The sequence below is a fragment of the Nocardioides sp. R-C-SC26 genome, from assembly GCF_021246465.1.
In the GTDB taxonomy this organism is placed as follows: Bacteria; Actinomycetota; Actinomycetes; order Propionibacteriales; family Nocardioidaceae; genus Nocardioides.
Map to the genome: position 1 here is coordinate 1 of NZ_JAHRHK010000016.1, position 55028 is coordinate 55028.

The 55028-nt window shown below is 71.0% G+C and carries 58 protein-coding genes, 2 tRNA genes and 1 other RNA gene (1 of these 61 running past the window's edge); 30 read left to right on the forward strand and 31 right to left on the reverse strand.

The genetic code is table 11. The features are described 5' to 3' along the window. On the reverse strand, positions 1-1286 hold a 1286-nt coding region (locus tag KSO97_RS14105; protein WP_232679963.1), incomplete at its 3' end, for a DNA polymerase III subunit gamma and tau. Between the two features lie 89 nt (positions 1287-1375). Then, positions 1376-1466, reverse strand: an RNA gene (gene ffs / locus KSO97_RS14110) — signal recognition particle sRNA small type. A 114-nt stretch (positions 1467-1580) separates the two neighbouring features. Here ffs and KSO97_RS14115 point away from each other — a divergent pair. Beyond that, positions 1581-1668: transfer RNA gene (locus KSO97_RS14115), tRNA-Ser, on the forward strand. Positions 1669-1736: 68 nt separating this feature from the next. Here the strand turns inward: KSO97_RS14115 and KSO97_RS14120 are convergent. Then, positions 1737-2573, reverse strand: coding sequence for a helix-turn-helix transcriptional regulator (locus tag KSO97_RS14120; protein ID WP_232679965.1), 837 nt, complete (start codon positions 2571-2573; stop codon positions 1737-1739). Between the two features lie 124 nt (positions 2574-2697). On the opposite strand from KSO97_RS14120, the gene KSO97_RS14125 reads away from it, so the two are divergent. Beyond that, positions 2698-3645 carry an SDR family oxidoreductase gene (locus KSO97_RS14125; protein ID WP_232679967.1) on the forward strand — a complete coding sequence of 316 codons (948 nt, stop codon included), beginning with the start codon at positions 2698-2700 and terminating at the stop codon, positions 3643-3645. Between the two features lie 21 nt (positions 3646-3666). Here the strand turns inward: KSO97_RS14125 and KSO97_RS14130 are convergent, their stop codons facing one another. From KSO97_RS14130 to KSO97_RS14160, 7 genes are all read right to left on the reverse strand, one after another. Next, on the reverse strand, positions 3667-4608 hold the full coding sequence (locus KSO97_RS14130) for a hypothetical protein (protein ID WP_232679973.1): 942 nt from the start codon (positions 4606-4608) through the stop codon (positions 3667-3669). 104 nt (positions 4609-4712) lie between these two features. Then, complete coding sequence (locus tag KSO97_RS14135) at positions 4713-5969, reverse strand: S8 family serine peptidase (protein WP_232679974.1); 1257 nt, start codon at positions 5967-5969, stop codon at positions 4713-4715. Between the two features lie 11 nt (positions 5970-5980). Then, entirely contained in the window at positions 5981-7438 is a 1458-nt protein-coding gene (locus KSO97_RS14140) for a type VII secretion protein EccB (protein WP_232679985.1), read from the reverse strand. 6 nt (positions 7439-7444) lie between these two features. After that, a complete protein-coding gene (gene eccD / locus KSO97_RS14145) occupies positions 7445-8764 on the reverse strand; it encodes a type VII secretion integral membrane protein EccD (protein ID WP_232679986.1) in 1320 nt (439 codons plus the stop codon). 184 nt (positions 8765-8948) lie between these two features. Continuing rightward, positions 8949-9248 (reverse strand): WXG100 family type VII secretion target, encoded by a 300-nt coding sequence (locus KSO97_RS14150; RefSeq protein ID WP_232679987.1) that lies wholly within the window; start codon positions 9246-9248, stop codon positions 8949-8951. 104 nt (positions 9249-9352) lie between these two features. After that, complete coding sequence (locus tag KSO97_RS14155; RefSeq protein ID WP_232679988.1) at positions 9353-9670, reverse strand: WXG100 family type VII secretion target; 318 nt, start codon at positions 9668-9670, stop codon at positions 9353-9355. A 207-nt stretch (positions 9671-9877) separates the two neighbouring features. Continuing rightward, entirely contained in the window at positions 9878-11278 is a 1401-nt protein-coding gene (locus tag KSO97_RS14160) for an EsaB/YukD family protein (protein ID WP_232679989.1), read from the reverse strand. A 121-nt stretch (positions 11279-11399) separates the two neighbouring features. On the opposite strand from KSO97_RS14160, the gene eccCa reads away from it, so the two are divergent. Beyond that, a complete protein-coding gene (eccCa, locus tag KSO97_RS14165; protein ID WP_232679990.1) occupies positions 11400-15455 on the forward strand; it encodes a type VII secretion protein EccCa in 4056 nt (1351 codons plus the stop codon). A gap of 116 nt (positions 15456-15571) precedes the next feature. Here eccCa and KSO97_RS14170 read toward each other — a convergent pair whose 3' ends face one another. After that, positions 15572-16051: a nuclear transport factor 2 family protein gene (locus KSO97_RS14170; RefSeq protein ID WP_232679991.1), complete on the reverse strand. Its 480-nt coding sequence runs from the start codon at positions 16049-16051 to the stop codon at positions 15572-15574. A gap of 95 nt (positions 16052-16146) precedes the next feature. Here KSO97_RS14170 and KSO97_RS14175 point away from each other — a divergent pair, with 95 nt between their 5' ends. The 3 genes from KSO97_RS14175 (at position 16147) to KSO97_RS14185 (ending at position 17244) form a co-directional block, all read left to right on the forward strand. Continuing rightward, a complete protein-coding gene (locus KSO97_RS14175) occupies positions 16147-16332 on the forward strand; it encodes a hypothetical protein (RefSeq protein ID WP_232679992.1) in 186 nt (61 codons plus the stop codon). 77 nt (positions 16333-16409) lie between these two features. Continuing rightward, a complete protein-coding gene (locus tag KSO97_RS14180; RefSeq protein ID WP_232679993.1) occupies positions 16410-16706 on the forward strand; it encodes a type II toxin-antitoxin system VapB family antitoxin in 297 nt (98 codons plus the stop codon). Between the two features lies 1 nt (position 16707). Beyond that, positions 16708-17244 carry a LytR C-terminal domain-containing protein gene (locus tag KSO97_RS14185; RefSeq protein ID WP_232679994.1) on the forward strand — a complete coding sequence of 179 codons (537 nt, stop codon included), beginning with the start codon at positions 16708-16710 and terminating at the stop codon, positions 17242-17244. A gap of 25 nt (positions 17245-17269) precedes the next feature. Here the strand turns inward: KSO97_RS14185 and KSO97_RS14190 are convergent, their stop codons facing one another. Further along, on the reverse strand, positions 17270-18763 hold the full coding sequence (locus KSO97_RS14190) for a potassium/proton antiporter (RefSeq protein WP_232679995.1): 1494 nt from the start codon (positions 18761-18763) through the stop codon (positions 17270-17272). A gap of 139 nt (positions 18764-18902) precedes the next feature. Between KSO97_RS14190 and KSO97_RS14195 the strand changes: the two genes are divergently transcribed. Continuing rightward, the gene (locus KSO97_RS14195; protein WP_232679996.1) at positions 18903-20381 is read left to right on the forward strand and encodes an FAD-binding protein; all 1479 of its coding nucleotides are present in this window, start codon (positions 18903-18905) and stop codon (positions 20379-20381) included. A gap of 66 nt (positions 20382-20447) precedes the next feature. On the opposite strand, the gene KSO97_RS14200 is transcribed toward KSO97_RS14195, so the two are convergent. Together KSO97_RS14200 and KSO97_RS14205 are read right to left on the reverse strand one after the other, a co-directional pair. Then, positions 20448-21017: a dienelactone hydrolase family protein gene (locus KSO97_RS14200; protein WP_232680099.1), complete on the reverse strand. Its 570-nt coding sequence runs from the start codon at positions 21015-21017 to the stop codon at positions 20448-20450. An 81-nt stretch (positions 21018-21098) separates the two neighbouring features. Beyond that, positions 21099-22280 carry a pyridoxal phosphate-dependent aminotransferase gene (locus tag KSO97_RS14205; protein ID WP_232679997.1) on the reverse strand — a complete coding sequence of 394 codons (1182 nt, stop codon included), beginning with the start codon at positions 22278-22280 and terminating at the stop codon, positions 21099-21101. A gap of 129 nt (positions 22281-22409) precedes the next feature. Between KSO97_RS14205 and KSO97_RS14210 the strand changes: the two genes are divergently transcribed. The 3 genes from KSO97_RS14210 to KSO97_RS14220 all read left to right on the forward strand — a co-directional run bounded on the left by KSO97_RS14210 (position 22410) and on the right by KSO97_RS14220 (position 25249). Beyond that, positions 22410-22790: a hypothetical protein gene (locus KSO97_RS14210; RefSeq protein WP_232679998.1), complete on the forward strand. Its 381-nt coding sequence runs from the start codon at positions 22410-22412 to the stop codon at positions 22788-22790. Positions 22791-22859: 69 nt separating this feature from the next. Then, the gene (locus KSO97_RS14215) at positions 22860-23909 is read left to right on the forward strand and encodes a hypothetical protein (RefSeq protein ID WP_232679999.1); all 1050 of its coding nucleotides are present in this window, start codon (positions 22860-22862) and stop codon (positions 23907-23909) included. Next, positions 23906-25249, forward strand: coding sequence for a hypothetical protein (locus KSO97_RS14220; RefSeq protein WP_232680000.1), 1344 nt, complete (start codon positions 23906-23908; stop codon positions 25247-25249). Before KSO97_RS14215 ends, KSO97_RS14220 begins: the two co-directional genes overlap by 4 nt. Positions 25250-25341: 92 nt before the next feature. Here KSO97_RS14220 and KSO97_RS14225 read toward each other — a convergent pair whose 3' ends face one another. Together KSO97_RS14225 and KSO97_RS14230 are read right to left on the reverse strand one after the other, a co-directional pair. Further along, positions 25342-26772 carry a VWA domain-containing protein gene (locus KSO97_RS14225; RefSeq protein ID WP_232680001.1) on the reverse strand — a complete coding sequence of 477 codons (1431 nt, stop codon included), beginning with the start codon at positions 26770-26772 and terminating at the stop codon, positions 25342-25344. Between the two features lie 7 nt (positions 26773-26779). Further along, positions 26780-27694, reverse strand: coding sequence for a MoxR family ATPase (locus KSO97_RS14230; protein ID WP_232680003.1), 915 nt, complete (start codon positions 27692-27694; stop codon positions 26780-26782). A 197-nt stretch (positions 27695-27891) separates the two neighbouring features. Between KSO97_RS14230 and KSO97_RS14235 the strand changes: the two genes are divergently transcribed. Next, on the forward strand, positions 27892-28236 hold the full coding sequence (locus KSO97_RS14235; RefSeq protein WP_232680005.1) for a hypothetical protein: 345 nt from the start codon (positions 27892-27894) through the stop codon (positions 28234-28236). Positions 28237-28327: 91 nt separating this feature from the next. Here KSO97_RS14235 and rpsN read toward each other — a convergent pair whose 3' ends face one another. Genes rpsN through rpmB form a run of 3 tightly spaced genes read right to left on the reverse strand, consistent with a single transcriptional unit; the run spans position 28328 to position 29085 of the window. After that, positions 28328-28633 carry a 30S ribosomal protein S14 gene (rpsN, locus tag KSO97_RS14240; RefSeq protein ID WP_232680007.1) on the reverse strand — a complete coding sequence of 102 codons (306 nt, stop codon included), beginning with the start codon at positions 28631-28633 and terminating at the stop codon, positions 28328-28330. 1 nt (position 28634) lies between these two features. Continuing rightward, positions 28635-28805, reverse strand: coding sequence for a 50S ribosomal protein L33 (rpmG, locus tag KSO97_RS14245; protein WP_232680009.1), 171 nt, complete (start codon positions 28803-28805; stop codon positions 28635-28637). Positions 28806-28848: 43 nt separating this feature from the next. Further along, the gene (gene rpmB, locus KSO97_RS14250; protein ID WP_232680011.1) at positions 28849-29085 is read right to left on the reverse strand and encodes a 50S ribosomal protein L28; all 237 of its coding nucleotides are present in this window, start codon (positions 29083-29085) and stop codon (positions 28849-28851) included. A gap of 66 nt (positions 29086-29151) precedes the next feature. Between rpmB and KSO97_RS14255 the strand changes: the two genes are divergently transcribed. From KSO97_RS14255 to ykgO, 3 genes are read left to right on the forward strand one after another with little or no spacing between them, the layout of a single operon-like run. Beyond that, positions 29152-30219 (forward strand): GTP-binding protein, encoded by a 1068-nt coding sequence (locus tag KSO97_RS14255; RefSeq protein ID WP_232680013.1) that lies wholly within the window; start codon positions 29152-29154, stop codon positions 30217-30219. Beyond that, positions 30219-30431, forward strand: a complete 213-nt coding sequence (gene rpmF / locus KSO97_RS14260) for a 50S ribosomal protein L32 (protein WP_232680015.1) — start codon at positions 30219-30221, stop codon at positions 30429-30431. The genes KSO97_RS14255 and rpmF overlap by 1 nt, the downstream gene beginning before the upstream one ends. Continuing rightward, complete coding sequence (gene ykgO, locus KSO97_RS14265) at positions 30431-30553, forward strand: type B 50S ribosomal protein L36 (RefSeq protein ID WP_179529725.1); 123 nt, start codon at positions 30431-30433, stop codon at positions 30551-30553. Before rpmF ends, ykgO begins: the two co-directional genes overlap by 1 nt. Before the next feature lie 174 nt (positions 30554-30727). On the opposite strand, the gene KSO97_RS14270 is transcribed toward ykgO, so the two are convergent. The 3 genes from KSO97_RS14270 to KSO97_RS14280 all read right to left on the reverse strand — a co-directional run bounded on the left by KSO97_RS14270 (position 30728) and on the right by KSO97_RS14280 (position 32844). After that, positions 30728-31132, reverse strand: a complete 405-nt coding sequence (locus tag KSO97_RS14270; RefSeq protein WP_232680017.1) for a Fur family transcriptional regulator — start codon at positions 31130-31132, stop codon at positions 30728-30730. Positions 31133-31229: 97 nt separating this feature from the next. After that, on the reverse strand, positions 31230-32456 hold the full coding sequence (locus tag KSO97_RS14275; RefSeq protein WP_232680019.1) for a S8 family peptidase: 1227 nt from the start codon (positions 32454-32456) through the stop codon (positions 31230-31232). A gap of 118 nt (positions 32457-32574) precedes the next feature. Continuing rightward, entirely contained in the window at positions 32575-32844 is a 270-nt protein-coding gene (locus KSO97_RS14280) for a hypothetical protein (RefSeq protein ID WP_232680021.1), read from the reverse strand. A gap of 95 nt (positions 32845-32939) precedes the next feature. Here KSO97_RS14280 and KSO97_RS14285 point away from each other — a divergent pair, with 95 nt between their 5' ends. The 4 genes from KSO97_RS14285 to KSO97_RS14300 all read left to right on the forward strand — a co-directional run bounded on the left by KSO97_RS14285 (position 32940) and on the right by KSO97_RS14300 (position 34854). Then, positions 32940-33731, forward strand: a complete 792-nt coding sequence (locus tag KSO97_RS14285) for a TetR/AcrR family transcriptional regulator (RefSeq protein ID WP_232680023.1) — start codon at positions 32940-32942, stop codon at positions 33729-33731. 136 nt (positions 33732-33867) lie between these two features. Then, a complete protein-coding gene (locus tag KSO97_RS14290; protein WP_308188313.1) occupies positions 33868-34041 on the forward strand; it encodes a CsbD family protein in 174 nt (57 codons plus the stop codon). 124 nt (positions 34042-34165) lie between these two features. Next, a complete protein-coding gene (locus tag KSO97_RS14295; RefSeq protein ID WP_232680024.1) occupies positions 34166-34435 on the forward strand; it encodes a GlsB/YeaQ/YmgE family stress response membrane protein in 270 nt (89 codons plus the stop codon). Then, entirely contained in the window at positions 34432-34854 is a 423-nt protein-coding gene (locus KSO97_RS14300; protein WP_232680026.1) for a lipopolysaccharide assembly protein LapA domain-containing protein, read from the forward strand. The genes KSO97_RS14295 and KSO97_RS14300 overlap by 4 nt, the downstream gene beginning before the upstream one ends. 106 nt (positions 34855-34960) lie before the next feature. Here the strand turns inward: KSO97_RS14300 and KSO97_RS14305 are convergent, their stop codons facing one another. Together KSO97_RS14305 and KSO97_RS14310 are read right to left on the reverse strand one after the other, a co-directional pair. Continuing rightward, the gene (locus KSO97_RS14305) at positions 34961-35383 is read right to left on the reverse strand and encodes a hypothetical protein (RefSeq protein ID WP_232680027.1); all 423 of its coding nucleotides are present in this window, start codon (positions 35381-35383) and stop codon (positions 34961-34963) included. Between the two features lie 109 nt (positions 35384-35492). Beyond that, a tRNA-Ser gene (locus KSO97_RS14310) sits at positions 35493-35582 on the reverse strand. A gap of 303 nt (positions 35583-35885) precedes the next feature. On the opposite strand from KSO97_RS14310, the gene KSO97_RS14315 reads away from it, so the two are divergent. The 4 genes from KSO97_RS14315 (at position 35886) to KSO97_RS14330 (ending at position 39716) form a co-directional block, all read left to right on the forward strand. Continuing rightward, positions 35886-37106, forward strand: coding sequence for a helix-turn-helix domain-containing protein (locus KSO97_RS14315; RefSeq protein WP_232680029.1), 1221 nt, complete (start codon positions 35886-35888; stop codon positions 37104-37106). A gap of 116 nt (positions 37107-37222) precedes the next feature. Further along, positions 37223-38746 carry an aldehyde dehydrogenase family protein gene (locus KSO97_RS14320; RefSeq protein WP_232680031.1) on the forward strand — a complete coding sequence of 508 codons (1524 nt, stop codon included), beginning with the start codon at positions 37223-37225 and terminating at the stop codon, positions 38744-38746. 168 nt (positions 38747-38914) lie between these two features. Further along, positions 38915-39277: a DUF779 domain-containing protein gene (locus tag KSO97_RS14325; RefSeq protein WP_232680103.1), complete on the forward strand. Its 363-nt coding sequence runs from the start codon at positions 38915-38917 to the stop codon at positions 39275-39277. Positions 39278-39344: 67 nt separating this feature from the next. Beyond that, complete coding sequence (locus KSO97_RS14330) at positions 39345-39716, forward strand: VOC family protein (protein WP_232680033.1); 372 nt, start codon at positions 39345-39347, stop codon at positions 39714-39716. Between the two features lie 4 nt (positions 39717-39720). On the opposite strand, the gene KSO97_RS14335 is transcribed toward KSO97_RS14330, so the two are convergent. The 3 genes from KSO97_RS14335 to KSO97_RS14345 are packed head-to-tail and all read right to left on the reverse strand — an operon-like array spanning position 39721 to position 41206. Beyond that, complete coding sequence (locus KSO97_RS14335) at positions 39721-40179, reverse strand: hypothetical protein (protein WP_232680035.1); 459 nt, start codon at positions 40177-40179, stop codon at positions 39721-39723. A 9-nt stretch (positions 40180-40188) separates the two neighbouring features. Further along, positions 40189-40677, reverse strand: coding sequence for a nucleoside deaminase (locus tag KSO97_RS14340; RefSeq protein WP_232680037.1), 489 nt, complete (start codon positions 40675-40677; stop codon positions 40189-40191). Positions 40678-40705: 28 nt separating this feature from the next. Beyond that, entirely contained in the window at positions 40706-41206 is a 501-nt protein-coding gene (locus tag KSO97_RS14345; RefSeq protein ID WP_232680039.1) for a tRNA adenosine deaminase-associated protein, read from the reverse strand. A gap of 133 nt (positions 41207-41339) precedes the next feature. On the opposite strand from KSO97_RS14345, the gene upp reads away from it, so the two are divergent. The 5 genes from upp (at position 41340) to KSO97_RS14370 (ending at position 46306) form a co-directional block, all read left to right on the forward strand. After that, on the forward strand, positions 41340-41981 hold the full coding sequence (gene upp / locus KSO97_RS14350) for a uracil phosphoribosyltransferase (protein WP_232680041.1): 642 nt from the start codon (positions 41340-41342) through the stop codon (positions 41979-41981). A 9-nt stretch (positions 41982-41990) separates the two neighbouring features. Continuing rightward, complete coding sequence (locus KSO97_RS14355; protein ID WP_232680043.1) at positions 41991-43304, forward strand: histidine kinase; 1314 nt, start codon at positions 41991-41993, stop codon at positions 43302-43304. Positions 43305-43486: 182 nt separating this feature from the next. Continuing rightward, positions 43487-44137 (forward strand): response regulator transcription factor, encoded by a 651-nt coding sequence (locus KSO97_RS14360; protein ID WP_232680105.1) that lies wholly within the window; start codon positions 43487-43489, stop codon positions 44135-44137. A gap of 88 nt (positions 44138-44225) precedes the next feature. Further along, positions 44226-45104 (forward strand): ABC transporter ATP-binding protein, encoded by an 879-nt coding sequence (locus KSO97_RS14365; protein WP_232680045.1) that lies wholly within the window; start codon positions 44226-44228, stop codon positions 45102-45104. Further along, the gene (locus KSO97_RS14370; RefSeq protein ID WP_232680047.1) at positions 45101-46306 is read left to right on the forward strand and encodes an ABC transporter permease; all 1206 of its coding nucleotides are present in this window, start codon (positions 45101-45103) and stop codon (positions 46304-46306) included. Before KSO97_RS14365 ends, KSO97_RS14370 begins: the two co-directional genes overlap by 4 nt. 175 nt (positions 46307-46481) lie before the next feature. On the opposite strand, the gene KSO97_RS14375 is transcribed toward KSO97_RS14370, so the two are convergent. After that, entirely contained in the window at positions 46482-47114 is a 633-nt protein-coding gene (locus tag KSO97_RS14375; RefSeq protein ID WP_232680049.1) for a LysE family translocator, read from the reverse strand. A gap of 203 nt (positions 47115-47317) precedes the next feature. Between KSO97_RS14375 and KSO97_RS14380 the strand changes: the two genes are divergently transcribed. After that, positions 47318-48808: a Re/Si-specific NAD(P)(+) transhydrogenase subunit alpha gene (locus tag KSO97_RS14380; RefSeq protein WP_232680050.1), complete on the forward strand. Its 1491-nt coding sequence runs from the start codon at positions 47318-47320 to the stop codon at positions 48806-48808. Between the two features lie 4 nt (positions 48809-48812). Continuing rightward, the gene (pntB, locus tag KSO97_RS14385; RefSeq protein ID WP_232680052.1) at positions 48813-50234 is read left to right on the forward strand and encodes a Re/Si-specific NAD(P)(+) transhydrogenase subunit beta; all 1422 of its coding nucleotides are present in this window, start codon (positions 48813-48815) and stop codon (positions 50232-50234) included. 201 nt (positions 50235-50435) lie between these two features. Here pntB and thpR read toward each other — a convergent pair whose 3' ends face one another. The 3 genes from thpR to KSO97_RS14400 form a co-directional block, all read right to left on the reverse strand. After that, positions 50436-51023 (reverse strand): RNA 2',3'-cyclic phosphodiesterase, encoded by a 588-nt coding sequence (thpR, locus tag KSO97_RS14390; protein WP_232680107.1) that lies wholly within the window; start codon positions 51021-51023, stop codon positions 50436-50438. A gap of 71 nt (positions 51024-51094) precedes the next feature. Next, positions 51095-51892, reverse strand: a complete 798-nt coding sequence (locus tag KSO97_RS14395) for a VIT family protein (RefSeq protein WP_232680054.1) — start codon at positions 51890-51892, stop codon at positions 51095-51097. 197 nt (positions 51893-52089) lie between these two features. Continuing rightward, positions 52090-53235: an acyl-CoA dehydrogenase family protein gene (locus KSO97_RS14400; RefSeq protein ID WP_232680056.1), complete on the reverse strand. Its 1146-nt coding sequence runs from the start codon at positions 53233-53235 to the stop codon at positions 52090-52092. 151 nt (positions 53236-53386) lie between these two features. Between KSO97_RS14400 and glgX the strand changes: the two genes are divergently transcribed. Then, positions 53387-55028: the 5' portion of a glycogen debranching protein GlgX gene (glgX, locus tag KSO97_RS14405; RefSeq protein WP_232680058.1), read on the forward strand. Its footprint extends 572 nt past the window's final position; 1642 of the gene's 2214 nt are visible here — the first part of the coding sequence; it begins with the start codon at positions 53387-53389; its stop codon lies beyond the right edge, outside the window.

The window sequence follows — 55028 nt, forward strand, 5'->3', positions numbered from 1 at the left end:
TGTCCCGGTGGTCGAGGAGTCCGCTCCGCGCCCGTCTCGAGACTCGGCGTGGCCTGCTCGGTCGCCACCGCAGGCGCCGCCACCGGTGGCGGCACGGGCGCTCCGCCGGGGGTGCCCAGCACAGCGGCGCGACGCTCGATGCGGTCGAGCCGCGCCATCACGCCGTCGGCGGTGTGGTCGGCTCCGGGCAGCAGCACGCGGGCGCAGATGAGTTCGAGGAGCAGCCGGGGCGCGGTGGCCCCGCGCATCTCGGTGAGCCCGGCGGCGACCAGGTCGGCGGCGCGACTCAGCTCGGTGCGGCCGAAACGCGCGGCCTGGGCGACCAGGCGCTCGGCCTGGTCGGCGGCGACGTCGAGCAGACCGGTGGCGGGCGCGTCCGGCACGGCGGCGACGATCACGAGGTCGCGGAGGCGACGCAGGAGGTCCTCGGTGAAGCGGCGCGGGTCCTGGCCGGTCTCGATCACCTTGTCGACCACCCCGAACACGGCGCCGCCGTCACCTGCGGCGAAGGCGTCGACGACCTCGTCCAGGAGGGTGTCGGGGGTGTAGCCGAGCAGGCCGCTGGCCAGGGCGGAGGTGACGCCCTCAGCACCGGCTCCGCCGAGCAGCTGGTCGAGGACGGAGAGGGTGTCGCGCGCCGAGCCGGCGCCGGCTCGGACGACGAGGGGCAGCGCGGCCGGCTCGATGGAGACGCCCTCGCGCTCGCAGAGCTCGGAGAGGTAGGTGGAGAGCAGCCGCGGCGGGATGAGGCGGAAGGGGTAGTGGTGCGTGCGGGAGCGGATGGTCGGGATGACCTTCTCCGGCTCGGTGGTGGCGAAGATGAAGCGCAGGTGAGGAGGGGGCTCCTCGACGAGCTTGAGCAGGGCGTTGAAGCCCTGCGTGGTGACCATGTGGGCCTCGTCGATGATGTAGACCTTGTAACGGCTCTTCACCGGGGCGAAGAACGCCTTCTCCCGCAGGTCGCGCGCGTCGTCGACGCCGCCGTGCGAAGCGGCGTCGATCTCGATGACGTCGATCGAGCCGGGTCCGCCGCGGGCGAGGTCGCGGCAGCTCTCGCACTCGCCGCAGGGGTCGGAGATCGGAGCGCGCTCGCAGTTCAGCGCACGGGCCAGGATGCGCGCCGACGTCGTCTTGCCGCAGCCGCGCGGGCCGGAGAACAAGTAGGCGTGGTTGACCCGGTTGTTGCCGAGGGCCGCGCGCAACGGCTCGGTGACGTGCTCCTGGCCGATGACCTCCGCGAACGTCTCCGGGCGGTACCGGCGGTAGAGAGCGAGCGGGGCGTCCACCCGCCCGACACTAACCAGCCGCGCCGACACCCGGTACCCGAGCCGCAGGTTGGACCGGGACAGAACCCCGTCGCTGCGGCCGGAGACGCAAAGGCCCCCCGTGCACCCGACAGAGCCCACTTACCCTTGCTGCCTTCCGGCCCTGGGGGAGTTGGGTGAGATGCCGCCACACGGGGGGTTGTCCCGAGCATAGGCGATCCGCAGTAGGCCGCCGACGCCGGGCGACGCACCCCGCGCCGCCCGGGGCCCGAGGCGATTCGGACCGCTCCGCCGGCGACCGGTAGGCTCCGCCGCGGAGGTATCGCCTAGTGGCCTATGGCGCTCGCTTGGAAAGCGGGTTGGGTGCAAGCCCTCGGGGGTTCGAATCCCCCTACCTCCGCCATCGAGAGCCCTCGGCGAGCATGTCTCGCGGAGGGCTCTCGGCATTCGGTCGACGTGGCCGCTCGAACCTCAGATCGCCGACGTGCCGACGACACCGAGCAGCTGCAGGCGCTCGTAGCTCTCCGTACCGGGGACGGCGGTGTACACCAGGAGCGCGTGGGACTGGCGCGGGTCCTGCAGGATCTGGCAGTTCACCTCCACCAGCCCGACGGCGGGGTGGCGGTAGCGCTTGACCTCCTCGGGCATCACGCCGACGTGGTGATCGCGCCAGAGGGCAGCGAACTCCTCGCTGCGGCCGAGCAGCGACGTCGCCAACGACGCCGCGCGAGACGACGGGCCTCGCATCGCCGCGATGCTCTGCAGGCCCGAGGCGTAGAAGCGGGAGAGCCGGTCGTGGTCGTCGATCGGATGGAGGTCGCGCGCGCCCGGCGTCGCGAACCAGCGATAGACGATGCTCCGCTCCGGGCCGGTGAACCGGCGAAGATCGCCGACCAGGGCGACGGCGAGCGGCGTCTGACGCAGGGTCTCCCCCAGCTCGGTGACGATCTCGGCCGGCGTGTCGACCAGGCGGTCGAAGATCCGCAGCATGCCCGGGCTGACGTGCTCGCTCTCCGAGCCCCGGCCGGGCGGCGGCAGACCGGCCAGGTGGAAGAGGTGGTCGCGCTCGTCCAACGTGAGGTGGAGGCCCTGGGCGATCGAGCCGACCATCTGCGCCGACGGCCGTGGTCCGCGCTGCTGCTCCAGCCGCGCGTAGTAGTCGGTGGACATGTGGCACAGAGCCGCGACCTCCTCCCGCCGCAGGCCGGCGGTACGACGGCGGCTGCCGCGCGGCAGTCCGACGTCGTCTGGCTGGAGCGCCTCGCGGCGTGCGCGCAGGAACTCCGCCAATCCGGCCCTGTCGGTCATGTGGTTCATCGTCCACGGGATCGACGTCGCCATCCACGGATCAGCAGTCCCTGGATAGCGCTGCGTCGCTCGGCGAGAGTCGAGCCACACGGCAGACGAGCTGCCTGCACCGGAGGGAATCCCCATGGCACACACGGGTCCGACGATCGAACTCCCCGACCTGACCGGTCGGCGCGCCGTCGTCACGGGGGCCACCGACGGCATCGGCCTGATCATCGCGCGTCACCTCGCCGGCGCGGGTGCCGAGGTGCTGCTGCCCGCGCGCAACGCCGCCAAGGGAGCCGCCGCGATCGCCACCATCCGGGAACACCACCCGGAGGCACGACTGGCCCTGCACGAGCTGGATCTCTCCTCACTCGACTCGGTCGAGGCGTTCGCCGCGACGCTCGAGGCCGAGGCCGCACCGATCCACCTGCTGATCAACAACGCCGGCGTGATGACCCCGCCCGATCGCCGCACCACCGCCGACGGATTCGAGCTGCAGTTCGGCACCAACCACCTCGGGCACGTCGCTCTGACCGCCCGCCTCCTGCCTCTGCTGCGCGAGGGTCGGGCACGCGTGACGTCGCAGACCAGCGTCGCCGCGCGTCGCGGCGAGATCGCGTGGAACGACCCCAATAGCGAGCGGGACTACGACGGCATGTCCGCCTACAGCCAGTCCAAGATCGCCTTCGGACTCTTCGCACTCGAGCTCGACCGGCGCAGCCGCGCCGCCGGGTGGGGCATCACCAGCACGCTCAGCCACCCCGGCGTCGCCCCCACCAGTCTGCTCGCCTCCCGGCCGGAGATGGGGCGGACGTCGGACACGGTCGGCGTGCGCGTGATCCGCGTGCTCTCCCGGCTCGGCGTCCTCGCCGGAACGGCGGAGAGCGCCGCGCTGCCCGCCCTCCTGGCGGCGACGATCCCGAACCCACCGACCTCGCCGCCGGTGCTCTTCGGGCCGCGGGGCATCGGCCACACCGCCGGAGGCCCCGGCACGCACCGCCTCTGGAGCCCGCTGACCGACGCGGAGGACGCCGAGCGCGTCTGGGCGCTCGCGACCGAGCTCACCGGCGTCGCCTGGCCCGACTGAGCCCGGCGACGCCGGTGCCTGTCAGCGGCAGGTGATCGCGCGGCCGGTCTGGATCACGGTCGTCACCAGCGTCGGCGTCGGCGCGTGGCCGGCGTCCCCGGCGACGAAGACGCGGGCCGGCGTCCGCGAACCCTTGGCGCGCGGGATGCACGTGGTGCGCAGGTCGACCTGCTTCCTCCAGCGCCGCGCCTCGGCCCGGTTGAAGAGCGGCGCACGCGGGTCGAGCACGTACCGGCCATCGCTCAGGGACGTCGCGCGCGCGGCCGTGCGCCAGGTGCCACGCACCTGGAACTGCAGAACGACCCGCAGCCGCTTGCCCTGCGTGCCCAGGATGCGCTGCACCTCCGAGGTGGCCGCGACGAACGCCCCGTTGTCGTAGCGGTTCGTCACGCGCTGCACGTCCCAGAACGGCTTGTAGGCGGCCGTGCCGACGACCGCGAGCGTGCCGAGGTCGCGGTCGACGAGCTCGTCGTCGTCGGGTTCGTCCTCGGCGACGGTGAAGATCGTCGCGGACGCGAAGTCGCGCACGATCTCGAACTCTCCGTTCGTGCTGCGCTTGAGGTAGCCCGCGGCCTCGCCGGAGAAGACCCCGTCGATGCCGACGTGATAGGTCACGCCGATGCGGTGGTCGCCGGCCGGCAACGGCACCTCGAAGCGCCGCGACGTCGCGGACTCGCGCTCGGCCTCGATCATCGTGACCCCGGAGAAGCCGACCGTCCCGTCGTCGGCGATGTCGAGACAGTCCTCCCGGCAGAAGACGATCTCGTCGCGCTCGGCCCCGTCGTAGGGGTTGGGGAACGTGCCGACGATCTCGGCCGCCGCGGGGAGCTCGTCGAGCGGTCCGGCGTCGGCACGACCCGCACCGGTCACCAGCACGACGGCGACCAGCGCCGTGGCGAGGGAGGTCGGCCACACGAAGCGACGACGAGCGGGGTGGGCGGGAGCCGATCCTGAGCGCAGCATGCCTCCATCTCTGCCCACCTGCGATGCGGTGTCAACCCTGTCCGAGCGCAGCGTCCGCGACGAAGGAGCGGACGCGCAGCGCGAGGAGGTTGACTGCGACCGCCTCAATCGCCGGAGGAGCGGCGGCGCGCGAAGACCGGGCGGACGACGACCGCCGTCACGAGGACGCCGCCGCCGACCAGCCCCCACCAGACGGCGTTCTCGCGAATGCTGCGCAGCCGGTCCGGTTCGACCTCGGGGAGCGCGACCGGGGTGGCGTCCCGCTGGGGCGGTGCCTCGGGTGCATCGACGGCGCGACGCGGGCGCAGGGTGCGGGTCAGCGCCTCGAGGGGCTGGACGACGCCGTGACCCACGAGCCGGTCGGCGGTCACGCCACCCGAGGAGCTGCTGCCCGTGGCCGTGCGGATCAGCCGCGTCGCGATCTGGTCGGGCGTCTCGGTCGGGAATACGGTCCAGAGGAGCGCGATGACGCCCGCCACAACACCGGAGGCGGCGACCGTGCTCGGCAGCGGGAGCAGGCAGGTGCGGCCCGCGAGTCCGTAGGAGACGGCGCCCGCCGACGGCGCCGCGACGTCGATCGCCGAGCTCATGACCACGACGTCGGCAGCGTTGACGTCATCGGAGACCGAGGTGCTGACCGCGATCACCCGCCGGTTCGCCGTGGAGTATGCGGCCGGGAAGACGTCGGTCCCGGCGTCCTCTCCCGGCAGGTACTCCGCGCCCAGGACCGCGCGATCGCCACTGGGGACGACGACGAGCGCACCGGCGGCGGTCACCGCACGCACGGCCCGGCCCAGCTCTCGGCTCCCGCTGATCTGCACGGGGACGACGACGACCCGCACCCCGCGCGGCCCCACCATGCCCACGATCGACCGCAGGCCGGCCGCGACCCCGGCGGCCGTCGGCGTCGCCAGGTCGTCGTTGCGGTCGACCTCGGTGTCGTAGACCCGGACGTCGAGGATCGCGGCGTCGGGTGCCACCCCGACGACCTGACCCTGGCGGCGCGCGCCGGCGATCAGGCCCGCGACGGCCGTGGTCTCGAACGAGACCACCTCGCCGGTGCGGGAGAACGGCGCGATGCGTCGGGTCGCGGTCGAGGGGATGCCGGCCTGCCCGCGGATCCCCGCGCCGACGACGGCGACGGCGACGCCCTCTCCCGGCGCGCGCCCGCTGAGCTCCGCGACCCTGCGATGCGCGTCGGGTATCTGCAGCTCTGCCAACGGCGCACTGGGGTCTGTGCTGGGCTCACCCGGGTCGTCGGCACTCACCTCGGCGCACGGCGAGCCCGGTGCGGCGGAGGCCGGTGGCGCCGACGTCGGGGCCAACGGGAGGGCGAGGCCGAGCAACGCCCCGGCCGTCACCGCGCGACCTCCTACCCGCACGGCTTGGCCTTCGCCTCCGACGTCGGCGGGCAGCGCGCGGCGTCGACGCTCAGCGGGACGCCGTCGGAGAACAGCTCGATCCACGCGTCGGGCACCACGACCGGCGGCACGGTCGCGTACCCGAGACGGTCCTGCTCCACGGCCGAGCTCACGGGGTAGGCGAACCCGCGGTCGTCGATCAGAGTTCGGCTCGCCGGGCCGACGACGTCCCAGTCGCCGGCGAGCACGAAGGCACCGTGCCCGGACTCGACGACGGGGACCGGCGGGCCGGCGGGCACGTCGACCGCGGACGCCGCCGAACCGGGCGTCGGCGTGCCGAGGACGACGCGTGGCTCGGCACTCTCACCGGTCAGGAGTTGGGCGCAGAGCTCGTCGGGCTGGTCGACGTCGGTCGCGACATCGACCGGCCAGAACGCACCGGGCAACTGGCTGCCGTCGACGATCGTGCCCGGGGGCCGCGCCTGGGCGGCGCGCGGCTCCGGCTGCCGTCCGCGCGGGAAGTCGAGGTTGAGGTAGACCTCGGCGGCGAAGGAGTCGAGCGCGAGGATGTCGTCGGCACGGACGAGGTAGGTCGCGCTGTCGACGGTGATGGTGTCACCCACCCGCACCCGGTCGGGCATGCCCGGCTGACCGCTCACGTCGGAAGGACTGCCGAGATCGGCCGACCTCAGGCCGAAGCTGCTCAGCGTGAGCGGAGCCCCGGCGGGGAACAGCTCGAGCCACTCGTCGGGCACCGGCACCGCAGTGTCGACGCTCGTGCCGGCCACGGCTTGGAGGATGCCGTCGGCGGTGCGGCCCTCGGGCACCGCGTAGGAGTAGGCGCGCGGGCCGGACGCCGCACCCACCGGGGACACGGCGATCAGGAAGAGCTCGTCGGCCTCGCTGCGAACGACGAAGTTGACGCCGTCCAGCGTACGGACGTCGGGTGCGGACGTGACGCTGGCGCGGATGCCGAGCGACGTCGCGCCCGACCGGCCTGTGCACGCCGTCCAGCCGGACTGGAGCAGGTCGGCCGACGCCGGCGGCGTCTCGGGGGCCTGGAGGATGCCGATGCCCTCGCCGCGGTTCTTGCGGGCGATCTCGTCATGGGGCACGACGGTCGGTTGGACGTCGGAGCCGAGCAGCAGCATCGCCGAGGTGATGTTGGCGACCGGGCGCAGCTCGAGGTCGTCGCTGTCCAGCGGAGCGATGTAGACGTAGTCGGCCCCGCTCTCCTTCTCGCTGACGAGCATCTCGGTGTCCCAGTCGATCTCGATCGGCGACTTCAGAACCCGGAGCACCGCGGCACCGGCCACCAGGAGCACGGCGAGGGCGATCCCGCCGATGATCGCCCGACCGGGTCGGCTGGGTTCGACCTCCCGTCCACCGGGCGCGCCGGAGAGGAACGCCGTCACCAGACGCCGGCGGCTGAACGAGTAGGCCTCGACGAGGTCCTTCTTGGTGGCCATCGACGTTCACCCGGTGACGGCGTCGACCAGGCCGGTCGCGAACGCGAGCAGCGGAAGCAACGAGATCAGGGCGACGGTCTCGAGGACATCGCCGAGACGCCCGCGTCGCACGGACGGCGCCGAGGGCGAGAGGGTCGAGACGAGCACGACGGCGCCGACGGCCGCGAGCCCCCCCGCGGCGGTCGGTCGCCACTCCGGCCACTGCGTCAGCACGGAGACCGCGAGCGCGACGAGACCGGCGACGCCGGCACCGATGCCGATCAGCACCTCGGTGCCGGTGCGGTACTGCCGCGTGCGCAGGACGACGACGATGCACCACACGACGCCGAGAAGCGTGCCGGCCAATCCGCGCGCGACCGCGAGGGGGGCGACCGCGATCAGCAGGATGCCCACCGTCGTGGAGATGGCGAGCAGGATCTCGTGGGCGAGCCGGGCGTCGGCGGCGACCCGCGACGGGTCGATGTCGTCGGGGTCGGCGGTGATGTCGGCGGGTGTGTAGAGCTGGTCCACGGTGGTGGCCGTCACGCCGAGAGCAAGCCAGGGGAAGACACTGCCGGCCAGCACCACCAGGGTGGTGACGGCCACGAGGACGACGCCCGCGTCGGCCGAGGTCAGGTGGACGGCGAGTCCCACGGCCCCGGCGACGGCACCGGTCACGGCAGCCGGTAGGAGCAGCACCCGCCCGTCGCCGAGGCCGATGAGGGCGACCGCTCCGACGAGCGCGACCGCGCCACCGACCAGCGCGAGTGGGCGGCCGAGCATGTCCCCGCTCGGTGCGGCCAGGAGCGCCGCCACGGCTGCGTACCCCGCAGCCACCCACGCGACCGTGACCGCAGCGTCACGCTCACGCTGAGCACGGGAGAGCACGATCGCGCCGGCCACGAGTGCGACCGCGCCGACTCCGGCGGCGCTGGCGGCGACCGCCCCGTCGCCGTTGAGCAGCAGAGCCGCCGCGCCCAGTGCCAGCAGGAGCACGGCGGCAGCGAGCGCCGTCCAGCGACCCGAGGCGGGATCCCACGGTTCGAGGTCGTGCTCGACGACGTCGGTCATCGCCTCGACGACGTCGTCGTAGACCACCGGCGGCGCATCGTCGACGCCCGCGGCGACGGTGAGCACCGCGCCGTCGTCGACACCTTGAAGCGTGAGTCCGGAGTCGCCCGCGAGACGACGGCCTTCGGCAGTGACGAGGCGGTACCCGCCGTAGACGATCGCGGAGTCGAGCCGACCGACGCTCCGCGCGAGTTCCGGCAGCAGCTCGGCCACCGGTACGGCGCCGGGGAGCACGAGATCGACGCGACGGGTGCCGGAGGTGATCGTGACACGCACGAGCCCCGATGGGGCGGTACTACGCGTTGCCTGGTGTGCCACCGCGGCGTCCTCTCGGCTGGTGGGGGATCTCAGGGGCCTGGTCGAAGGTTGCTCGAGCGCGAAAGCCCTGCAGTAGACCGTGAAGGGGACCGGCACCCTCCCGAAGTGCCGGTCCCCTCACGTCTGGTGCGGGCTCTGGTGATCAGAGCCCTTCGAAGTGCCCGGCGCCGCGACGGTCGGCCGCCGCGTACTCCGAGTTCGAGTTCGAGACGCCCATCTGGGTCTCGTTGAGCAGGTTCCGCATGTCGGCGATGGCCTGGTCCCACTTGCCCTTGGAGATCCTGTAGGACTCCTGGGCCTGACCGTGCCAGTCGCTCTGCAACGGCTTGAGCTCGGCCTCGAGACGGTTCAACCGGTCGTCGATGTCCTTGATGCTCTGCTGCATGTCGGCGGTCGCCTGCTCCAGCGCCCCGTGGTTGACGAGGATTCCGTCGGTGCTCATGTCTAACTCCCTCAGTTCGTGACTGGGTTATGCGAAGTTCAGGTCGGGGACGCCGCGTCGGCAGCATCCCGAAGTCGCCCGTGATCGAGCGGGGCGACCGGGCCTCAGCCGAGGCGCGAGGTCAGGTTCGCGAAGTTCGAGCCCTGGTCGGAGTCCGTGGCGACGTTGTCGCGCTCGGTCGTGGTCAGCGACTCGGAGAAGCGGTCGAGGGCGTCGACGATCGTCTTCTGCTTCTCGCTCCAGGTCTGGTGCAGCACGAAGAACGCGCGGGCACCGTCGCCGGCCCAGCGTCCCTGCATGCCGGTGATCTGGTTGGTGAGCTTGTTGCTGATGGTGGTGAAGTCGCTACGGGCGTCCGAGACCAGGCCGGCAGCCCGAGTGAGAGTGCCAGATCCCTGGCCGAACTCGGGGGCGTTCGACATGTCGCCTACTCCTCTGGATCGAAGGTCGACGCGCAGTGGAGACCACGCGTTCTGTGGGTTGTCACGACCCGCGATCGGCGTCCGAGCGAAGGTCCGGTGGTGCTGTCGCCTCCTGCCCGGGTGCGGGCCGTACCGGCGACACTGAGGTGCTACCCGGGCCCCTGGGCGATAAACCAATCGGCCATGGCATCTGGGGATTCCGGTTGTTCAGCGACTCCAGATCGTCATGAACAGGCCGCTGGAGACCACCACGGAGCCCAGGGCGAACGCTCCGCACATGTTCTCCAGGACGTCGGCCCGGCGCGACCACCAGGCCGACCGCCATCCGCGCCCGAGCGCGACCGCGGTCACCACCAGGATCGACCCGATCACCACCGCCGCGACTCCGAGCACGGCGATCAGCCGGTCGCTGCCGAACGCCAGCGCGGTGACGACGACGCTGCCGACCGCCACGAGCCCGGCAGTCCGCAGCAGCGCCCGGGCCGCGCGGTGCCGGTAGCTGCGCGCGGTCAGCAACAGGCCGCCGCCGATGCACGTGACGCCGACACGAGCGCCGATGCCGTCGATGCCGTCGCCGGTCTCGCGGAGGAGCAGAGGCACGCACACCACCGTGACGGCGGCGGTCGCGGCCGCTGCCGCCGTCACCAGACGACTGCCGCGGGCGGCGACGAGCTCGACGGCGCTGTCGGGGACGACGATCCGGCCGCGACGTCGCGCCGGGCGTTCGCGGGCAGACCACGCTGTCACGGCGAGACGCTCGAAGTCGATCAGGTACTGGTCGGGTACCTCGATGACCAGCATCGGCACCAGCCGAGCGGCGAAGAGTGCGACGACCGCCAGGATCCCCCACACCGCGCGCGCGTCGAGGCCGATCAGGGCCGCGAGGAACGTCGCGCCGAACACGGCGACGCCGCCGATCACCCACACCCGCAACGCCTCTTCGGCGTCCACGGTCAGCGCTCGTGCGACGGCGGCGGCCAGCGCAGCAGCCAGGGCCGCGATGCCCACCACCGTGGGGAGCCGCTCCGGCGCCGGATCCCACGCGACGACGACGGCGGCGCAGGCAGCGAACGCCGGCACGGTCAGCACCCGATGGGCGCTCAACGGGCCTCCGGGCGCGGCCGCGCCGAGGGCGGAGACGCCGAGGAGGGCGACCACCAGAGCGCCGACGTCGGAGTCGACGCCGGACTCGCCCGCGACGAGCGCGAACCAGCACGCCAGCGCCGCCGCGAGGACCCCCATCGCGCACCACCAGGCCGTGAGGGGTCCGGCGTTCAACGACCGCCGGCGGACGACCCGCTCCAAGCGGCGGGCGCGACGAGCGGTCGCGGGCGTCCCGTCGCCGGCCGCGACCAGGACGGCGCCGGTCCGGAGGTCGAGCTCGGCGAGCGTGCGCCCATCGTCCAGGGGTCGGCCCACGCGGGTGTAGAGACGCGGGACGGCGGGGAGGCTGGCCTCTCGTGAGTACTCCCGCGCGACGTCGCCCACGGCGGCAGCCGACGGAACGACCAGATCGAGCACCCCGGCGGGGCCGTGCACGCTCAGCATCAGCGTGTCCGGCTCGCCGGTCGTGCCCGTGCGCGGCGTCGCTGCGGACGGCGACGTCATGCGCCGCCCCGTCTCGCCAGGTGCGCGCGGGTCATGGGTTCCAGAGTGATCCGCCGACGGCCGCGGCAAACCCCGTGATCGCACCCGGCACCGAGTTCGCGTGCATCGGAGGCGTCCGCCGATGACGACCACGCCGACCCCGACGCCCCCGGCGTCCACGCCGTTGCGTGGCGCGCGCGCCGACCAGCCCGAGATGCCCGGCGGTCGCGTCGTGCTCCAGCCCCCGCCGCAGATCCAGCAGAGCGAGGGAGCGGCGGGCATCGCCATGAACGCGATCCCGATGCTCGGCAGCCTCGGCTCGATCGTGCTGGTCGCCACGATCAGCCAGGGCGGCGGGGTCTCGAGCAGCCGCAGCTTCCTGGCCGCGGGCATGTTCCTCTTCGCCACCCTCGGCTTCATCTTCGTGCAGATCGATCGCCAACGGAAGCAGCGCAACCAGCAGGTCACCGGCTCCCGCACCGAGTACCTGCGCTACCTCGCCGGCGTCCGGTCGATGGCCCGCGACGTGGCCCATCGTCAGCGTCGCGCTCTGCTCTGGCACCACCCCGACCCGACCACCCTGCCGGCCCTGGCCGAGGAGCGCACCCGGCTCTGGGAGCACGGCCCGCAGGACGACGGGTTCCTGCAGGTCCGCTACGGCCGATGCGCCCAGCCGCTCGCGCTCGAGCTCGTGCCGCCCGAGAACGCGCCGATCGACGACGTCGACCCGGCAGCCGCGTCCGCGCTGCACCGGCTGCTCGTCGTCCACCGCACCCAGCCCGACCTGCCCGCCTCCATCGACCTGCGCGCCTTCGACCGCATCGAGGTGTGCGGCGAGGACGAGCACGCCCGGTCGCTCGCGCGCGCCCTGATCTGCTCGGCGACGGCGTTCCAGTCACCCGAGCACCTCGTCGTGGCGGTGCTGAGCCACGAGGAGCACCTGGCGCACTGGGACTGGGTGAAGTGGCTGCCGCACGCCGCGAGCGCCGAACGCAGCGACGCCGTCGGACCGATGCGGATGGTGAGCACGTCGCTGAGCGAGCTCGCGACCCTCCTGCCCCAGGACCTCCACGAGCGGCCGCGATTCGGCGCCGACGACCGCCCGGCGCTGCCGCACCTGCTCCTCGTGCTCGACGGCGTCGAGCTGCCACCGGGCAACCACGTCGTTCCGCCCGACGGGCTGCACGGCGTCACCGTGCTCGATCTGCCGACGCGGTGGATGGAGCTCGAGGACGCCACCCGTCTCCGCCTGCACCTGGGCGAGGTCGTCGACACCGGCGACGCCACCGACCGGGGCATCCCCGTGACCGCGCTGCGGGTACGCGAGGAGCCGGTGCACGCACGCGCCGACCAGTGCGACATCGCGACGGCCGAGGCCTTCGCCCGCCGCCTGACGCCGCTGCACAGCGTCACCGTCGCCGGGCCGATCGACGGCGCCTCGGAGATCAGCGGCCCCGCCGACTTCATGGACCTGCTCGGCCTCGGCGACGTCCACGGCTTCGAGACGGCGGCCGCCTGGCGCTCGCGCCCGTCCCGCGACCGGTTGCGGGTGCCGATCGGGCTCGGCGAGAACGGCGCCGTCGTCCACCTCGACATCAAGGAGTCCGCCCAGCAGGGCATGGGTCCTCACGGGCTGGTGATCGGTGCGACGGGCTCGGGCAAGTCGGAGTTCCTCCGCACGTTGGTGCTGGGCCTGGCCCTCACGCACTCCCCCGAGCAGCTCAACATGGTGCTGGTCGACTTCAAGGGCGGTGCGACCTTCGCCGGCATGTCGACGATGCCGCATGTCTCGGCGGTCATCACCAACCTGGAGAAGGAACTGACGCTCGTCGACCGCATGCAGGACGCGCTGTCCGGTGAGATGGTGCGGCGCCAGGAGCTGCTGCGCGAGGCGGGCAACTACGCCTCGATCCGCGACTATGAGAAGGCTCGTGCCGCCGGCGAGGACCTCGCGCCGATGCCGTCCCTGTTCATCGTCGTCGACGAGTTCTCCGAGATGCTCTCGGCCAAACCGGAGTTCATCGATCTCTTCGTGGCCATCGGACGCCTGGGCCGGTCGCTCGGCCTGCACCTGCTCCTGGCCTCCCAGCGCCTGGAGGAGGGCCGCCTGCGGGGACTGGAGTCGCACCTGTCCTACCGGATCGGCCTGCGCACCTTCAGCGCCCAGGAGTCGCGGGCGGTGCTCGGCGTGCCGGACGCCTACGAGCTCCCCGCCGTCCCTGGCCTGGGCTACCTCAAGCCGGATCCGACCACGCTGACCCGGTTCAAGGCTGCCTACGTGTCCGGCCCGCCCGCCGCCGCCCGGCCGCGGGTCACCCGCGACGAGGGCGGTCACGTGCGCGGCATCCTGCCGTTCTCGATCGCGGAGGTGCAGGCCCTCGACCCCGAGCCGGACGTCGTTACCGGTGAGGTGGTCGAGGACGAGCGCGAGAGCGCATCGTCGGGTTCGCAGGCCGCGTTGCTCGACCTCGCCGTCGACCGCATGGTCGGTCACGGCATGCCCGCCCACCAGGTGTGGCTGCCGCCCCTGGACGAGCCCGACACGCTCGACGCGCTCTTCGGCGACCTGACCGCCGATCCGCAGCTCGGCCTGATCTCACCGCGGTGGCGCGCGATGGGCGGACTGGTCGTCCCCCTCGGCACCGTCGACCGACCGCGCGAACAGCGTCGCGACACCCTCACCGTCGACCTTGCGGGCGCGGCCGGTCACGTCGCGGTCGTGGGCGGCCCGCGCAGCGGGAAGAGCACCCTGCTGCGCACGATCGTGACGAGTCTCGCGCTGACGACGACGCCCGCGGAGTCGCAGTTCTTCGTACTCGACTTCGGCGGTGGCACCTTCGCTCCTCTGACGTCGCTGCCGCACGTCGCCGGGGTCGGAACCCGCTCCGAGCCCGACGTCGTGCGGCGCATCGTGGCCGAGGTGCAGGGCGTGGTGGACCGGCGCGAGGCCTACTTCCGGGCCCAGGGCATCGACTCCATCGAGACCTATCGCAGCCGCCGCGCGCAGGGCCGGGCCGACGACGGGTACGGCGACGTGTACCTCGTCGTCGACCTCTGGAGCACGCTGCGCACCGACTTCGACGACCTCGAGTTCGAGATCCAGCAGCTCGCCTCCCGCGGTCTCACCTTCGGCCTCCACGTGATCGCCTCGACCCAGCGCTGGGCGGACTTCCGCGCCGCGATGCGCGACCTGCTCGGCACGCGGCTGGAGCTGCGCCTCGGTGACGCGCTGGACTCCGAGATCGACCGCAAGGTCGCCCAGCTCGTGCCCGCGGGCCGGCCGGGACGAGGCCTGGTGCCGGGCAAGCTTCACTTCCTCGGCGCGCTCCCGCGCATCGACGGCCACGCCACGGCCGAGAGCCTCGGCGACGGCGTCGATCACCTGGTGAGTCGGGTGTCGGCCGCTTGGCAGGGGCCTGCGGGCCCCAAGCTGCGACTGCTTCCCGAGCGCATCGACCTCGACGCCGTCCGGGCGCAGGACGCGAGCGACGGCACGCCGTCGTCGCGACTGCTGCTGGGTATCAACGAGAAGGAGCTGGCTCCGATCGGGCTCGCTCCCGACACCGAGCCGCACCTGCTGGTGCTGGGCGACGCCAGCTCGGGCAAGAGCACGGTGCTGCGCACGCTCGCCCAGGAGGTGATGCGCACCCACACCCCGGCGCAGGCGCAGATCGTGCTGGTGGACTACAGGCGGTCGCTGCTCGGCGAGGTGCCCGAGGAGTACCTGCTCAACTACCTGACCTCCGCCACGCAGGCCCAGCCGGTGCTGAAGGACCTGGCGGCCTACCTGGAGAGCCGCATCCCCGGGCCGGACGTCACACCCGAGCAACTCCGCGGTCGCTCGTGGTGGACGGGAGCCGAGGTCTTCGTGATCGTCGACGACTACGACCTGGTCGCGACGCAGCAGTCCTCCCCGGTCGCCCAGCTCCAGCCGTTGCTCGCCCAGGCCCGCGACGTCGGGCTGCACGTGATGGTCGCCCGTCGTTCGGGTGGCGCCTCGCGCGCGCTCTACGAGCCGGTGATCCAGAGCCTGCGCGACCTCGCCATGCCCGGCCTGATGCTCTCGGGCAGCCCCGACGAGGGTCCGCTGTTGGGCAACGTCCGACCGGTACCCATGCCGCCGGGCCGAGGGCGACTGATCACCCGCGAGCGCGGCGTCGAGGTCGTGCAGACCGCGTGGTGCGACCCGGCGGTCTGACGCGTCTCAGTGGGTGCGGCAGCTGCTCGGCTCGCGAGGTTTCGAGACGGTCCTCGTTCCTCGGACCTCCTCAACCACTGGGGCGGAACGGTGGTCGAGCTTGTCGAGACCCGCGATCAGTGGGTGTGGACGCCCGGACCGGAGATCTTGGTGTTCGGCAGGTCGTCGAGGCTGGTGGTCATCTCGTAGGTGCGGCGGTAGCCGGTGTGGGCCACTCGCCAGCCGTCGGCGGTCCGCACGTAGCGGTCCTCGTAGAACGCAGCACCCTCGAGCACGAAGCGGAACGCGTCGACGATCACCTTGTCCTGCAGGTACCAGCGACCCGTGGCGGTGTCGCCGTCGATCTCGATCTCGGGGTGGTGCACCTGGTGGAGGGTGATCATCCCCTCGCCGAGGTTGGTGCGCATGTACTCCACCAGCGCGGCTCGGTCCTCGAAGACCAGACCGTTGTAGTCGGCGGTGGCCTCGGGCAGGAAGCACGCCTCGAAGTCGTCCCACTGCTTGGTGTCGAGAGTGCGGAGGTAGCGGTACTTGAGGCTGCTCACGGCAGCGAGGTCGAGCAGTTCCTGGACGCCGGCGTCACCTGAGGAGTTCACGGCGTGAGCCTAATCACGTCGCGATGGAGCGCGCGACGCACTCCCGTAACCGGCGGTCAACATTGCGGAGAAGTGATCGGCGCACCCTCGATGTCATGACCGCGAACATCTCCGTCACCGTGACCCCGTCCGACGACCTCGACCGCCGCCGCGAGCAGCGGGCCGCTCTCCGGGTGCGCCACTCCCAGAACCTGCTGCGTCTCATGGACGAGCGGGCGGATCTGCACGGCGTCCTGCCGCTCGCCGACTTCGTCGACGAATCGATCCGCTGGACCGCCTGAGCGCGCGCACTCCGCACCGCCGGGCGTCGCCTGGCGCCGGCTTCACCATTGAACAGTGGATCCCTAGACTCGCCCGCGTGATCTTCAAGCGGGTGGGTGACGGACGTCCCTACCCCGCCCATGGACTCGACGTCGGCGCCTGGTCGGCGATCCCGCCTCGGCAGGTGCGCCTCGACCAGTTGGTGACCACGCGCGACACGCTGCAGCTGGCGGCGCTGCTCGACGAGGACTCCACCTTCTACGGCGATCTGTTCGCTCACGTCGTGTCGTGGCGCGGCGAGCTGTATCTCGAGGACGGCCTGCACCGGGCCCTCCGCGCGGCCCTGCAGCAGCGCAACACCCTGCACGCGCGCGTGCACGAGATCGGCGCGTGAGATGACGTTCTGGGAATCCCTCACCGCACGCGCGCGCACCGCGCTGACTCTCGGCGTCCTCGGCCTGGTGTTCGTCGCGGGGGTGGTCTGGGCGTTCGGTGCCGCCACCGAGCCGCTGCCCGAGCGAGCCGATCCGCCGATCTGCATCTCCACCCGATTCCAGGAAGGCGATCTCCTGCGCCCCGGCAACGTCACCGTCAGCGTGATCAACGCCGGCGACCGGGCCGGCCTGGCGAGCCTGACGCGTCAGGACCTGGTCGAACGCGGTTTCGACCGCGGCCAGCTCGACAACGCGCCCGCCGGCACCCAGGTGCGGTCGGTCGAGATCTGGACCAAGGACCCCGAGAACCCCGCGGTGAAGCTGGTGCGCAGCTATCTCGGCGGTCGCGTGAACGTGGTGGACCAGGACCCGGTCTCAGCCGGTGTGAACGTCGTGGTGGGAAATCGGTTCCCCGGCGTGCGCAAGGGTGCCGCGGAGGTCGCGGTGACGTCGTCGGCCTCGGTGTGCTCGCCGCCCGACGCCGGTCTCACGCCCTGAGGGACGCAAGCGGCACGGCACTGCGTCAGTCCTTGAGCCACTGCGCGAGCCGACCGCGTTTGCTGACCTGACGCAGTCGCTGCTCGGTGCGCTCCCGCACAGCGCGCGGCGTGACGACGAGCAGGTCGTCGCCGTGCCGCAGCACGGTGCGCTTCTCCGGCACCACCGCGTGACCGTCGCGGATCACCATCGAGACCGACGCGCCTGTCGGGAGCCGCAGCTCGCCGACCTCGACGCCGTGCATGAGCGAGGCGGGACTGATCGTGATCTGCAGGAGATCAGCGGCGACGCGCTCCAGCGGTGCTGCCTCGAGGTCGAGTTCCCGCGGTTCGGAGCGTCGGGTGACCCGGAGGACCCGGGCCACGTACGGCAGGGTCGGTCCGGTCAGCAGGGTGTAGATGATCACCATCACGAAGACGATGTCGAACAGCTCTTCGGCACCGTCGACGCCTTCGGCGAGCGGGATCGTGGTGAGCACGATGGGCACGGCACCGCGGAGCCCGGCCCAGGAGACGAACGCCATCTCGCGCCAGGGCATCGGCTGCACCAGGGCGCTCACGGCGACCGAGACCGGTCGCGCGACGAACGTGAGCAGTAGCCCCGCCGCGATCGCCAGCCCCACGACGTCCCAGGTGATGCGGGCGGGTGAGAGCAACAGACCGAGCATCACGAAGAGCCCGATCTGGGCCAGCCAGGCGACGCCCTCGGCGAAGGAGCGCGTCGCGGCCCGGTGCGGCAGCTCGGCGTTGCCGAGCACCAGCGCGGCGACGTACACCGCAGCGAACCCGCTCCCGTGCAGGGCGACGGTGGAGCCGTAGGCGAAGAGCGTGAGGCAGACGACGGCGAGCGGATAGAGACCCGAGGACGGCAGGGCGACGCGGCGCATGACCCACGCACCACCGAACCCGACGGCAACTCCCATCGCCACGCCGAGCGCGAGCTCGAAGACGATGATCCCGACGGTGCCGATGTAGCCGTGACTGGCCACGGCACCCGAGGACACCAGCGTCACGAGCACGACGGTCGGGGCGTCGTTGAGACCGGACTCGGCCTCCAGCGATCCGACGAGCCGACGCGGCAGCGGCACGACGCGCAGCACCGAGAACACCGCGGCGGCGTCGGTGGGCGAGCAGACGGCTCCGAGCAGAACAGCCAGCTCCCACGGGATGCCGAGCAGGTAGTGGGCACCGATGGCCATGATCGCCACGGACACACCGACGCCGATCGTGGCCAGCGACGTGCCCAGGCGCATCGAGTGCTTGGTCTCGCGCCAGTCCGTCGTCAGACCGCCCTCGGCGAGGATGAAGAGGAGGGCGGCGAAGCCGAGCGCGTGCGCGAGCTCGGCGTTCTCGAAGCCGATGCCGACCCCGGACTCCCCGAGCGCGACGCCCATCAGCAGGTAGATCAGCAGGCTGGGCAGGCCCGCGCGGGAGGAGACCCGCACCGCCAAGATCGCCAGCAATGTGACCGCCGAGCCCGTCAGCACGAACTGGTCGAGCTGGTGGACGTCGAAGGTCATCTCACTCCGTGGGTGCTCGGCCGGCTGCGGACCCCGATCCTACCGACCGCGATGCTTCGTCCGTGTGTCGTCGCGACCCGGCAGGCACACCTGCCTGGACACCTGTCCATCGAAGTGGAACGTGTTCTAGTCTGGAGGCGTGAGCAAGGGCACCACGATCCCCGAGACCATTCCCGCCTCCGGCCTGGCCGACGACATCGCCGCCTACGACGTCGTCGTCGTCGGGTTCGGGATCGCCGGAGGGTGCGCGGCGCTCGAGGCCGTCCGAGCTGGCGCCCGTGTCCTGGTGCTCGAGCGCGCAGCGGTGCACGGCGGCACGTCGGCGATGTCGGGCGGACACTTCTATCTCGGCGCCGGCACGGCCGTGCAGCAGGCGACGGGGCACGAGGACTCCGTCGAGGACATGTACGCCTACCTCGTCGCGGTCTCCAAGGAGCCCGAGCACGACAAGATCCGCGCCTACTGCGAGGGCTCGGTCGAGCACTTCGACTGGCTGGAGGCACTCGGCTTCCAGTTCGAGCGGTCCTACTTCCCCGGCAAGGCGGTGATCCAGCCCGGCACGGAGGGCGTGATGTTCACCGGCAACGAGAAGGTCTGGCCGTTCAAGGAGCAGGCCCGCCCGGCGCCGCGTGGGCACAAGGTGCCGGTGCCGGGGGACACCGAGGGCACCAAGATCGTGCTGGACCTGCTCCGCGACCGGCTCGAGGAGGCCGGCGTCGAGGTGCGGTACGAGACGGGCGCCACCGCCCTCGTCGTCGACGGCGCCGACGGTGCCGAGCAGGTCGTCGGCGTGGCCTGGAAGTCCTTCGAGGAGACCGGCCACGTGCGAGCCCACGCGGTGGTGATTGCGGCAGGCGGCTTCGTGATGAACCCCGACATGGTCGCGACGCACACTCCCGCGCTGGCGCAGAACCTCTTCACCCTCGGATCGACCTACGACGACGGCCTGGGCATCCGGCTCGGTCAGTCGGTCGGCGCCGAGCTCAAGCACATGAACGAGCCGTTCATCACCGCGCCGTTCTACCCGCCGTCCCAGCTGATCACCGGGATCCTGGTGAACAAGTCCGGCGAGCGCTTCGTCGCCGAGGACAGCTACCACTCCCGCACCTCCCAGTTCGTGATGGAGCAGGAGGACTCCGCCGCCTACCTCATCGTCGACAGCGAGCACGTCGAGTACGCGAAGTACCCGCTGGTGCCGCTCATCGACGGTTACGACACCATCGAGGAGCTCGAGACCGCGCTCGACCTCCCGACCGGGTCGGTCGCGACGACGCTCGCGCGCTACAACGAGCACGCCGCGAAGGGCGAGGACCCCGACTTCCACAAGTCCGCCGACTGGCTGGCCCCGCAGTCGGTCGGCCCCTGGGCGGTCTTCGACCTGCGGCTCGGCAAGGCCATGTACGCGGGCTTCACCCTGGGCGGCATCCGGGTCACCGTCGACGGCGAAGCCCAGCGCGCCGACGGATCCGTCGTCCGGGGCCTGTACGCGGCCGGCGCCTGCGCCTCCAACCTCGCCCAGGACGGCAAGGGCTACTGCTCGGGCACCCAGCTCGGCGAGGGTTCCTTCTTCGGACGCCGTGCGGGTCGGCACGCGGCCGCTCAGAGCCAGAGCGCCTGATCCCGCGCAGGCTCACCTCGTCGGAGTCGCCACGACGCGCGGTGCCTCAGCCTGGTGGAGCCAGGCTCAGAGACGACCGAGGAGCGAGCGCACCCGGTCCAGGAGCAGCGCGGTGGCGTCCTCGTCGTAGGCGTCGAGCGAGGAGTCGGTGAAGAGGTGCTGCTCGCCGGGATAGACGAACAGCTCGGCTGACTCGGCCGATTCGGCGAGACTCCGCGCTGCCGGCAGGTCCTCGTCGAAGAACTCGTCGTCCTGCATGCCGTGGATCTGCACCGGGACTCCGCCGGGCCACTCCTCCCCGTACTCCTCGACGGGCAGGCACCCGTGCATGAGCAGGGCGCCGCGCGCACCGGCTCGGGTCTGCGCGAGCCGTTGGGCGATGGTGACGCCGAAGGAGAATCCTGCGTAGACCAGCGCAGGGTCCAGGGCGTCGGCAGCATTCATCCCCCGTGCGCGGACGACGTCGAACCCGGTCTCACGAGCGAACGCGAACCCCTCCTCGATCGTGGCGAACGTCCTCCCGTCGAACAGGTCCGGCGTGTGCACGGTGTGCCCGGCACTCCTCAGTTCGTCGGCGAAGGCCGTCACCCCGTCGGTCAGGCCCTGGATGTGGTGGAAGAGCAGCACGTCCGTCATCGCGATCACCCGTTCGGTCGTCAGTCGGTGTCTTCGCGGCCAGTATGTCCCCGACGACCTCGCGATCCGGGCCCGCAGGCCTCAGACGACGGCGCGCAGGCGCTCGATCGCCTGCTCGATCTCCCCGGCCTGGCCGGCGAAGGAGAAACGGATGAACCGGTGACCGTCGGCGGTGTCGAAATCGATGCCGGTCGCGACCGCGACACCGGTGCGGGCGAGGAGGTCTCGGGCGAATCCCATCGAGTCGTCGGTGAGGTGGCCGACGTCGGCGTAGACATAGAACGCGCCGTCGGCCGGCGCGATACGGGTCAGGCCGAGCGAGGCGAGCCCCTCGATCAGCAACCCGCGGTTGACGGCGTACCGCGCCACGTGGCCGTCGATCTCGGCGTAGGCGCTCTCGTCGAACGCGGCGAGACCGGCTCGTTGAGAGAGCACCGGCGGGCAGATCGTGAAGTTGCCCGTCAGCACGTCGACGGCGCGGCGCAGACGCGGGGGTACCAGCATCCAGCCCATCCGCCAGCCGGTCATGCAGAAGTACTTGGAGAAGGATCCGAACACGACGGCCTCGCGGCTGGTCTCCCACGCGGTGCGGGCCAGCGCGGGCTGGGCGTACTCGATGCCGTGGTAGATCTCGTCGCTGATCAGCTGCACGCCCGCGCGCTCGCACCACGAGGCGATCGCGGCGAGTTCCTCGGGCAGGAGCATGGTGCCGGTCGGATTGGCAGGGCTGGCGACCACGAGACCGTGGATCGGCTCGGCACGGTGGAGCCCCTCCAGCTGCTCGACCGTCGGCTGGAATCGCGTGGCCGCACCGGTCTCGATCTCGACGACGTCGCACCCGAGCGCGGTCAACACGTTGCGGTAGCAGGGGTAGCCGGGCCGGGCGATCGCGACGCGATCGCCGGCCTCGAACGCGGCGAGGAACGCCAGCAGGAATCCGCCGCTGCTGCCCGTCGTGACGACCACGTCGTCGGCGTCGACGTCGATGCCGTAGGTGCGGGCGCAGTGCCCCGCGATCGCCTCACGCAGCTCGACGATGCCCGTGGCCGGCGTATAGCCGAGCGGATCGCCGCTGTGGAGCAACCGCACCGCCTCGTCCCGGACGGCGCGCGGCGCGCCGCTGCTGGGCTGGCCGGCGAGCAGATTGAGGAGATCACCGTGCGTGCGCTGACGCTCGGCACCTGCGGCCAACAGGTCCATCACGTAGAACGGCGGCACGTTGGCTCGCTGGGCGACCTGCAGGCGCACGGCGGGGTGATCCACGCAGGCGATCGTAGGAGACGGTCCGCATGCCCGGTCCGGGTTTCGTCCCAGCCTCGTCCGGGCAGGTGAAGAGGGACGCCCGGGGCGCCGAACCCCGGGCGGGAAGACGACGATCGGGCGGAGGACGGGGTGTACGGCGACAGCGAAGTGATGCGGCGACGGGCCGAACAGTTGCGCGAGCAGGGGGAGGACATCCGCCTCCTGGCCGACCAGGTCGTCGCTCACACTGAGTCGTTCAGCTGGTCCGGTCGCGCCGCGGCATCGCTGCGTGTACGGGTCGCCGAACGGGCGGCCCAGCTGCGCACGGCAGCCGTCCAGCACGACACCGCGGCCGCGGCGCTCGACAAGCACGTCCTGGAGACCGATCGCCTGACCGACGCGGTCAGGCAGATCGAGCGACGCGCGCATCGCATCATCGAGGCGCGTCCCGACGATCCGACCGTCGCCGCCTTCGTCCCGCCGCCGACCGGTCATCGCGACTGGCTGGCCGTCGACCTGCCGGGGTTGTGATCACGCTCGCCGCACCCCACTCCGCGCACACCATCGCCTGGTCCGCATCCGACTCGGAGGAGACGACCTATGCCGTTGATCGACCTGACTCGACAATCCCGACGTGCAGCAACCCGCGCCGCGACTCCCGCCGCGCCGGCAGTCGGCGACGCCGCTGCAACCCCCCACACCTCGGCGTTCGACGACGTGCCTCGGCGGGTGACCCTCACCATCGCGGAGTTGCGCCACGCCGCGGCGCTCGCGGGCGACGCCCCGCTGCCGTTCGACGTCGTCGAGCCTGAGGCAGCCGGCCAGCACGCTCTGGAGCGACGGCTCGGGAACACCGACGCCACGAGCTCGGCCCAGACCTACCTCGATGTGGCGCGCGCGTTGCCGGACCCGGAGAGATCCCTGACCGGGCGGGGGCTGGTGACCGACGCCGGGCTCGATCTCGGACTCGCCGGGGCGCTCGGCCTTCTCGCGACTCCGCACCTGGCCGCCGATCTCGACGTCGTCGTCGATGACGTGCGTTTCCGCGCGTGGCACCGACAGGCCGGCGAGGCCGTGGCGGCGCTGGCCACGACCGATGGCATCGTGTTCGAACTCGCCTGGTTCGGCGTCGGTTCCTGGGGTGCGGAGATCGCGCGAGTAGCGGCATTGCCTGCAGAGTTCGACCTCGAGACCTCGTCCGTGCCCAGGGGTCTCGATCTGCCCTACGAACTCGCCGACGCGGTCGTCGAGGCCGGTGACCGCCATCGGGCCGACCTCGTCCGACTCCTCGCCGCTCGCTACGACGGAGCGGTGCGCGACGACCAGGGAGCGGCGCTGGACTCCGCACGCACGATCGAGGCCCTCGACGGCTTGATGGGTGAGACCCGCGGGCGGCTACGTGCCCTGGTGGCCCGGATCGACGCCCCGCCGGCCGATACCGTGCACGCCACCGACGGCGTCGGTGACGAAGCTCCACCGATCGGCGTCCGCTCCTGGACCCTGGTGCGCGACGGATGGCGCTCGCTCCGCCCGCACCACGACGGCGACACGCTGCGGATCCGTGCGGACGCCGTCTCCCCCGACCAACTGGCCGGTGATCTCGCACTCGTCCTGGCCGAACTCGCCGTGACCTCGGGAGGCACGCGATGAGCACCACCCATGCCGGCCTGGGCGCAGCCGCCGAGGCCGTTCCACCGGACGAGCACACCCGGAACGGCTCGGCCCCCCGCCGTCCTGCGACGCCGGCGGACACCCGCGGCTACGACGAGCTGACACGGCTCGTCGGACTGATCGACCAGATCGCCGAGGAGTTGCGTGAGCGAGCCGGCCTCGGTCACGACGTCGTCTCCGACCCCGCTTTCGCCGACTCCGCAGCACTGAGCACCGCGACCCATCTGGTGGCCGAGCACGAGATCCGGGCCGCGACGACCGGCAAGCACGGACTGCTGGCCCGCTCGATCGAACTGGACGCCGATGCCCTCGCGTTGCGAGCCACCGTGGCGACCTACCGGTGGTTGGACGACCTGCGCGACCTGGCCGAGCGCACCCTGGGGTCGATCGCCGGTCGAGCGATCGGCTACCTCGCTCCCGAGGTCGAGCTCGGCGGGGCGCTCGTGGCCGCCGGACTCATCGAGACCGACCCCACCGAACGCGACGACGTCACCGGCTATCTCGCCGAACTCGCCTCCGCCAATCCCGAACTGATGGAGCACGTCACGACCGGTGGCGGGGGCCTGGTGGACGCACTGCCGCTGCGCGCGTTGCTGACGGCGGGCGTGCCCGGCGGCGCGATCGGGCTGCGTGCAGCACGCGGCGGGATGAACGCCGTCGGGGCGCCTCCGTTCGAGGCATCCTTCGGCGATGCGCTGCGCGACGCGGCAGGCCGACTCGTCGCGGAACCAGACGCCGGCCCCGCCGACGTCGTGGCCTCACCCGCCGACCCGATGCACGAGGAGATGCAGGGGCAGCCGCTGACCTGGACGGCGCTGCTCGATGCTGTAGGCGACCTCGGGCAGAGCGCGATCGTCGTCCGGCGCGTCGGCGTCGGCCGCTATGTCGCTCTCATCGGGGCACAGACGCCGACGGCGTTCGCCGACGGCGACACCGAGACGCTGGCCCTCGGGCTGGACCGCCACATCCGCGCGGCCGTCGACGGCGACACCGACGCACGCCTGCTGGTGATGGGTCATGGACTCGGCGGAGTGGCCGCCACCCATCTGGCCGCCGGCGCGACGTCGGGCTACCGGATCGAACAGGTGATCACCACCGCAGCGCCGACCGCGCAGAGCACGGCGGTGCCGGACGCCGTCCGAGTGCTGGCGATCGACGACCCCGACGACCCCGTCGCGGTGCTGGGATCGCTGGTCAACGCGAGCGTCGAGCACCGCGTCTCGGTGTTGACCGACGACCCGCGCGAACTCGACGCGACCGACCATCCCGCCGTCCGCGGTGAGTTCGACCGGCTGCGCGACCAGGGCTACCTCGCCTGACCGCACCCATGGGCGTTGACCCGTCTCTACGTGAAGACGGGTCAACGCGACCAGGGGTGTTGACCCGTCTTCAGACAAAGACGGGTCAACGCTCAACCGGCGAGCTCGGCGACGAAGTCGGCCAGCTGGTCCAGGTTGCGGCACTCGCGCATCGGCACGATCTCGGCGTAGGTGCGGGTGGCCGAGTCACCGGTGCCCCAGTGGCGCTGGTGCTCGGGGTTGAGCCACCACGCGTGGCGCGCGGTGCCGGCCATCTCACGGAGGACGTCGGCGGAGAGATCGCTGTAGTTCGACCGGGCGTCGCCCAGGATGAGCAGCGAGGTCTTCGGCGTGATCGCGTCGGGGTGCAGCTCGGCGAAGCGCGAGATCGCCCGGCCGTAGTTGGTCCGGCCCCAGAGCGCGGCATGCGAGGTGCTGGCGGCGAGGTCGGCCATCACGTCGACGACGTCGGCGCCAGGGCGGAAGTGGTGCGTCACCTCGTGCACATGGTCGATGAAGGTGAACGCCCGGACCTTCTGGAACTGGTCGCGGAGCGCGAAGACCAACAGCAGCGTGAACTGCGCGAAGTTCGCCACCGATCCGCTGACGTCGCACAGCACGACGAGCTCGTTGCGGTGCGGTCGCTTGGGCCGGTGGTGGGTCGTGATCGGCACTCCGCCGGTCGACATCGACGCCCGGACGGTGTGACGGAAGTCGAGCGGGCCACGACGCCGCTGGGAGTGGTGCTCCTTGGTCAGGCGCGTGGCCAGGCGTCGCGCGAGCGGGTAGATCTCGCGGCGCATCTGCTCCAGGTCGGTCTTGCGCGCGCTCATGAAGTCGAGCTTGTCGATGGCCGGGCGCAAGGCCACGTTGGCGACGTGCTCGGGCCCCTTCTCCTCCGCGATCCGACGGCGGGCGTCGGACTCGACCATGGCGGTGAAGTCGCCGATGCGCCGCGATGCCGTGCGCTGGGCGGCCTCCTCGCTGACGCCGTCGTTCATCAGTCCCTCGACGATCTGGTCGATCAACCCTGCGGGGGCGACGCGCTGCAGCGCGGTGTAGGCCGACCACGACGACAGTCCCGGGCCGCGCCCGGGCATGGCGCCGAAACGTCCGATCATCTCGGCGGCGAGCTGCTGCATCTGGTCGCGGTCGCCGTCGGCCAGTGCGTCGGCGAGCGACTCACGGAACTCGCGCAGGGCCGCGCCGTTGTCGCGCAGGAAACCGGTGTCGCCCTCGTCCCCCTCGGCGTCGTGGCCCGACGTCTCCGGATCGAGACCCTGCCCACCGGCACCGACCATCCGCGGGAAGTAGAGCTCGAAGAGAGCATCGAACGTCGGGCGGAAAGAAGACCGCTTCACCAGGGTCGCGGCGTATCCCTCGCGGACGACCCGTCGGTCGGTCCAGTCCAACGCCTGCAATGCCCGGACGGCGTCGAGATCCTCAGCGAGCGAGACATTGAGACCGGCGCCCCGAAGCGCCTCGACGAAGCCGATGTGGCGGTCGAGCAGACCACTGCGCGCGGGCGGGTTCACAGACTCCATCAGCGGGTCACCGGCGGAGCCGGAGCTCCTTGACCGCGCGCTCGTGGTCGGACTGGTGCTTGAGGATGACGCCGAGCGTGGCGGCGACGGCTTCGGGATCCAGGTCCTTGATCTCCAGCGCCACCAGGGTGCGGGCCCAGTCCACGGACTCCGCGATCGACGGAGCCTTCTTCAGCTCCAGCTCGCGCAGCTGCGAGACGGTCGCGACCAGCTGACGCGCCAGCGCGTCGTCCAGGTCGGGCACATGGGAGGCGACGATCTCGCGCTCGCGATCGGCATCGGGGTAGTCGAGGTGGAGGTAGAGGCAGCGGCGCTTGACGGCCTCGGAGAGCTCGCGGCTGGCGTTGGAGGTCAGCACGACGAACGGACGGCGGGTGGCGGTGACCGTGCCGAGCTCGGGGATGGTGACCTGGAAGTCCGAGAGCACCTCCAGGAGTAGCCCCTCGACCTCGATGTCGGTCTTGTCGACCTCGTCGATCAGCAGCACCGTCGGCTCGTCGCGGCGGATGGCGGTGAGAAGCGGGCGGGTGAGCAGGAACTCCTCGGCGAAGATGTCGTCGTGGGTCTCGGCCCAGGAGGCGCCGTCGGCGGACTGGTGGCCCGACTGGCTCGCCTGGATGCGCAGCAGTTGCTTCTTGTAGTTCCACTCGTACAGCGCCCGGGCCTCGTCGAGCCCCTCGTAGCACTGCAGACGCACCAGGTCGGCGCCGGTCGCACGGGCGACGGCCTTCGCGAGCTCGGTCTTGCCGACTCCCGCGGGGCCCTCGAGCAGCAACGGCTTCTCCAGGGCACCCGCCAGGTAGGCGGTCGTGCTGGTCGCGGCGTCCGGGAGGTACCCGACGTCGTAGAGCCGCCGGTTCGCATCGTCGGGCGAGGCGAACCAGGCGGGCGCCGAAGGCTCCGCGGGCGCAGTGATGCTCATGCGCCGGATTCTTCCATCCGAGCCGGATTCCCATTCGATCCGTTTCAGGCCGTGACCCGTCTGCCCGGCTGTCGTTGACTCCGACAGCAGGTGATCTTCCCTCCCGACCATCTGCGACGCGGTCCGGCACCACGGCGGCCGCATGGCATCACCACTGCTGTCACCCGAGTCCGCCCGTTGTCGCGAGGAGCCCGCTCATGCGCCGCCGTCCCCCCACCTCGTTGCGTCTGCTGGTGCAGACCGCGAAGTGCACGGTCGTCGGCGTCCTGAGCTTCCTGGCGGTGGCGGGCACGGCCCCGGGCGGACTGGCGGCCTCCGACGCCCCGGTCGACGACGCAGCGTTGCGTGCCCAGGCCCGCCTGGGTGCGCTGATGGTCGAGCACGACTGCTCCTCCACGGGCTTCGGCCCGTCGGTCGTGCCCGGCTCGGCCCTGGTCGAGCGCGACGAACGCGTGCTCCACGTCAGCTTCGACGACGGCTGGGCCACCTACACCGGCGACGCACCCGGCACCCTCCTGGCCGTGTGCAGGCCACCCCTCTAGGGGCGCTCTCCTCCCAGGCGCCTCAGCTCCGCCCTGTTCCCGAGCCACATGGGGGTTCGGGACCTCGGCGCGCGCCGATCCGGGCCGAGGTCTACCAGCTCGACTTGGTGATGCCCGGCAGCTCGCCGCGGTGCGCCATCTCCCGGAATCGGATCCGCGACACTCCCGCCTTGCGGAGGTAGCCACGCGGACGGCCGTCGACCTGGTCACGGTGGCGCAGTCGCACGGGCGAGGAGTCGCGGGGCAACTGCGATAGCGCGCGGACGGCGGAGGCCAGCTCCGCGCTGCCCGGCTCGGCCGCGCGCACGGCGTCCTTGAGCTCCCGACGGCGGGCGGCGTAGCGGGCCACCACGCGCTCGCGGCGGGCCTGGGCCGCGATCTTGCTCTTCTTGGCCACTTCAGCGCTCCTCGCGGAAGTCGACGTGACGGCGCACGCGCGGGTCGTACTTGCGCAGCACCAGTCGGTCGGGATCGTTGCGACGGTTCTTCTTCGTCACGTAGGTGAAGCCGGTGCCGGCGGTCGAGCGCAGTTTCACGATCGGCCGGACGTCGCTGCCCCTCTTGGCCATGGGTGTTCCTCTCGAGTCGATCTGGATGGAGTCGGGGTCGGGTTCAGACCCGGCCGTCGCGACGCAGGATGTCGGCGACCACGGCGTCGATGCCGCGTCGGTCGATCGTGCGGATGCCACGCGGGCTGACGGTGAGCGTGACGACGCGGCCGAGGCTCGGCACGACGTATCGCTTGCGCTGCACGTTGACGTCGAAGCGTCGCTTGGTGCGGCGATGGGAGTGGGACACCCGGTTCCCGAAGGACGGGGTCTTCCCGGTGACCTGGCATCGCTGTGACACGAGCGCCTCCAATCTGATAGGAATGAGAATGATTGCGATTAGCCTACACGGAGACAAGGAGGGCGCATGCGCACCCCCGTCACCCTGATCACCGGTGTCGACGCCGAGTCGATGGCCGCTGCGATGGTCACCTGCCAGTTCGATCTGCCCAACGCCGTCGCGGTCCGGCACCACATCGACGTCGAAGCCGAGGTGCTGCATCGCGTCGTCAGCGACCTGTCCGGGGTCATCGAGCGCGAACAGATCGACCTCGCCCACGCCTGCGTGAGCTGCGCGATCCGCGAGGACGTCGTGCCGACCCTCGATCGCCTCGCAGGGATGCGTCGGTGGTCGCACATCGTCGCCCACCTGCCGATCGGCGCCGAGGCCGAGCAGGTCTGCGGCGTCCTCGCGTGGGACAGCCGTCTGGCCCGGCGTCTCCGCATCGCCTCGGTGGTGACGGCGCTGCCCGGCCGGGATCTCGTCGACACACTGCTCGGCGACTCCCTCCTGGCCGACCGTGGCGTGCAGACCTCGCCCGACGACCGCCGCGGCACCGGCGAGATCGCCTGCGCGATGGTGGAGTACGCCGACGCCGTCGTCCTCGTCGATGCCGAGGAGCACCGCGAGCCCGGGCTCGCGCTGGTGCGCACGCTCGCGCGCCCCGAGGCCTACATCGCGCCCGGCGTCGACGTGCTCGACACCGCGCGACTGGGCGGTCGCCTGCACCAGCACGGCGCCGCGGACGCCTGGAGCGCGCATGTGCGCTCCGGCGCGCTGCCACCGCCCGCCTCGCCCGACATCTGGCAGCTCGACCTCCGCAGCGACCGCCCCTTCCATGCCGAGCGGATGCTCGACGGCCTGGACGCGATCGGCTCGGGCCCGCACCGTTCGCGTGGCTGCTTCTGGCTGCCGTCGAGGCCGGGCCAGGCACTGGAGTGGGACGGCTCCGGCGGCCAGCTCAGCATCGGCAACGGCGAGCCGTGGGGACGCCGCTCGCCGTTCACCCGCCTCGTTCTCACCGGCGTCGGCACACCGCCGCTCGATCTGATGGTCGCCTTCGACCGTCTCCTGGCTCGCCCCGGCGAGCCGGCCGCCACCGGCTACGAGGACGGCTTCGAGCCGTGGCTCGGCCCGATCGAGGGGGTCGCCTGATGGCCGTGCCGAAGCGCCGCACCTCGCGCAGCAACACCCGCCACCGCCGCTCCGCCTGGCGCGCCACGGCGCCGGATCTGGTCACCGTCCGGGTGGGTGGGGTGGCGCACCGCGTGCCCCGCGCGCTGGTGAACGCCGTCCACGCCGGCCTGGTGGATCCCACCACCGGCCGTGCCGTCCGCACTGTCCGTGCCTCAGACCAGGAGTCCTGATGAAGGTCCGCAACTCGATCCGCAGCGTGAAGAACCAGCCCGGCAGCCAGGTGGTGCGGCGGCGCGGGCGGATCTATGTGATCAACAAGCGGAATCCGCGGCTGAAGACGCGCCAGGGCTGACCCGTCTGGTGGATCGCCTCGGTGGCCGAGGACCCCGCCGCCGAGGAACGAGGAGGCGGGCGGCTCGAGACCTCGTGGGACGCCGGGCCGCAGTTCGGCTCGCCGGGTCACATAGCGGTCGCAGAGCCACCTCCTCGACCACCGGAGGGCTCGGTGGACTCGTCCACCGGGAGGTCAGCAGGAGGAGCAGACGCCGAAGATCTCCACGGTGTGCGCGACGTCGCGGTAGCCGTGCTCCTCGGCTGCGCGGTCGGCCCAGCGCTCGACAGCCGGGCCCTTGATCTCGACGACGCGTCCACAGGATCGGCACACCAGGTGATGGTGGTGCTTGGGGGTGCAGAGGCGGTACATCACCTCGCCGTCCTCGTTGCGCAAGGTGTCGACCGTGCCCTCGTCCGCGAGCACCTGCAGGTTGCGGTAGACCGTGGAGAGGCCCACGGTCTCCCCGCGCGAGCGCAGTTTGTGGTGCACGTCCTGCGCGCTGAGGAACGCCTCGGACTCCTCCACGATCTCCAATACCCGCGCCCGCTGCTGCGTGGGACGACGAGCCACCGATGACCGAGAGCGCTCCGATGACATGGTCCACATCGTAGGCCGCTCTCCTCGGGCCCACCCACCGACGCAACGGGCCCCGGCCGATCAGCATCGGTCGGGGCCCGTCGGCGAACGCCTCGGATCAGGGCGCGACGACGCCCGCGAACAGCAGCTTGTTCGGCGATCCCGTGCCGGCGTTGGTGATCGCGCCCGTGGTGGCGGCGTTGGCGACGGCGTCCTGGGCCGCCGTCGCGCTGATGCCGCTGTCGGCACCGCGCACCAAGGCGAGCACGCCCGCGACGTGCGGAGACGCCATCGACGTGCCGTCATAGGTCACCGAGCCGGAGTTGTTGCTGTAGTTGGCGGCGGTGATGTCGTCGCCCGGCGCGAACAGGTCCAGGCATGTGCCGAAGTTCGAGAACGAGGCACGCGCGTCGTTCATCGAGCTGGCACCGACGGTGAGCACGCTCGGCGCCGCGGCCGGAGAGGTGTTACACGCATTGGCATTGGAGTTGCCCGCCGCCACCGCGACCGCGACGCCGGAGCTCACCAGGCTGGTGACGGCGTTGTCGATGTCGGCCGACCGACCGCTCGAGCCGAGCGAGAGGTTCGCGACAGCGTTGGGCTGGTGGTTGCCCGCCACCCAGTCGATGCCGCCGATGATCGCCGCACCGGTGCCGCTGCCCTGGCAGTTGAGCACGCGGACGGCGTGCACGGTGGCCTTCTTCGCGACACCCCACGTGGTGCCGGCGGCCGTGCTCGCGACGTGCGTGCCGTGGCCGTTGCAGTCAGCCCACTTCTGCGGGTCGACCGATCCGCCGATGATGCCGAGCAGGCCGCCCTCGCGCACGAAGTTGCGGCCGTCGCCCACGCGTCCGGTGAACTCGTTGTGGTTGGCGTTGAGGCCGGTGTCGATGACGTAGACGTGCGCACCCTCGCCGGCGTCGGCGTTGTAGTTGTAGAGGCCGTCGGTCGGCAACGCGCGCTGGTCGATCCGGTCGAGGCCCCAGGTCGCGCCGTTCTGGGTGGCCGTGGCCTGCACGACGACGTCGGGGCGCACGGACGCGACCATCGGCAACGCCTCGATGGCCTTGGCGGCGGCCACCGGCAGACGGACCGCGAAGCCGTTGAGCACGTGCTCGTACGTGATCAGAACGGCACCGCCGAGCGGCTCCACGATGCCCCGCGCGAAGGCGGGTGCGACGTCGATGCTCGGGTCGATCTGCACGATGTAGTCGGCGACGAGCGGGGAGGCGGACGCCCGAGCGGACGCCTGGGGGGCGCCGTCCGCTGCCTGGGCGGGTGCGCTGCTGACGACGGCGACAGTGCCCGTCACGGTGAGCGCGAGCGCCGCGAGGGCGCGCGGCATGGATGAGTCCCGAGAGATACGCAAGGTGGTGCCTTTCCGAGAGGCCCGACGACGCCATGTCGTCTGGGAGCGGGGTAAGCGTGCCCTCAGAACAGGCGATTTGGGAAGGGGTCGATCCTCACGCGTCGCCGGAGGCGGGCGGCAGACGGTCGCGCAGCCACGACGTCGTGCCGGGCGGCAAAGCCTTGAGCTTCGGCCGCGCCGCGAGAGGCGCGACGATCAACGCAGCGCCGTCCGCCAGCGACCACTTGATCTCGTGGTAGACCCGACTCAGGGTGTCGTCGCTCTCCACGAGCACCAGCCCGACTCCCGCGATGCGCCACTCCACCCACGGCCCCCGCAGGGAGCCCGGCAGCTCGGCGTCGGTCCAGCACAGGTAGACCGTCATGCGGTTCCCTTACCCACGCCCGAGCGTCGCATGCGTCTCCTACGACGGCGAGCGCTCACACGAGCCACCGCGCACGACATGCGAGCATCCTGGGTATGGGCACCCCACGCGGCGGCCCCCGCGGCAAGGGGCTCACGACCGAGATCGTGGTGGCTGCTGCCCTCGAGCTGATCGACGAGCAGGGGGTCGGCGCTGCGTCGATGAGGGCCATCGCCAGCCGGCTCGGAGTCGAGGCGATGTCGCTCTACAAGCACGTCAGCACCCGCGACGGACTGCTCGACGCCGTGGTCGAGGCGATCGTGGCCGAGCTCGACCGCGACGAGGAGGTGCGCCGCGACGCCTCGGACGGGTGGCGCGACTACCTCGAACGGCTCGCGCGCGGAGTGCGGCGCTACGCCCTCGCGCATCCGCATGCCTTCCCACTCGTCACGACACGGCCGGCGGAGGCGCCCTGGATCAATCCGCCCCTGCGATCCCTGGGGTGGATCGAGTCGATGCTCGCGACGCTCGCCTCGGCGGGGTTCGACGACGAGCAGATCCTGTTCACGTACCGCTCGTTCAACAGCTTCCTGCTCGGTTATCTGCTGATGGAGACCGGAGCGCGCACGCTGCGGGATCCGCAGGACGGCGACGGGTCGCTCGGCACCTCCGACGAGCCGATCCCGGGCGGACTCACGCCGACCCGCACCGAGGCCGAGCAGGACGCCGTCGCCGAGGCCGAGACCGTGGCCGACAAGATCGATCCGCAGGGCGACATCGAGATCGCCGATCACCCCACGATCCACCGGCTGGCGGCGCGGCTCGCGGAGGATCGATTCGACGAGGAGTTCGATCGCGGCCTGCAGCGGCTTCTCGACGCCGTCGAAGCACGCGTCGCCCACCCCTGAGACGGCGTGACGCGGGTCACCTGAGAAACCACGGAGCGCAGGTTTCGGCGGTCGCAGTCCGGGTCAGGCTTACGTTGTAAGCCGCACTGGTCCTTCTCGGAACCGGTGCTCCACACAGAGATCCCAGGAGGACGTCATGGGCATGGTCGACAAGGCGAAGAACACCGTCGAGAAGCTGACCGGGCAGGCCAAGGAGGCGCTCGGCGAGGCGACGGACGACAAGGGCCTCCAGGCGGAGGGCAAGAAGGACCAGGCGTCCGGCAGTCTCAAGAACGCCGGCGAGAACGTCAAGGACGCCTTCAAGAAGTGACGCCCGCGGCCCGTGGCGGGGCCGACTGGCTCCGCTACGGCGCCTGCGGATCGCCCCCCGCTCGAACACGTCTTCACGGCAGATTGCCACCTCGCGTGCACCACGCGACATCAAGGAGTACTTCATGATCGGGTTCCTCATCGGCCTCGTCGTCGTCGGGCTCATCGCCGGCTTCGTCGCTCGCCTTGTCGTCCCCGGGCGCCACGACCTCTCGGTGCCTCTCACCATCGGACTGGGTATCGCCGGTTCGTTCGTCGGCGGCTTCTTCGCCAGCATCCTCTTCAGCGTGGACGCCACGCTGCAACCGACGGGCATCCTCGGTTCCATCGTCGGGGCCATCGTCGTGCTCGCTGTCGCGACCCGCTTCCGGAGCGGACGAGGAGTGCGAGCATGAGCGCCGTCGACCCCGCGCCCCGCGAAGGCATGTCGCCCGGTTCGAACGCGGCTCCGATCGACGAGACGCCGGTGGACAGCGGCCTTCCCGCCTCCCCCGACCTTCCGGCCGACGTCGACGAATCGGCCGCTCCTGGCCCGGTACGTCGCTCCGGCCTCGACGCCAAGGGGCGCGTCAAGCGCACGCGAGCCGCGACGGCGTGGGCCTCCGCAGTGGCGCTGGCGCTGGTGACCGTGCTGTTCGTCGTCTTCGTGGCCCAGAACTCCGCCTCCATCACCGTCGAGTTCCTCTGGATGGAGGGCCAGATCGCCACCGCGACCGCTCTCCTCATCGCAGCGGTCGCCGGCGCACTTCTCGTCGCGATCCCCGCGGGAGTCCGCATCGCCCAACTGAGGCACTCGCTCAAGCGCAACGGCTGAGTCCGCGTCCTCCGTCCGGCGTCAGCCGGCCCACCTGCTCACGGCGCCGTCGCGTAGAAGCGGCCATCGCGGCGGCGTCGTGTCCACTGTCGTTCCGACGACGACATCAGCCCGTAGGTGAGGTTCGCTCCTCCTGGCCGTCGCCGCAGTCGGGTACGGCGGTGTCGCCGTGCTCGTTGCGGCCGGTCACGCAGTACTCCTCACCGTTCGACGTCACCTCGACGACGACCCCGCGACGCACCATCGTCTGCCGGATCTCGACCTCGCCGACGGCAGCCCGACCCCGACCGTGCTCGATGGTGACGGCTCCCGCGACGTCGGGAACCTCACCGCTGGAGCGGACGGCCTGGAAGAGCGCGAAGGTGACCTCCTCGACCGAGAGGTACATCGGTCGCATCCGGTCGCTCCGCTCATCCATCCGAACGGCGAACGGGTAGGGCACCGCGACGAGCAGCAGGCCAACGAGCGCGAACGTGATAACAGGATGCGCAAGGACGACGTCACGCATCTTGCTGCGCACAGAACTCACGGTCAGATCGTAGGACGCGCCGGCCCTTCGATGGCATACCGCCATCAGACGCCACGGATCCCGTCATGAAGAATCCCCGCCGAGAACTAGCTCGACGGGGATTCTCACATGGCGGTGGCGGTGGGATTTGAACCCACGGTGGGTTTGACCCCACACATCATTTCGAGTGATGCACCTTCGGCCGCTCGGACACGCCACCGCGGGGAAGATTACTAGAGCGGCGCGGAGCGGGGTAATCGAGTGGCGGGTGGTTTCGAGTCGGGCCTCGTTCCTCGGCCCTCCTCGACCACCGGAGGACGACTCACCCGCCGCAACCGTCGACCGCCGGAGGACGACTCGCCCGCCGCACCCCTCGACCGCCGGGCACTGACTCGCCGGCCTCGCCCTCGACCACCGGGGGACGACCCACCGCTCGGGCTCTGGACCACCGACCCGCAACGCAGGTGCAACGTTGGTTTCGAGACCCTCGTCACATCTCTCACTGGCGAGGAGACCATCGGCGATGTCTACTGGAGTCATGGGCGGCACCGAGCGCGGCATGCGCGCTGAGGTGGCGGAGTCGTGGCAGCGCTCCGCCGCTGCCGGGGTGAGCGCCGACCAGACCGAGGCGCCCATCACCGTCGCCGAGCGGGAGCTGACGAGCCTGCGCGCCGCGCACCCGCTCGCGCGCGTCTTTCCGCTGCTGGACGACGTCCTGGGCCAGGCCGTGCGCGATTGCGACGCCGTGATGGCGATCGGCGACGCCGAGGGCAACCTGCTGTGGGTGTGCGGTGCGCCGTCCACCCTGCGCACGGCCGAGAAGATCGGGTTCGTCGAGGGCAGCAACTGGGACGAGCGCCTGGCGGGCACCAACGCGCCGGGCCTGGCGCTCGCCACCAACCGCCCGGCGACGATCACGCGGGCCGAGCACTTCCGCAACAGCGTGCAGCCGTGGAGCTGCGTGGCGACCCCGATCCACGACCCGGGCACCGCCCAGCTGCTCGGCGTCCTCGACGTCACCGGAGGCGACCAGATCGTCGTCCCGCAGACCATGGCGATGGTGCGCGCCGCAGCCCGACTGGCCGAGGCCGAGCTCGCGCGCGAACACGCCCTGACGCCGCCGGCGGCCACATCGGGCGGCTCCGGTCTGAGCATCGTGCTCGAATCGCTCGGGCGCACCGAGTCCCTCACCACCGTGGACGACGGACGCGGTCGCGTCACGACCGTCCGACTCAGCCCGCGACACAGTGAGATCCTGCTGCTGCTCGCCTCCGCTCCGCGCGGCCTCTCCGGCGACGAGCTCGCCGTGCTCCTCTACGAGGACGACGGGGGCGCCTCCACCCTGCGCGCCGAGCTGAACCGGCTGCGCGGACTGCTGGGCGACGAGCTGCTCGCCTCCCGGCCCTACCGGCTCGACGCCCGCGTGAGCGCGGACTGGCTCGCCGCCGAGGCCCAACTCGCCGCGGGCGACGTCCGCGCGGCGATGCGCACCTACCAGGGTCCGATCCTGCCGCGCTCCACGGCGCCCGGCGTCGTGCGCATCCGCGAGGCGCTGGAGAACGCGATGCGCCACGCACTGCTGCGCTCCCGGCACGCCGACCTGATGTCGGCCTGGACCCGCTCGGCATGGGGCCGCGACGACTACGACATGTGGTCGGCCCAGCGCGACGTCGTGGCTGCGACGTCGCCGATGCTCAGCCTCATCGACGGACAGCTGGCCCGCCTCGATCGCGAACTCCTGTAGCAGTCTCCGCCCACGGTGCGGGCGTCGCGACAGGCGTCCGCCGCAGGCAACGTCGACGCAACGTCCGCGTTCCTAGGGTGTGACTCAGGTCACATTCACCCAACCCGAGGAGCGTCATGACCGTCTACGCAGCGCCCGGCCAGCCCGACTCACTGGCCACCGTCCAGAGCCGCTACGGCCACTACATCGGCGGCGAGTGGGTCGCTCCGGTGAGGGGCGAGTACTTCGAGAACATCTCCCCGGTCAACGGCAAGCCGTTCTGCGAGGTCGGCCGGGGCACGTCGGAGGACATCGACGCCGCCCTGGACGCCGCACACGCCGCCGCCGACGGCTGGGCGAGCACCTCGACCACCGAGCGCGCCAACATCCTGCTGAAGATCGCCGACCGCATGGAGGCGAACCTGGAGATGCTCGCGGTCGTCGAGACGTGGGAGAACGGCAAGCCGGTCCGCGAGACCCTCAACGCCGACCTGCCGCTCGCGATCGATCACTTCCGGTACTTCGCCGGCTGCCTCCGCGCCCAGGAGGGCTCGATCGGCGAGATCGACGAGAACACGATGGCCTACCACTTCCACGAGCCGCTGGGCGTGGTCGGCCAGATCATCCCGTGGAACTTCCCCATCCTGATGGCGGTCTGGAAGCTCGCTCCCGCTCTCGCAGCCGGCAACTGCGTGGTACTCAAGCCCGCCGAGCAGACGCCGTGGTCGATCCTGAAGGTGATGGAGCTCGTCGGCGACCTCCTGCCGGCCGGCGTCCTCAACGTCGTCAACGGCTTCGGCGTCGAGGCCGGCAAGCCGCTGGCATCGTCGCCCCGCGTCGCGAAGGTCGCCTTCACCGGCGAGACCACGACCGGCCGCCTGATCATGCAGTACGCCAGCCAGAACATCATCCCGGTGACGCTCGAGCTCGGCGGCAAGAGCCCGAACCTGTTCTTCGAGTCCGTCGCTGCCCAGAACGACGCCTTCTACGACAAGGCTCTCGAGGGCTTCGCGATGTTCGCGCTCAACCAGGGCGAGGTCTGCACCTGCCCCTCGCGCGCGCTCGTGCAGAGCTCGATCTACTCCGACTTCGTCTCGGACTCGGTCAAGCGCGTGGAGCAGATCAAGCAAGGCAACCCGCTCGACGTCGAGACGATGATCGGCGCGCAGGCCTCCAACGACCAGCTGGAGAAGATCCTGTCCTACATCGACATCGGCAAGCAGGAGGGAGCGCGGGTGCTCACCGGTGGCGAGCGCGCGGTCCTCGACGGCGACCTGGCCGAGGGCTACTACGTGCAACCGACGATCTTCGAGGGCGACAACTCGATGCGGATCTTCCAGGAGGAGATCTTCGGACCGGTCGTCTCGCTGACCTCGTTCGACGACGAGGCCGACGCGCTCAAGATCGCCAACGACACCCTCTACGGCCTCGGCGCCGGTGTGTGGTCGCGCGACGGGTCCCAGGCCTTCCGTGCCGGCAAGGCGATCAAGGCCGGCCGGGTGTGGACCAACTGCTACCACGCCTACCCCGCCCACGCGGCGTTCGGCGGCTACAAGCAGTCGGGCATCGGGCGCGAGACCCACAAGATGATGCTCGACCACTACCAGCAGACCAAGAACCTGCTGGTGTCCTACTCCCCCGACGCTCTCGGGTTCTTCTGATCGGGACTGAGGAACGAAGTCCCGATCGCCGGTGGTCGAGCGAGCGTCGCGACCGAGGCACGAGGTCGGGAAAGCGCGTCGAGACCCGGTGAGACGGGAGCGCACCGACCCGGACTCCAGGTCACACGTCGCCCCGACTACCACCGCCACGAAAGGAGACCGATGAGCATGGTCGACGTGACCGACGCAGCCTCCGGACTGCTGCGCGACCTCACCGAACGCAACGGCCCGGTGATGTTCCATCAGTCGGGTGGGTGCTGCGACGGGTCGGCACCGATGTGCTACCCCGACGGCGACTTCCTCCTCGGGGACGCCGACGTCCATCTCGGCGATCTCGACATCGGGCTGGCGCGCCCGGTGCCGGTGTGGATGTCGAAGTCGCAGTACGAGTACTGGTCGCACACCCACCTCACCATCGACGTCGTGAAGGGACGCGGCGCCGGCTTCTCGCTGGAGGCGCCCTACGGCGTGCGATTCCTCATCCGGTCGCGCCTGCTGACCGATGAGGAGGTCGTGGCGCGCGATCGCTGAGCGCCTCCTCATCGCCCGGCCTCCGACGGTCCCATGACTGTCGGAGGCCGGGTCTAGTTTCGGGCGCATGACCCTGACCCTCGGCATGATCACGACCAACGCCCTCGACGCCAGCGCCCTGGCGGCCTGGTGGGCACGGCAGTTCGACGCCTCGCCCGTCTTCGACGCGGAAGGGGAGTTCGTCATCATCGCCGGCGGCACCCTCCCGGTGAACCTCGGCTTCCAGAAGGTCGCCGAGCCGACCCCCGGTCACAACCGACTGCACCTGGATCTCGGTGCCCCCGACATGGATGCCGCCGTCGAGCAGCTGGTGGCCGCCGGGGCTCAGGTCGTCGGCACGCGCGGCGAGTCGGGCCTGGTGTGGGTGACCCTCACCGACCCGGAAGGCAACGAGTTCTGCGTCACGAGCAGCCACGCGGCGGAGAGCGAACTCACCTGACCGGCTACTCCACGACGACGGATGCCGTCGCTCCGGAGATGTCCTCGCCGACGACGAAGGTGCCGGGCAGGTCGAACTCGAAGAACGCGTCGAGGCCGCTGGTCACCGTGTAGCCGTCGAGGTCGCCGACCACGACGCCGTAGATGCCGCCGTCTCCGGCGGTGAACTTCACGACGTCACCGACGGCGATGGTGGTCTCGGCCGGGTCGAATCCGGCGGGCGAGACGGCGACGGTCGCGTCAGCGCCCTGCACCTCGACGTAGGCGACCCCTCCCGCCGGACCGAGCTCGCCGTCGGAGTCGTCGTCGGCCGGCCCGTTCGACTCCTCGCCCGTCGCCGTCTCGTCGACCTGCCCGGTCGAGGAGACGGCGTCGCCGCCGGAGTCATCGCTGCAGGCGGCGAACGGAACCAGCAGGGCGAAAGCCGTCGCGCCCGCGGCGAACCAGGAGCGCCGTCGCGTCATGGCGAGAGGCTAGAGGATGCCGGGCGCGCCGCCCGCGCGCTGGCGGCCGAAGAACTCCCGCAGCAGAGCGGCGGACTCGTCCGCGCCGATACCGGTGATCACCTCGGGCCGGTGGTTGAGCCGGCGATCGCGCACGACGTCCCAGAGCGACCCGGCCGCGCCCGCCTTCTCGTCGAAGGCCCCGAACACGACCCGCGCCACCCGGGCGAGCACGGCGGCACCGGCGCACATCGTGCACGGCTCGAGGGTGACGACGAGCGTGCAGCCCTCGAGCCGCCACTCGCCGCGGGCGCGGGCCGCCGCACGCAGCGCGACGACCTCGGCGTGCCCGGTCGGATCGTGCTCGGCCTCGCGCAGATTGCGGCCGACACCGAGCACCTGGCCTGCCTCGTCGAGCACCACGGCGCCGATCGGGACGTCGTCGGTCCGCAGCGCCGCGCGCGCCTCGCCGAGGGCGAGCGTCATCGCCGCGGTCCAGTCGTCCACGACGTCGATCATCCACCTCGAGGGTGCTGGAGGCGATCTCTCAGGCCGTGGTCAGGCCGACGGCGTCCTCGAACAGGTCGCCGAAACCGAGCCGGACGGCGACCTCGAGCAGCGCCTCGTCGGGGTAGATCTCCTCGTCCTCGAGCATCTCGTCGAGCAGGTCGGCCAACTCCGGCGCGCTCATGCCCAGGTCGGCCAGCAGCTCCAAGTCGCCCGCGGGAGCCGGCTCGTCGTCGTCCTCGTCGAGCACCGGCAGGCCGAGGTGCTCCAGCACCGTGTCGGCCAGTTCCCACTCCTCCGCCGCGGTGACGTCGGAGAGCACCATCCGCACCTCGGCGGAGTCGACGCGAACGAGCACGAAGAAGTCCTCGTCGACGCCGACCATGCCGACGGCGACGCCGTCGGCGCTGAAGCGACGAAGCGCGTGCACGAGGGTCTCGACGTCGTCGAGGACGTCGTGCGCCAGCTCGGCGAGGCGCCACTCGGTGCCCTCGCGGTAGGCGGCGAGGGCGAAGTCGACGGCATCGAGCTGCTCGACCATGGGCTCAGCGTGACACGATCACGGAGGCGGGCCAACCCCCATGACGGCGGCGCGGCGCCTGCGTGGGTCGCGCGCCCGCCCCGAGCACCGCGGGCCGCGTGGCAGCGAAGCGCCGACGTCTATGGTTCTCACCATGCGCACGCTGGTCGTCGACCACCCGCTGGTGGCTCACAAGCTCACCGTCCTCCGCGACGTCCGCACGGACTCGCCGACCTTCCGCAACCTCACCGACGAACTGGTCACGCTGCTCGCCTACGAGGCGACGCGGAAGGTACGGGTCGAGCCCGACCCGATCGAGACGCCGGTGGCACCGATGACCGGCACCAAGTTGGCGACTCCCAAGCCGCTGGTGGTGCCCATCCTGCGGGCGGGCCTCGGCATGCTCGACGGCATGATGCGGCTGCTCCCGACAGCCGAGGTCGGCTTCCTCGGCATGGTGCGCAACGAGGAGACGCTCACCGCCTCGACCTATGCCGAACGGCTGCCCGAGGACCTCTCGGGTCGCCAGTGCTACGTGCTCGACCCCATGCTGGCCACCGGCGGAACGCTGGCCGCCGCCATCCAGTTCCTCGTCGACCGCGGTGCCGACGACATCACGTGCGTGTGCCTGCTCGCCGCGCCCGAGGGGTGCGCCAACCTCGAGCGCGAGCTCGACGGACTCGATGTGCCGGTCACGGTCGTGGTCGCCGCCATGGATGAGCGACTCAACGAGAAGGGCTACATCGTGCCCGGTCTCGGCGACGCCGGCGACCGGCTCTACGGCATCGCGGGCTGACCCGAGCCCGTGCTCCTCGACCGCGCCTGGAGCCGACCCGGGCCGACACCGGAGCAGCGACGCAACGACGTCGTCCTGGCCGTCGCCGCTGCGGTCGTCAGCGTGCTGTCGGTCGAGCTGTGGCACAGCAGCTACGGCACCTCGCTCGGCGCCGGCGGCGTCGAGGGCTACGCGATGTTCGCGCTGGCAGGTCTCCTGCTGTCGGGACGTCGCCGTTTCCCGTTGACGATCCTGGCCGCCGAGTCCGCGCTGTTCATCTACGTCGGCGAGCGACTCGGCGAGGTCGGTGCGACGTTCACCATCCAGATGATCATGTTCGCCTCGCTGTATGCCGCCTGGGCGTGGTCCTCCCGGCCGCGCGCCCTCCTCGTCGTCACCGCCGTCGTGCTCGCGGCCATGTTCGGCTGGCTCTTCTGGGCGCTGCTCCAGCCCGACGTGCTGGTCGGCGGGTCCTTCGGGCTCCTCCCGGCCGACGTCGCACAGTTCCTCTACTCGACCGCGATCAACATCGCCTACTTCGGCGGGGCGATCGCCTGGGGCCACGGGGCCTACCTCAGTGCACGACGTCTGGCGCTGATCGCCGAGCAGCAGGAGGCCGAGCGCCGCTCTGTCGAGGTCGAGCAGGAGCGAGCCCTGCACGACGAGCGGGTGCGGATCGCGCGCGACCTGCACGACGTCGTCGCCCACCACGTGAGCGGCATCGGCGTGCAGGCCGCCGGAGCAGCGCGGGTGATCGACCGTGATCCGGACGCCTCCCGCGCGGCGCTCGAGACGATCGGCCGCGCCGCGCGCGACGCCGTCACCCAGATGCATCAGCTGGTCGGCCTGCTCCGTGAGGGCACGGCCGACGGCGACCGCGCACCGCAGCCGGGCCTGGGCGACCTGGTCACGCTGACCAGCGCCGACATCCCCGCGGTGGAGTACCGCGTCGTCGGCGATCCCTTCCCCGTGCCGGCGACGGTCGGGCTCTCGATCTTCCGCATCGCCCAGGAGGCGGTGAGCAACGTACGTCGACATGGCGCGGGGGCCAAGCACGCCTCCGTCACGCTGCGCTACCTGCCCGGCACGCCACCCGAGCCTCCGCCGGGCGATGCCGGTGCGACGACGTCGTGGGTCGAGGTCGAGATCGTGGACGACGGCAGGCCGCGAGGCGCCTCCACCGGTGCGGCGTCTGGTGCCTCGCCGTCCGGGGGCTTCGGCCTGCGGGGTATTAGCGAGCGTGCGACGATGCACGGCGGCGTCGCCGAGATCGGACCTCGCCCGGCCGGTGGCTTCCGCGTGCGTGTGCGCGTGCCGGTCGTCTCGACGGAGGTCACCGGTTGAGGAGCGAGCGCAGCGAGCCTCACGGAGCCACCCCGCGCGATGAGCAGGTCGCGTGACGGTCGCAGAGCGACCTCCTCGACCACCAGCGTCGCGTGACGGTCGTAGAGCGACGTCCCCGACCACTGGCTCAGGGAGGTTCCAGGGAAACCGTCACCGGGCAGGATGACGACGTGAGTGACCCCGTGCGCGTACTGCTGGTCGACGATCAGGAGCTGATCCGCGCCGGATTCCGACTGATCCTCTCCGTCGAGGACGACATCGAGGTCGTCGGCGAGGCCGCCGACGGTGCCGGCGCGATCGAGGCCGCCGCCGCGCTGGCACCCGACGTCGTGCTCATGGACGTGCAGATGCCCGGCATGGACGGCATCGCCGCGACCGAACAGATCGCGGCGGCCTCGCCCGGGACCTCGATCCTGATCCTGACGACCTTCGACGACGACGGCTACCTCTTCGCGGCACTGCAGGCCGGGGCCAGTGGGTTCCTGCTCAAGAACTGTCCGCCCGACGACCTCGTCGCCGCGATCCGCCACGTGGCAGCGGGCCACGCGCTCCTCGCTCCCGAGGTGACCCAGCGCGTGATCGCGCGATCGACGTCGGGTGGCGCGCGGACACTCGACCCGCGCATCTCCGACCTCACCGAACGCGAGCGCGACGTGCTGGTGGCGATGGCCCGCGGCCAGAGCAATGCCGAGATCGCGGATGTTCTCGTCGTGAGCGCGGCGACCGTGAAGACCCATGTCTCCAACGTGCTCGCCAAGCTCGGGGTGCGCGACCGCGTGCAGGCCGTGATCGCGGCCTACGAGTCCGGCGTGATGGACGACGTGGCGCGCTGAGGCAGCGGTCCCTCCGTCGTACGGCGGAGGGTGGTTTCACTCTCATGGCCGAGGCGCCCGACCACGTGACCGCCCTAGCGTCGTAGCCATGTTGGAAGCACAGTCCTTGACCAGGGTCTTCGGCGACACCCGCGTCGTCGACGACGTGTCGTTCACCGTGCGGCCGGGCCGGATGACCGGCTTCGTCGGGGCGAACGGCGCCGGCAAGACCACCACCATGCGGATGCTGATGGGAGTCCTCGGCGCGACCTCGGGCGAGGTCCTCTGGGACGGCGCGCCCGCGACCGCCGAGCTGCGCCGCAACTTCGGGTACATGCCGGAGGAGCGCGGTCTCTACCCGCGCATGCAGGTACGCGAGCAGCTGGTGTTCTTCGGTCGCCTGCACGGCATGTCGACGTCGCAGGCGCGCAGCCGAGCCGACCACCTGCTCGCGCACTTCGGCTTGGAGGAACGCGCGACGTCGCTGCTCGACGACCTGTCCCTCGGGAACCAGCAGCGCGTGCAGATCGCGGCCTCGCTGATCCACCAGCCGGGCGCGCTCGTGCTCGACGAGCCGTTCAGCGGTCTCGACCCGCTCGCCGTCGACTCCATGATCGACCTGCTGCACGTCGAGGCCGCCGACGTGCCGCTGCTCTTCTCCAGCCATCAGCTCGACCTCGTCGAGCGGCTCTGCGACGACCTGGTCGTGCTCTCCGCCGGGCGGGTCGTAGCGGCAGGATCGGTCGAGGAGCTTCGCGGCCACGGCGAGGAGCGCTACCGCGTCGTGCTCGACGGCCAGGACGCGGCGTGGCTGCGCGACGTCCGCGGCGTCCGGGTCGACGACGTCGACGGCGCGACGGCTCTCCTCACCCTCGACGGCATCGGCGCGAGCGAGCTGGCCAGCACCGTCGTGGGTCGCGCGCCGGTGCTCGAGCTCGCCCGCGTGCGCCAACCCCTGTCCGAGATCTTCCGGGAGGTCACCCGATGAGTACCGCCACCACCCCCCGCGGCCTGTGGAAGGTCGTCGCGCAGCGCGAGATCACCACCCAGGTGCGCAGCAAGTCCTTCGTGATCACCTTCGCCCTGCTGGTCGCCTCGATCGTAGGCATGATCATCGCCTTCACCCTGATGTCGGGGCGGACGTCGACGCACGAGATCGCCGTCATCGACCAGCCGGGCCAGACCGTCGTGACCACCGCGAACGACAACGCGAAGGCCGGCGACGCCGATGTCCGCTTCACGATCAGCGAGTTCGAGGACGCCGAAGCCGCCGAGAAGGCCGTCACCGACGGCGACGTGGACGCCGCACTCCTGCCGAGCTCGTCGGGCTACGACCTGGTCGGACAGGACGACGTCGACACCAGCATCACCCAGTGGGTCGGCCAGACGGCGACCCAGCTGGCCCTCGAGCGCAACGCCGGCGAGTCGGGCGTCGACCTCGGTGCACTGACCTCGGGCACCCAGGTCGGCGAACGGCTGCTCGACCCCGACGCGGGCGACAACGGTCTACGACAGGTCGCCGCGTTCGTCTTCGTGCTGCTCTTCTACCTGATGGCCCTGGGCTACGGCATGCAGATCGCCGCGACGGTGACCCAGGAGAAGGAGAGTCGCGTGGTCGAGATCCTCGCGGCCGCCGTCCCGGTGCGCGCGATGCTGTGGGGCAAGGTGATCGGCAGCAGCGTGCTGGCGATCGGACAGACCGTCGTGCTCGCCGCGGTCGGGGTGATCGCGCTCCTCGTCACCGACAACGGCCACGCCCTCAGCGTCGTCGGACCTGCCATCGGCTGGTACGTGCTGTTCTTCGTGCTCGGCTTCATCGCCCTGGCCACGCTGTGGACCGTCGCCGGCTCTCTCGCCGGCCGCCAGCAGGACCTCAACGGCACCACGGCTCCGCTCCAGATGATCCTGTTCGCGCCCTACATCCTGGCCGTCACCGCCGGCGCGGGGGTGAAGACGGTCGTCTCGATGCTGCCGATCGTCTCCACGATGATGATGCCGTACCGCCTCGCCGAGGGTGACGTGCCGATGTGGCAGCTCGGGGTCGCCGTCGGCACGACCGTGCTCGCCGCCGTCCTGCTGGTGCGGCTCTCGGCCAGCATCTACGAGCGGACCCTGTTGCAGACCGGACGTCGCATCACGTTCAAGGAGGCGATCGCGTCGTCACGGAAGACGGAGTCGTCAGCGGCGTGACGCGAACGGCGCCGTCACGAGACCCGGTCGACTGATCGGGTCTCGTGACGGTCGCAGAGCGACCTCCTCGACCACCGACACCCGAACGGGGGTCGAGGGGCCCGAGGAACGAGGGCCGTCTCGAGACCCGGTGAGATGGGCGTCGACCTCGGCCGACGGGGGCTCTCAACCACCGTCAGCGGTGGTCGCTCACGGCGAGCGCGACGCCGAGTCCCACCATCGAGACGCCGCCGATGGCACCGATCGCCTCGCCGCGGCGTGGGGTGGCGGTGAACCAGGTGCGCACCCGGCTCGCGGCCAGCGCCCAGACGCTGTCGAGGACGAACCCGAGCACGACGGCGATGATGCCGAGCTGGAGCAGCTGCGCCGGGATGTGGCCGGCTCCACGGTCGACGAACTGCGGGAGCAACGCTCCGAAGATCATGAACGCCTTCGGGTTCGAGACGCCGACCACGAAGCCCTGCCTGACCGCGGTCGGTGGCGCGAGCCTGGGGCCGCCGAGCTCGCTGCGCGTGAAGCCGCTGCGGTGGCGGATCGCCTGGAAGCCGAGCCAGACCAGGTAGGCGGCTCCGACGATCTTGATGACGGTGAAGACCAGGATCGACTCGGCGACGATGACGCCGAGACCGGCGGCGAGCAACAGCATGATCACCAGCAGGCCCAGGGTGTTGCCGAGCACGCTCGCCAGGGCCACCCCCCGGCCGTAGGAGAGCGCGCGCCCGATCACGAAGACGACGCTGGGTCCGGGGATCACGATGAGGATGCCGGCGGCCAGCCCGAACGCGACTGCCTGGTCGAGAGAGATCACCTCCGCAGTGTGCCGGTGATCGACGGCGTATCGCCATGTGATTGTGAGACCCGTCACCCGCGGGGGTGGGTACGTTGTCGCGTCGGCCGACCACCAGGGCGGCCCGACCGATCGCTGACGCAGGTCGGCGGTCACCAGCTACCACCAGGAGGCACAGGGTGCGGATCGGAATCCCCCGCGAGTCACGCCCCGGCGAGACTCTCGTGGCAGCCACCGCGAAGACGGCGTCCCAGCTCGCCGCGCTCGGCTACGACGTCGTCGTCGAGGCGGGCGCCGGCGACGCCGCCAGCCAGGACGACGCGGCCTTCAGCGCGGCCGGCATCACCGTGGTCGGAGCCGACGAGGTCTGGGGCAGCGACGTCGTGGTCAAGGTGAACGCCCCGAGCGCCGCCGAGATCGCGCGCCTGCGTCGTGGTGCCACGGTCGTGTCCCTCATGGCGCCGGGCCGCAGCCCCGAACTGGTCGGGCAGCTCGCGACAGCAGGTGTGACCGGCCTGGCGATGGACGCCGTCCCGAGGATCTCGCGCGCCCAGTCGATGGACGTGCTCTCCTCGATGGCCAACGTCGCCGGCTACCGCGCGGTGATCGAGGCCGCCCACGAGTTCGGACGCCAGTTCACCGGTCAGGTGACGGCCGCCGGCAAGGTGCCGCCGGCGCGCGTGTTCGTCATCGGTGCGGGCGTCGCCGGCCTGGCCGCGATCGGTGCGGCGCGCTCGATGGGCGCGATCGTGCGGGCCTTCGACGTCCGGCCCGAGGTGGCCGAGCAGGTCGAGTCGATGGGCGCGGAGTTCGTGCGCGTCGAGATGGAGACCGAGGTCAGCTCGGACGGCTACGCCAAGGAGATGACCGCGGAGCAGGAGGCGGCGACGGCCGCGATGTACGACGAGGAGGCTCGCGCCGCTGACATCGTCATCACGACCGCCCTCATCCCCGGCCGCCCCGCCCCTCGCCTGATCACCGCCGAGACCGTGGCTGCGATGGCGAACGGCAGTGTCGTCGTCGACATGGCGGCGGCCAACGGCGGCAACTGCGCCGCCACGCGCGCCGACGAGAAGGTCGTGACCGACAACGGCGTCGTCGTGCTCGGCTACACCGACCTCTCGGGCCGGTTGGCCGCCCAGACCTCGCAGCTGTACGGCACCAACATCGTCAACCTCTTCAAGCTGCTGACGCCGGCCAAGGACGGCGAACTCATCCTCGACATGGATGACGTCATCCAGCGAGGCATCACCATCACCCGCGACGGCGAGACGATGTGGCCACCGCCGGCCGTGCAGGTCTCCGCGGCTCCGCAGGCGACCACCGCTCCTGCCGAGCCGGCACCGGTCAAGGAGCCCAAGGCTCCGCTGAGCGACGGCGCCCGCCTCGGCGTCGTCGGTGGGATCGCCGCGCTGCTCTTCGTGCTGATCGGTATCTCGCCGCCGCAGCTGCAGCTCAACCTGACCGTCTTCGCACTCGCGATCGTGATCGGCTACTACGTGATCGGCCACGTGCACCATGCGCTGCACACTCCGCTCATGTCGGTGACCAACGCGATCAGCGGGATCATCGTCGTCGGTGCGCTGCTGCAGATCGGCAAGGGCGACGACCTGATCACCGTCATCTCGTTCGTGGCGATCCTGCTCGCGAGCATCAACGTCTTCGGTGGCTTCGCGGTGACTCGCCGCATGCTCGCCATGTTCTCGAGGAGCTGACCCGATGGACGTCACTTCTGCCTCTGTCGCGGCCTATCTCGTCGCCGCGCTCCTCTTCGTCCTGGCGCTCGCCGGGCTCTCGCGCCACGAGTCGGCCAAGCTCGGCAACTACTTCGGCATCCTCGGTATGGCCACCGCCCTCGTCGTCGCCACCGTGGTCGCGTTCGACACCGACGTCGACGGGCTCGGCGCCGTGCTGCTCGTGGTCGCGGTCGTGGTCGGCGCCGGTATCGGCCTGCAGTTGGCCCGCACGGTCGAGATGACCGGGATGCCCGAGCTCATCGCGCTGCTGCACAGCTTCGTGGGTCTGGCCGCCGTGCTCGTCGGCTGGAACGGCTACCTCCACATCGAGGCCCACCCCGACTCCGTCGACACCCAGGTACTCGAAGGCGCCGGGTTGCTCGGGATCCACAGCGCAGAGGTGTTCATCGGCATCTTCATCGGTGGTGTCACCTTCACCGGATCGATCGTGGCGAACCTGAAGCTCTCGGCGAAGATGAAGTCCGCGCCGCTGATGCTGCCGGGCAAGAACCTGATCAACCTCGGCACGCTCGCGCTCTTCGCCGCACTGACCGTCTGGTTCGTGATCGACCCGCAGCTGTGGCTGCTGATCGTGGTCACCGCGCTCGCGCTGGTGCTCGGCTGGCACCTGGTCGCCTCCATCGGCGGCGGCGACATGCCCGTCGTCGTCTCGATGCTCAACAGCTACTCCGGCTGGGCAGCGGCCGCTTCCGGCTTCCTGCTCGACAACAACCTGCTGATCATCGTCGGCGCACTGGTCGGCTCCTCGGGCGCCTATCTCTCGTTCATCATGTGCCAGGCGATGAACCGCTCCTTCATCTCGGTGATCGCGGGCGGCTTCGGCATCGAGGCACCCGCCGGCGAGGCCGCTGACTACGGCGAGCACCGCGAGATCACCGCCGAGGAGACCGCCGAGCTGCTCGCGTCGGCGTCCTCGGTGATCATCACGCCGGGCTACGGCATGGCGGTGGCGCAGGCCCAGTACCCGGTGGCCGACCTGACGGCGCGGCTCCGGGCGCGCGGCGTCAACGTCCGCTTCGGCATCCACCCTGTCGCCGGACGCCTGCCCGGCCACATGAACGTGCTGCTCGCCGAGGCGAAGGTGCCCTACGACATCGTGCTCGAGATGGACGAGATCAACGACGACTTCGGTGACACCGACGTCGTGCTGGTGATCGGCGCCAACGACACGGTGAACCCGGCTGCACTCGACGAGCCGAACTCGCCGATCGCCGGCATGCCGGTGCTCGAGGTGTGGCACGCGCGCGACGTCGTGGTGTTCAAGCGGTCGATGGCAGCCGGCTACGCCGGAGTGCAGAACCCACTGTTCTTCAGGGACAACTCCTCGATGCTCTTCGGTGACGCCAAGGACCGCGTCGACGACATCGTGCGAGCGCTCGGCTAGCGACGAAGTCGCGAGCCCAGCAGAGCGAGCAGATCGAGGAGCCGTCGACACACCGGCGCGCCAGCAACGGGGTGCCGGCGGCGTCTCGAGGTCCAGAGCGCTCGGCTGACGAGGAGGTCGCGCGGGGCGGTGAGCCACTGAGGTTTCGACAGCGCGAGATCCCATCCAGCTCACCGCCCGACCGGCGAAACGGTGGCTGTCTCACCGCTCCCCGCACGGTCGCGGAGCGCCGAGCGGGAAAGTCTCGAGGACGGCGTAGCGGGGGCGCCGCTGCGGCCCCTCACCGAGGTGCGACTGCACGAGCGCGATCTCCGCGACCTCCCAGACCGGGCTCTCGTAGGTATCGAGAACCCGGACCCAGCTCGTCATCTCCACCGGCTTGTTGGTGCGCGCGAGGGTGAGATGCGGCCGGAACCGCGCGCCGTCGACGGCGATCCCGGCATGCGCCACCGCGGTGCGGGCGCCGGCCGCGAGACGGTCGAGCTCCTCGCGAGCGGCGTCACCCTGCCTGATGCCGGCGAAGAGCAGCTTCGCGGCCGCGACGTCGGGGAAGCAGCCGCCGCCGGCGACCTGCATCTCGAAGCGCGCACGACGGTCGGCGGCACGGCCCAGCCCCTCGACGAGCCGGTCGTAGGTCCAGTCGGGGGCATCGTCGGCGAAGGCGAGCGTGAGGTGGAACTGCTCGGCGAGGCTCCATCGGAACGGTCCGTGCTCTCGGCGAGGCTCCAGGAAAGCGTCGAGGTGCTCGATCACGGCGGCCGGAGGAGCGATGCCGACGAAGATGCGCATACCCACGCCGTCAGGGTGGCAGACGAGGCGGGATCGGCGCGCGTCGATCCCGCGGCGCCTCGAGCGCGACGTCAGCCGATCTGCGTACCGAGCGCGGCACCGATCGCATAGGTGACGAGCATGGCGAAGAGCCCGCCGCCGACGTTGCGCGCCACCGCTCGACTGGCGCTGCCATAGCCGAGCCGTGCACTGAGGAAGCCGGTGATCGCCAGCGCGGCGGCCACCGCGCCCACGGTGACCGCGACCCGCACCTGCGCCGGCGCGAACACGATGGTGAGCAAGGGGAGCAGGGCGCCGAGGGTGAAGCTCAGCATCGAGGCGAGGGCCGCGTTCCAGGCACTGGTGAGGTCGTCGGGATCGATCCCGAGCTCGACCTCGGCGTGCGCACCCAGCGCGTCGTGCTCGGTGAGCTGGCGCGCGACCTCGACGGCGAGATCCTCCTGCAGGCCTCGCTCGACGTAGAGCGCGGCCAGCTCGGCGAGCTCGTCGTCCGGGTCGTCGCGCAGCTCGCGGCGCTCACGCTCCAGGAGCGACTCCTCGGAGTCGCGCTGGGTGGAGACCGAGACGTACTCGCCTGCCGCCATGCTCAGCGCGCCAGCAGTGAGCGCGGCGACACCGGCGATCAGGATCGCGCTGCGCTCCGACGTCGCCCCGGCGACGCCGACGACCAGCCCCGCGACCGAGACGATGCCGTCGTTGGCGCCGAGCACGGCGGCGCGCAGCCAGTTCATCCGGTCGCCGAGACCGTCGAGCGACGAGGTGCCCAGGTGGCGCTCGATGTCGGCGTGGGTCACCGTCGATGCGTCGATGGGCGCGGCGGCATCGCTTGGCTCGCCGGGCGCGGCGGCGGGCTCACGCGTGCTGGTCATGTCGGCATCGTCGGGCGCGCGGCGCCGTCCGGCAAGCAAGGCCAGGCTCGGCTTGCCCGCCACGTCACGCCGTCACCCCAAGCCGTGACCCCCACGATCCAGGCGTACGAAACCGGACCTGGGACGAGGAAGCTTCGTCGGCCCGGGTCCGGTTTCTTCGGCCGACCGAGAAAACCGCACCCGGGCCGACCGAAGGCTCACAGGCCCAGGTCGCGGCCGATGAGCTCCTTCATGATCTCGTTCGAGCCGGCCCAGATCTTCGAGACACGAGCGTCACGCCAAGCGCGAGCCACGCGGTACTCGTTCATGAAGCCGTAGCCGCCGTGCAGCTGCACGCAGTGGTCGAGGACGTCGTTCTGGATCTGGCTGGTCCACCACTTGGCCTTGGCGGCGTCGACGGGGGTCAGCTCGCCCTTGTCGTGCGCGGCGATGCACTGGTCGAGGTAGGCCTCGCTGACCTCGATCTGGGTGAACAGCTCGGCCAAGAGGAACTTGGAGTGCTGGAAGGTACCGATCGGGACGCCGAAGGCCTGACGGTCCTTGGTGTAGGCCAGGGTCTCGATCAGGATCTGCTTGGCGTGCGCGATGTTCGACACCGCGCAGCCGAGCCGCTCCTGCGGCAGCTTCTGCATCATGTGGATGAAGCCGCCGTCGAGCTCGCCGACGATGTGGTCGTCACCGAGGCGGACGTTCTCGAAGAAGAGCTCGGCGGTGTCGGACTCGTCCTGGCCGACCTTGTCGAGCTTGCGACCGCGCGAGAAGCCCGGTGCGTCGGCCGGGATCGCGAAGAGCGTGATGCCCCGCGCCTTCTTCTCCGGGCTCGTGCGCACCGCGGTGATGACCAGGTCGGCGGAGTAGCCGTTGGTGATGAAGGTCTTCGAGCCGTTGATGACCCAGTCGTCGCCGTCCTTGACCGCGGTGGTCTTCAGGGCGGCGAGATCGGAACCACCCGAGGGCTCGGTCATGCCGATGGCGAGCAGGGTCTCGCCGGCGGCGACGCCCGGGAGCCACTTCTGCTTCTGCTCCTCGGTGCCGAGCTCCACGAGGTAGGGCGCGGTGATGTCGGCGTGGATCCCCCAGCACGATCCCAGTGCCGCGTTGACCTTGTTGAACTCCTCGGCGGCCACGGCGTTGAAGCGGTAGTCGCCGGCCGAGACGCCGCCGTACTCCTCGGGGATCTCCAGGCCGAGGAAGCCCTGCTTGCCCGCCTCGAGCCAGAACTCGCGCGGGATCGCCTTGGCGACGGCGTAGTCCTCGACGTGCGGGATGACCGACCGCTCGAGGAACTCCCGCACCGAACTGCGGAACGCCTCGTGGTCCTCGTTGTAGATCTCACGCTTCATGGCGCGATCCTACCGTCGGCTACTCCGCGGTAACCGTCCGCCGACGCCACCTCCGCGCCGGCCGCCCGCCGTCGACCGGTGAACGACGACGTCCGGGGTGTGCCACCGCCGCGACCGCTGTGCTTGGATCGATCCAACAGGGGAGGTCCCGATGGAGCAGCATCCGGTGTGGCCCGGCCAGCCCTACCCGCTCGGCGCCACCTACGACGGCCAAGGCACCAACTTCGCGGTGTTCAGCGAGGTGGCCGATCGCGTCGAGCTGTGCTTGTTCGACGCCGACGGCGATCCGGCGAGCGAGGTGCGCCACGAGCTGACCGAGGTCGACGCGTTCGTCTGGCACGGATACCTGCCGCAGGTGCAGCCGGGCCAGCGCTACGGCTACCGCGTGCACGGACCGTGGGAGCCCGAGCAGGGGCATCGCTGCAACCCGGCGAAGCTGCTGCTCGACCCCTACGCGAAGGCGACCGCGGGCGAGATCGACTGGGACCCCAGCCTCTTCGGCTACGTCTTCGGTGAGGAGGAGACCCGCAACGACGACGACTCGGCCGCGCACATGACGCACGGCGTCGTGATCAACCCCTACTTCGACTGGGAGGACGATCGGCCGCCGTCGATCCCCTACGCCGAGTCGATCATCTACGAGACGCACGTCAAGGGTATGACGGCGCTGCACCCCGACATCCCTGAGGAGCTGCGCGGCACCTACGCCGGGCTCGCGCACCCCGCGGTCACCGACCACCTGACCCGCCTCGGGGTGACCGCGGTCGAGCTGATGCCGGTGCACCAGTTCGTGCACGACAACACTCTGCGCGAGAAGGGGCTGCGCAACTACTGGGGCTACAACACCCTCGCCTTCCTCGCACCGCACGCCGACTACGCCGCGGGTGACTCCGGCCAGCAGGTGCAGGAGTTCAAGTCGATGGTCAAGGCACTGCACGCCGCGGGCATCGAGGTCATCCTCGACGTCGTCTACAACCACACGGCCGAGGGGAACCACCTCGGCCCCACGCTGAGCTTCCGCGGCATCGACAACGCCGCCTACTACCGCCTGGTCGAGGACGACCCCGCGTACTACATGGACTACACCGGGACCGGAAACTCCCTCAACGTGCGCCACCCGCACTCGCTCCAGCTGATCATGGACTCGCTGCGCTACTGGGTCACCGAGATGCACGTCGACGGCTTCCGTTTCGACCTCGCCTCGGCCCTGGCCCGCGAGTTCTACGACGTCGACCGGCTCGCCACGTTCTTCGAGCTCGTGCAGCAGGACCCGGTGGTCTCCCAGGTCAAGCTGATCGCAGAGCCGTGGGACGTCGGTCCCGGCGGATACCAGGTCGGCGGCTTCCCGCCTCAGTGGACCGAGTGGAACGGCGCCTACCGCGACACGGTGCGCGACTTCTGGCGCGGCGAGCCGTCGCTGGGTGCGTTCGCCTCGCGCATCGCCGGCTCCTCCGACCTCTACGAGCACAGCGGACGGCGACCGGTCGCCTCGATCAACTTCGTCACCGCCCACGACGGGTTCACCCTGCGCGACCTGGTCTCCTACGACGAGAAGCACAACGAGGCCAACGGCGAGGAGAGCCGCGACGGCGAGAGCCACAACCGCTCGTGGAACCACGGCGTGGAGGGCGAGACCGACGACGCCGCGATCCTGACGGCGCGCGCCACCACCCAACGCAACCTGCTCACCACACTGCTGCTCAGCCAGGGCGTGCCGATGCTGCTGCACGGCGACGAGCTCGGCCGCACCCAGCGGGGCAACAACAACACCTATGCCCAGGACTCCGAGATCA

Excerpts from the sequence above, each read along its gene's own strand:
- KSO97_RS14120 (WP_232679965.1), bottom strand. The coding sequence starts at position 2,573 with ATGACCGACAGGGCCGGATTGGCGGAGTTCCTGCGCGCACGCCGCGAG.
- KSO97_RS14125 (WP_232679967.1), top strand. The coding sequence starts at position 2,698 with ATGGCACACACGGGTCCGACGATCGAACTCCCCGACCTGACCGGTCGG.
- KSO97_RS14130 (WP_232679973.1), bottom strand. The coding sequence starts at position 4,608 with ATGCTGCGCTCAGGATCGGCTCCCGCCCACCCCGCTCGTCGTCGCTTC.
- KSO97_RS14140 (WP_232679985.1), bottom strand. The coding sequence starts at position 7,438 with ATGGCCACCAAGAAGGACCTCGTCGAGGCCTACTCGTTCAGCCGCCGG.
- KSO97_RS14150 (WP_232679987.1), bottom strand. The coding sequence starts at position 9,248 with ATGAGCACCGACGGAATCCTCGTCAACCACGGGGCGCTGGAGCAGGCG.
- KSO97_RS14155 (WP_232679988.1), bottom strand. The coding sequence starts at position 9,670 with ATGTCGAACGCCCCCGAGTTCGGCCAGGGATCTGGCACTCTCACTCGG.
- KSO97_RS14160 (WP_232679989.1), bottom strand. The coding sequence starts at position 11,278 with ATGACGTCGCCGTCCGCAGCGACGCCGCGCACGGGCACGACCGGCGAG.
- eccCa (WP_232679990.1), top strand. The coding sequence starts at position 11,400 with ATGACGACCACGCCGACCCCGACGCCCCCGGCGTCCACGCCGTTGCGT.
- KSO97_RS14175 (WP_232679992.1), top strand. The coding sequence starts at position 16,147 with ATGACCGCGAACATCTCCGTCACCGTGACCCCGTCCGACGACCTCGAC.
- KSO97_RS14185 (WP_232679994.1), top strand. The coding sequence starts at position 16,708 with ATGACGTTCTGGGAATCCCTCACCGCACGCGCGCGCACCGCGCTGACT.
- KSO97_RS14190 (WP_232679995.1), bottom strand. The coding sequence starts at position 18,763 with ATGACCTTCGACGTCCACCAGCTCGACCAGTTCGTGCTGACGGGCTCG.
- KSO97_RS14200 (WP_232680099.1), bottom strand. The coding sequence starts at position 21,017 with ATGACGGACGTGCTGCTCTTCCACCACATCCAGGGCCTGACCGACGGG.
- KSO97_RS14215 (WP_232679999.1), top strand. The coding sequence starts at position 22,860 with ATGCCGTTGATCGACCTGACTCGACAATCCCGACGTGCAGCAACCCGC.
- KSO97_RS14220 (WP_232680000.1), top strand. The coding sequence starts at position 23,906 with ATGAGCACCACCCATGCCGGCCTGGGCGCAGCCGCCGAGGCCGTTCCA.
- KSO97_RS14225 (WP_232680001.1), bottom strand. The coding sequence starts at position 26,772 with ATGGAGTCTGTGAACCCGCCCGCGCGCAGTGGTCTGCTCGACCGCCAC.
- KSO97_RS14230 (WP_232680003.1), bottom strand. The coding sequence starts at position 27,694 with ATGAGCATCACTGCGCCCGCGGAGCCTTCGGCGCCCGCCTGGTTCGCC.
- KSO97_RS14235 (WP_232680005.1), top strand. The coding sequence starts at position 27,892 with ATGCGCCGCCGTCCCCCCACCTCGTTGCGTCTGCTGGTGCAGACCGCG.
- rpmG (WP_232680009.1), bottom strand. The coding sequence starts at position 28,805 with ATGGCCAAGAGGGGCAGCGACGTCCGGCCGATCGTGAAACTGCGCTCG.
- KSO97_RS14255 (WP_232680013.1), top strand. The coding sequence starts at position 29,152 with ATGCGCACCCCCGTCACCCTGATCACCGGTGTCGACGCCGAGTCGATG.
- rpmF (WP_232680015.1), top strand. The coding sequence starts at position 30,219 with ATGGCCGTGCCGAAGCGCCGCACCTCGCGCAGCAACACCCGCCACCGC.
- ykgO (WP_179529725.1), top strand. The coding sequence starts at position 30,431 with ATGAAGGTCCGCAACTCGATCCGCAGCGTGAAGAACCAGCCCGGCAGC.
- KSO97_RS14270 (WP_232680017.1), bottom strand. The coding sequence starts at position 31,132 with ATGTCATCGGAGCGCTCTCGGTCATCGGTGGCTCGTCGTCCCACGCAG.
- KSO97_RS14275 (WP_232680019.1), bottom strand. The coding sequence starts at position 32,456 with ATGCCGCGCGCCCTCGCGGCGCTCGCGCTCACCGTGACGGGCACTGTC.
- KSO97_RS14280 (WP_232680021.1), bottom strand. The coding sequence starts at position 32,844 with ATGACGGTCTACCTGTGCTGGACCGACGCCGAGCTGCCGGGCTCCCTG.
- KSO97_RS14285 (WP_232680023.1), top strand. The coding sequence starts at position 32,940 with ATGGGCACCCCACGCGGCGGCCCCCGCGGCAAGGGGCTCACGACCGAG.
- KSO97_RS14290 (WP_308188313.1), top strand. The coding sequence starts at position 33,868 with ATGGGCATGGTCGACAAGGCGAAGAACACCGTCGAGAAGCTGACCGGG.
- KSO97_RS14295 (WP_232680024.1), top strand. The coding sequence starts at position 34,166 with ATGATCGGGTTCCTCATCGGCCTCGTCGTCGTCGGGCTCATCGCCGGC.
- KSO97_RS14300 (WP_232680026.1), top strand. The coding sequence starts at position 34,432 with ATGAGCGCCGTCGACCCCGCGCCCCGCGAAGGCATGTCGCCCGGTTCG.
- KSO97_RS14315 (WP_232680029.1), top strand. The coding sequence starts at position 35,886 with ATGTCTACTGGAGTCATGGGCGGCACCGAGCGCGGCATGCGCGCTGAG.
- KSO97_RS14320 (WP_232680031.1), top strand. The coding sequence starts at position 37,223 with ATGACCGTCTACGCAGCGCCCGGCCAGCCCGACTCACTGGCCACCGTC.
- KSO97_RS14325 (WP_232680103.1), top strand. The coding sequence starts at position 38,915 with ATGGTCGACGTGACCGACGCAGCCTCCGGACTGCTGCGCGACCTCACC.
- KSO97_RS14330 (WP_232680033.1), top strand. The coding sequence starts at position 39,345 with ATGACCCTGACCCTCGGCATGATCACGACCAACGCCCTCGACGCCAGC.
- KSO97_RS14335 (WP_232680035.1), bottom strand. The coding sequence starts at position 40,179 with ATGACGCGACGGCGCTCCTGGTTCGCCGCGGGCGCGACGGCTTTCGCC.
- KSO97_RS14340 (WP_232680037.1), bottom strand. The coding sequence starts at position 40,677 with ATGATCGACGTCGTGGACGACTGGACCGCGGCGATGACGCTCGCCCTC.
- KSO97_RS14345 (WP_232680039.1), bottom strand. The coding sequence starts at position 41,206 with ATGGTCGAGCAGCTCGATGCCGTCGACTTCGCCCTCGCCGCCTACCGC.
- upp (WP_232680041.1), top strand. The coding sequence starts at position 41,340 with ATGCGCACGCTGGTCGTCGACCACCCGCTGGTGGCTCACAAGCTCACC.
- KSO97_RS14365 (WP_232680045.1), top strand. The coding sequence starts at position 44,226 with ATGTTGGAAGCACAGTCCTTGACCAGGGTCTTCGGCGACACCCGCGTC.
- KSO97_RS14370 (WP_232680047.1), top strand. The coding sequence starts at position 45,101 with ATGAGTACCGCCACCACCCCCCGCGGCCTGTGGAAGGTCGTCGCGCAG.
- pntB (WP_232680052.1), top strand. The coding sequence starts at position 48,813 with ATGGACGTCACTTCTGCCTCTGTCGCGGCCTATCTCGTCGCCGCGCTC.
- thpR (WP_232680107.1), bottom strand. The coding sequence starts at position 51,023 with ATGCGCATCTTCGTCGGCATCGCTCCTCCGGCCGCCGTGATCGAGCAC.
- KSO97_RS14395 (WP_232680054.1), bottom strand. The coding sequence starts at position 51,892 with ATGACCAGCACGCGTGAGCCCGCCGCCGCGCCCGGCGAGCCAAGCGAT.
- KSO97_RS14400 (WP_232680056.1), bottom strand. The coding sequence starts at position 53,235 with ATGAAGCGTGAGATCTACAACGAGGACCACGAGGCGTTCCGCAGTTCG.